50 protein-coding genes and 1 pseudogene (1 of these 51 only partly in view) are annotated in these 56167 nt (G+C 66.1%); 29 read left to right on the top strand and 22 right to left on the bottom strand.

Going from position 1 to position 56167, the window contains the following annotated elements; all coding sequences use genetic code 11:
• On the top strand, positions 1 to 82 hold the final stretch of the coding sequence (locus tag ACFOOL_RS04295; RefSeq protein ID WP_380095174.1) for a succinate dehydrogenase iron-sulfur subunit. The gene continues 701 nt to the left of window position 1, outside the view; the window shows 82 of its 783 coding nt (coding positions 702-783); its start codon lies beyond the left edge, outside the window; the stop codon is at positions 80 to 82.
• Positions 83 to 250: 168 nt separating this feature from the next.
• On the opposite strand, the gene ACFOOL_RS04290 is transcribed toward ACFOOL_RS04295, so the two are convergent.
• Positions 251 to 1363, bottom strand: a complete 1113-nt coding sequence (locus ACFOOL_RS04290) for a hypothetical protein (RefSeq protein ID WP_380095172.1) — start codon at positions 1361 to 1363, stop codon at positions 251 to 253.
• 86 nt (positions 1364 to 1449) lie between these two features.
• On the bottom strand, positions 1450 to 2409 hold the full coding sequence (locus tag ACFOOL_RS04285) for a tyrosine recombinase XerC (RefSeq protein ID WP_380095169.1): 960 nt from the start codon (positions 2407 to 2409) through the stop codon (positions 1450 to 1452).
• A 147-nt stretch (positions 2410 to 2556) separates the two neighbouring features.
• Between ACFOOL_RS04285 and ACFOOL_RS04280 the strand changes: the two genes are divergently transcribed.
• Complete coding sequence (locus tag ACFOOL_RS04280) at positions 2557 to 4725, top strand: primosomal protein N' (protein ID WP_380095166.1); 2169 nt, start codon at positions 2557 to 2559, stop codon at positions 4723 to 4725.
• Here the strand turns inward: ACFOOL_RS04280 and ACFOOL_RS04275 are convergent.
• Positions 4718 to 5224: a disulfide bond formation protein B gene (locus ACFOOL_RS04275; RefSeq protein WP_380095163.1), complete on the bottom strand. Its 507-nt coding sequence runs from the start codon at positions 5222 to 5224 to the stop codon at positions 4718 to 4720. The genes ACFOOL_RS04280 and ACFOOL_RS04275 overlap by 8 nt on opposite strands.
• Positions 5225 to 5311: 87 nt before the next feature.
• Positions 5312 to 6139: a DUF72 domain-containing protein gene (locus ACFOOL_RS04270; protein ID WP_380095160.1), complete on the bottom strand. Its 828-nt coding sequence runs from the start codon at positions 6137 to 6139 to the stop codon at positions 5312 to 5314.
• 147 nt (positions 6140 to 6286) lie between these two features.
• On the opposite strand from ACFOOL_RS04270, the gene ACFOOL_RS04265 reads away from it, so the two are divergent.
• Entirely contained in the window at positions 6287 to 7099 is an 813-nt protein-coding gene (locus tag ACFOOL_RS04265) for a thermonuclease family protein (RefSeq protein WP_380095158.1), read from the top strand.
• The gene (locus ACFOOL_RS04260; RefSeq protein ID WP_380095156.1) at positions 7096 to 8574 is read left to right on the top strand and encodes a M48 family metalloprotease; all 1479 of its coding nucleotides are present in this window, start codon (positions 7096 to 7098) and stop codon (positions 8572 to 8574) included. The genes ACFOOL_RS04265 and ACFOOL_RS04260 overlap by 4 nt, the downstream gene beginning before the upstream one ends.
• 24 nt (positions 8575 to 8598) lie before the next feature.
• On the opposite strand, the gene ACFOOL_RS04255 is transcribed toward ACFOOL_RS04260, so the two are convergent.
• The 3 genes from ACFOOL_RS04255 to ACFOOL_RS04245 all read right to left on the bottom strand — a co-directional run bounded on the left by ACFOOL_RS04255 (position 8599) and on the right by ACFOOL_RS04245 (position 11327).
• Positions 8599 to 9027, bottom strand: a complete 429-nt coding sequence (locus ACFOOL_RS04255) for a (deoxy)nucleoside triphosphate pyrophosphohydrolase (RefSeq protein ID WP_380095155.1) — start codon at positions 9025 to 9027, stop codon at positions 8599 to 8601.
• A gap of 3 nt (positions 9028 to 9030) precedes the next feature.
• Positions 9031 to 10266, bottom strand: a complete 1236-nt coding sequence (argJ, locus tag ACFOOL_RS04250) for a bifunctional glutamate N-acetyltransferase/amino-acid acetyltransferase ArgJ (protein WP_380095152.1) — start codon at positions 10264 to 10266, stop codon at positions 9031 to 9033.
• A 137-nt stretch (positions 10267 to 10403) separates the two neighbouring features.
• A complete protein-coding gene (locus tag ACFOOL_RS04245; protein WP_380095150.1) occupies positions 10404 to 11327 on the bottom strand; it encodes a peptidylprolyl isomerase in 924 nt (307 codons plus the stop codon).
• Between the two features lie 403 nt (positions 11328 to 11730).
• Here ACFOOL_RS04245 and secA point away from each other — a divergent pair, with 403 nt between their 5' ends.
• Positions 11731 to 14430: a preprotein translocase subunit SecA gene (gene secA, locus ACFOOL_RS04240; RefSeq protein WP_380095148.1), complete on the top strand. Its 2700-nt coding sequence runs from the start codon at positions 11731 to 11733 to the stop codon at positions 14428 to 14430.
• Between the two features lie 10 nt (positions 14431 to 14440).
• Here secA and ACFOOL_RS04235 read toward each other — a convergent pair whose 3' ends face one another.
• From ACFOOL_RS04235 to ACFOOL_RS04215, 5 genes are all read right to left on the bottom strand, one after another.
• On the bottom strand, positions 14441 to 15082 hold the full coding sequence (locus ACFOOL_RS04235) for a hypothetical protein (RefSeq protein WP_380095145.1): 642 nt from the start codon (positions 15080 to 15082) through the stop codon (positions 14441 to 14443).
• A gap of 63 nt (positions 15083 to 15145) precedes the next feature.
• A complete protein-coding gene (locus ACFOOL_RS04230) occupies positions 15146 to 16168 on the bottom strand; it encodes a L,D-transpeptidase family protein (RefSeq protein WP_380095144.1) in 1023 nt (340 codons plus the stop codon).
• Positions 16169 to 16333: 165 nt separating this feature from the next.
• A complete protein-coding gene (locus ACFOOL_RS04225; RefSeq protein WP_380095142.1) occupies positions 16334 to 17287 on the bottom strand; it encodes an acetyl-CoA carboxylase carboxyltransferase subunit alpha in 954 nt (317 codons plus the stop codon).
• 155 nt (positions 17288 to 17442) lie between these two features.
• Complete coding sequence (locus ACFOOL_RS04220; protein ID WP_380095140.1) at positions 17443 to 18345, bottom strand: site-specific tyrosine recombinase XerD; 903 nt, start codon at positions 18343 to 18345, stop codon at positions 17443 to 17445.
• Entirely contained in the window at positions 18342 to 18560 is a 219-nt protein-coding gene (locus ACFOOL_RS04215) for a hypothetical protein (protein WP_380095138.1), read from the bottom strand. The genes ACFOOL_RS04220 and ACFOOL_RS04215 overlap by 4 nt, the downstream gene beginning before the upstream one ends.
• 157 nt (positions 18561 to 18717) lie before the next feature.
• Between ACFOOL_RS04215 and ACFOOL_RS04210 the strand changes: the two genes are divergently transcribed.
• Together ACFOOL_RS04210 and aroB are read left to right on the top strand one after the other, a co-directional pair.
• Positions 18718 to 19296: a shikimate kinase gene (locus ACFOOL_RS04210; protein ID WP_380095136.1), complete on the top strand. Its 579-nt coding sequence runs from the start codon at positions 18718 to 18720 to the stop codon at positions 19294 to 19296.
• A gap of 12 nt (positions 19297 to 19308) precedes the next feature.
• Positions 19309 to 20421, top strand: a complete 1113-nt coding sequence (aroB, locus tag ACFOOL_RS04205; RefSeq protein ID WP_380095135.1) for a 3-dehydroquinate synthase — start codon at positions 19309 to 19311, stop codon at positions 20419 to 20421.
• Here aroB and ACFOOL_RS04200 read toward each other — a convergent pair.
• On the bottom strand, positions 20418 to 20681 hold the full coding sequence (locus ACFOOL_RS04200; RefSeq protein ID WP_380095134.1) for a BolA family protein: 264 nt from the start codon (positions 20679 to 20681) through the stop codon (positions 20418 to 20420). The two genes, aroB and ACFOOL_RS04200, sit on opposite strands and share 4 nt — an antisense overlap.
• Before the next feature lie 94 nt (positions 20682 to 20775).
• Here ACFOOL_RS04200 and ACFOOL_RS04195 point away from each other — a divergent pair, with 94 nt between their 5' ends.
• The 4 genes from ACFOOL_RS04195 (at position 20776) to ACFOOL_RS04180 (ending at position 25458) form a co-directional block, all read left to right on the top strand.
• Positions 20776 to 21399 (top strand): J domain-containing protein, encoded by a 624-nt coding sequence (locus ACFOOL_RS04195; RefSeq protein ID WP_380095132.1) that lies wholly within the window; start codon positions 20776 to 20778, stop codon positions 21397 to 21399.
• 171 nt (positions 21400 to 21570) lie between these two features.
• Complete coding sequence (cobS, locus tag ACFOOL_RS04190; RefSeq protein ID WP_380095130.1) at positions 21571 to 22554, top strand: cobaltochelatase subunit CobS; 984 nt, start codon at positions 21571 to 21573, stop codon at positions 22552 to 22554.
• Between the two features lie 28 nt (positions 22555 to 22582).
• Positions 22583 to 24472: a cobaltochelatase subunit CobT gene (gene cobT / locus ACFOOL_RS04185; protein ID WP_380095127.1), complete on the top strand. Its 1890-nt coding sequence runs from the start codon at positions 22583 to 22585 to the stop codon at positions 24470 to 24472.
• The gene (locus tag ACFOOL_RS04180; protein WP_380095125.1) at positions 24469 to 25458 is read left to right on the top strand and encodes an esterase-like activity of phytase family protein; all 990 of its coding nucleotides are present in this window, start codon (positions 24469 to 24471) and stop codon (positions 25456 to 25458) included. Before cobT ends, ACFOOL_RS04180 begins: the two co-directional genes overlap by 4 nt.
• A 16-nt stretch (positions 25459 to 25474) precedes the next feature.
• Here ACFOOL_RS04180 and ACFOOL_RS04175 read toward each other — a convergent pair whose 3' ends face one another.
• A complete protein-coding gene (locus tag ACFOOL_RS04175; protein WP_380095124.1) occupies positions 25475 to 26110 on the bottom strand; it encodes a queuosine precursor transporter in 636 nt (211 codons plus the stop codon).
• A 145-nt stretch (positions 26111 to 26255) separates the two neighbouring features.
• Positions 26256 to 26540, bottom strand: coding sequence for a 50S ribosomal protein L28 (gene rpmB, locus ACFOOL_RS04170; protein WP_380095122.1), 285 nt, complete (start codon positions 26538 to 26540; stop codon positions 26256 to 26258).
• A 244-nt stretch (positions 26541 to 26784) separates the two neighbouring features.
• Here rpmB and ACFOOL_RS04165 point away from each other — a divergent pair, with 244 nt between their 5' ends.
• The 6 genes from ACFOOL_RS04165 to ACFOOL_RS04140 all read left to right on the top strand — a co-directional run bounded on the left by ACFOOL_RS04165 (position 26785) and on the right by ACFOOL_RS04140 (position 33735).
• A complete protein-coding gene (locus tag ACFOOL_RS04165) occupies positions 26785 to 27567 on the top strand; it encodes a DUF3108 domain-containing protein (RefSeq protein WP_380095120.1) in 783 nt (260 codons plus the stop codon).
• 854 nt (positions 27568 to 28421) lie between these two features.
• Positions 28422 to 31421, top strand: a complete 3000-nt coding sequence (locus tag ACFOOL_RS04160; RefSeq protein WP_380095119.1) for a helicase-related protein — start codon at positions 28422 to 28424, stop codon at positions 31419 to 31421.
• Between the two features lie 3 nt (positions 31422 to 31424).
• On the top strand, positions 31425 to 31835 hold the full coding sequence (locus ACFOOL_RS04155) for an RNA-binding S4 domain-containing protein (protein ID WP_380095117.1): 411 nt from the start codon (positions 31425 to 31427) through the stop codon (positions 31833 to 31835).
• Between the two features lie 172 nt (positions 31836 to 32007).
• Positions 32008 to 32346: a ferredoxin FdxA gene (gene fdxA / locus ACFOOL_RS04150; RefSeq protein ID WP_380095116.1), complete on the top strand. Its 339-nt coding sequence runs from the start codon at positions 32008 to 32010 to the stop codon at positions 32344 to 32346.
• 361 nt (positions 32347 to 32707) lie between these two features.
• The gene (locus tag ACFOOL_RS04145) at positions 32708 to 33274 is read left to right on the top strand and encodes a CarD family transcriptional regulator (protein ID WP_380095113.1); all 567 of its coding nucleotides are present in this window, start codon (positions 32708 to 32710) and stop codon (positions 33272 to 33274) included.
• 128 nt (positions 33275 to 33402) lie between these two features.
• Positions 33403 to 33735, top strand: coding sequence for a DMT family transporter (locus ACFOOL_RS04140; protein WP_380095112.1), 333 nt, complete (start codon positions 33403 to 33405; stop codon positions 33733 to 33735).
• A 22-nt stretch (positions 33736 to 33757) separates the two neighbouring features.
• On the opposite strand, the gene ACFOOL_RS04135 is transcribed toward ACFOOL_RS04140, so the two are convergent.
• Positions 33758 to 34585, bottom strand: a complete 828-nt coding sequence (locus tag ACFOOL_RS04135; protein WP_380095110.1) for an SAM-dependent methyltransferase — start codon at positions 34583 to 34585, stop codon at positions 33758 to 33760.
• Between the two features lie 75 nt (positions 34586 to 34660).
• On the opposite strand from ACFOOL_RS04135, the gene ACFOOL_RS04130 reads away from it, so the two are divergent.
• The 4 genes from ACFOOL_RS04130 to ACFOOL_RS04115 all read left to right on the top strand — a co-directional run bounded on the left by ACFOOL_RS04130 (position 34661) and on the right by ACFOOL_RS04115 (position 37038).
• On the top strand, positions 34661 to 35425 hold the full coding sequence (locus ACFOOL_RS04130; protein ID WP_380095107.1) for a ComF family protein: 765 nt from the start codon (positions 34661 to 34663) through the stop codon (positions 35423 to 35425).
• A gap of 29 nt (positions 35426 to 35454) precedes the next feature.
• Positions 35455 to 35709 (top strand): glutaredoxin 3, encoded by a 255-nt coding sequence (gene grxC / locus ACFOOL_RS04125; protein ID WP_380095106.1) that lies wholly within the window; start codon positions 35455 to 35457, stop codon positions 35707 to 35709.
• 15 nt (positions 35710 to 35724) lie between these two features.
• The gene (locus ACFOOL_RS04120) at positions 35725 to 36552 is read left to right on the top strand and encodes a carbon-nitrogen hydrolase family protein (protein WP_380095103.1); all 828 of its coding nucleotides are present in this window, start codon (positions 35725 to 35727) and stop codon (positions 36550 to 36552) included.
• A gap of 63 nt (positions 36553 to 36615) precedes the next feature.
• The gene (locus ACFOOL_RS04115) at positions 36616 to 37038 is read left to right on the top strand and encodes a DUF1178 family protein (RefSeq protein WP_380095101.1); all 423 of its coding nucleotides are present in this window, start codon (positions 36616 to 36618) and stop codon (positions 37036 to 37038) included.
• An 11-nt stretch (positions 37039 to 37049) separates the two neighbouring features.
• Here the strand turns inward: ACFOOL_RS04115 and ACFOOL_RS04110 are convergent, their stop codons facing one another.
• From ACFOOL_RS04110 to ACFOOL_RS04100, 3 genes are all read right to left on the bottom strand, one after another.
• On the bottom strand, positions 37050 to 37874 hold the full coding sequence (locus ACFOOL_RS04110) for a glycosyltransferase family 25 protein (protein ID WP_380095916.1): 825 nt from the start codon (positions 37872 to 37874) through the stop codon (positions 37050 to 37052).
• Positions 37875 to 38000: 126 nt separating this feature from the next.
• Positions 38001 to 39845 carry a dihydroxy-acid dehydratase gene (gene ilvD, locus ACFOOL_RS04105; protein WP_380095098.1) on the bottom strand — a complete coding sequence of 615 codons (1845 nt, stop codon included), beginning with the start codon at positions 39843 to 39845 and terminating at the stop codon, positions 38001 to 38003.
• A 152-nt stretch (positions 39846 to 39997) separates the two neighbouring features.
• A complete protein-coding gene (locus tag ACFOOL_RS04100; protein ID WP_380095097.1) occupies positions 39998 to 40582 on the bottom strand; it encodes a hypothetical protein in 585 nt (194 codons plus the stop codon).
• Between the two features lie 173 nt (positions 40583 to 40755).
• Between ACFOOL_RS04100 and ACFOOL_RS04095 the strand changes: the two genes are divergently transcribed.
• A complete protein-coding gene (locus ACFOOL_RS04095) occupies positions 40756 to 41148 on the top strand; it encodes a hypothetical protein (RefSeq protein ID WP_380095094.1) in 393 nt (130 codons plus the stop codon).
• An 18-nt stretch (positions 41149 to 41166) separates the two neighbouring features.
• Here the strand turns inward: ACFOOL_RS04095 and ubiG are convergent, their stop codons facing one another.
• Positions 41167 to 41904: a bifunctional 2-polyprenyl-6-hydroxyphenol methylase/3-demethylubiquinol 3-O-methyltransferase UbiG gene (gene ubiG, locus ACFOOL_RS04090; protein ID WP_380095092.1), complete on the bottom strand. Its 738-nt coding sequence runs from the start codon at positions 41902 to 41904 to the stop codon at positions 41167 to 41169.
• Between the two features lie 131 nt (positions 41905 to 42035).
• Positions 42036 to 43949, bottom strand: coding sequence for a potassium transporter Kup (locus tag ACFOOL_RS04085; RefSeq protein WP_449240185.1), 1914 nt, complete (start codon positions 43947 to 43949; stop codon positions 42036 to 42038).
• Positions 43950 to 44250: 301 nt separating this feature from the next.
• Here ACFOOL_RS04085 and ACFOOL_RS04080 point away from each other — a divergent pair, with 301 nt between their 5' ends.
• The 7 genes and pseudogenes from ACFOOL_RS04080 (at position 44251) to ACFOOL_RS04050 (ending at position 54106) form a co-directional block, all read left to right on the top strand.
• Positions 44251 to 45516, top strand: coding sequence for an aspartate kinase (locus ACFOOL_RS04080; protein ID WP_380095088.1), 1266 nt, complete (start codon positions 44251 to 44253; stop codon positions 45514 to 45516).
• 73 nt (positions 45517 to 45589) lie between these two features.
• Positions 45590 to 47857: a phosphoenolpyruvate--protein phosphotransferase gene (gene ptsP, locus ACFOOL_RS04075; protein WP_380095085.1), complete on the top strand. Its 2268-nt coding sequence runs from the start codon at positions 45590 to 45592 to the stop codon at positions 47855 to 47857.
• A gap of 86 nt (positions 47858 to 47943) precedes the next feature.
• A complete protein-coding gene (prfA, locus tag ACFOOL_RS04070) occupies positions 47944 to 49020 on the top strand; it encodes a peptide chain release factor 1 (protein WP_380095084.1) in 1077 nt (358 codons plus the stop codon).
• Positions 48954 to 49892 (top strand): peptide chain release factor N(5)-glutamine methyltransferase, encoded by a 939-nt coding sequence (prmC, locus tag ACFOOL_RS04065; protein WP_380095914.1) that lies wholly within the window; start codon positions 48954 to 48956, stop codon positions 49890 to 49892. The genes prfA and prmC overlap by 67 nt, the downstream gene beginning before the upstream one ends.
• Before the next feature lie 328 nt (positions 49893 to 50220).
• Positions 50221 to 50526: pseudogene (locus ACFOOL_RS16455) on the top strand (DUF4167 domain-containing protein); the annotation flags it as partial.
• A gap of 515 nt (positions 50527 to 51041) precedes the next feature.
• Positions 51042 to 53651: an ATP-dependent chaperone ClpB gene (gene clpB, locus ACFOOL_RS04055; RefSeq protein WP_380095080.1), complete on the top strand. Its 2610-nt coding sequence runs from the start codon at positions 51042 to 51044 to the stop codon at positions 53649 to 53651.
• Between the two features lie 113 nt (positions 53652 to 53764).
• Positions 53765 to 54106, top strand: coding sequence for a VOC family protein (locus ACFOOL_RS04050; RefSeq protein ID WP_380095078.1), 342 nt, complete (start codon positions 53765 to 53767; stop codon positions 54104 to 54106).
• A 33-nt stretch (positions 54107 to 54139) separates the two neighbouring features.
• On the opposite strand, the gene ACFOOL_RS04045 is transcribed toward ACFOOL_RS04050, so the two are convergent.
• Positions 54140 to 56101: a M23 family metallopeptidase gene (locus ACFOOL_RS04045; protein WP_380095075.1), complete on the bottom strand. Its 1962-nt coding sequence runs from the start codon at positions 56099 to 56101 to the stop codon at positions 54140 to 54142.
• Between the last annotated feature and the right edge of the window lie 66 nt (positions 56102 to 56167).

The following is a 56167-nucleotide window of genomic DNA, read 5'->3' as shown; positions in this document are numbered from 1 at the left end:
CAAGGCCTGCCCCAAGGGCCTCAACCCCGCCAAGGCCATTGCCCAGATCAAGAAGATGATGGTGGAGCGCCGCGCCGCCTGAGCGGTTTTCCGGGCTTCCGGTCCGCATCCCTCCAGCGTCACCGCCCGGTTTATCCGGGCGGTCCATGCGATGGTACGACAAAGCTGGATTGCCCGGCTGAACCGCGCAATGACGGCGTGCAGGATGCGCACCGTGCCGAGTAGTCCGGCGGGGCGCCATACACCACCCTCAGCTCAGCGCCGCCCGACCCTCCTCGAAGGCGGCGCGGCAGTCGGTGGCGTCGGATTTGAGGTCGCTGTCGAGCAGGACGCCGGCGACGCCGGGGCCCTCGAAGCGCGGATCGTCGCACTGGCCGTCCTCGGCATAGGGTGAGGAATCGTCGCCGAAATCGATGGCCGAGCCGTCATAGGGCGCGCCCAGCGCGTAATCGGGCTGAAAGACCGGCTTGATCGAGACCTGGCCCGCCGCTTCCAGCGCCCGGCAATCGCTGGCGTCGGCCATGACGTCGGCGGCCAGCAGCTTCTTGGACATGCCCGCGCCGCCAAAGCGCCAGTCGTCGCATTCCCCGTCATCGGCCCATTTCGAGCTGTCGTCGCCATAGTCGAACACGCCGCCGAGGTCGTCGGCCGATTTCAGCGCCACCGTGCCGGCGAGGAAAGCGGCGCGGCAGTCGCTGGCGTCGCCCTTGCGGTCGCGCTCGGTGCCGCCCGAGACGGCGCCGATGCCGGTAAAGTCGGGGTCGTCGCAATCCCCGTCATGGGGCCAGGAGCCGCCGTCGTCGCCGAAATCGATGCGGGCGGCCAGCAGTTCCAAGGCCGGGGCGGCGGGCGAGGCGGCGGGCGGAGCGACCGGCGGGGCGGCGGGCGGCTCCTCCTCCGCCAGCGCGATGGTGCCGTCCGCGAAGGCCTGGCGGCAATCGCTGGCGTCGCGGCCGATATCGATGTCCTGCGGCTCGCTGGTCATGCCCGGGCCGGCAAAGCGGGGATCGTCGCATTCCTGGTCGCGTGCCCATTCCGAGCTGTCGTCGCCGAAATCTATCGCCGCCGCAGCAGCCGCCATGGCATCGGCAGCGCCGTCATGCTCTTCTGCCAGGGCGATGGTGCCGGCCTCGAAGGCGGCGCGGCAGTCGCTGGCGTCGCGCCGCAGATCCGCATCGATCAGTTCCACCGCCATGCCCGCGCCGACAAAGCGCGGATCGTCGCATTCCCCGTCATTGGCCCATTCCGAGCTGTCGTCGCCGAAATCGACAGCGTCCGTCTGGGCCAGCGCCGGGGCCGAAAGCCCGGCCATCAGCGCCAGCGCGAGGCCGGTCCGAGCCAGGCCGCGATTGAACATGCGCATGAAAAATCTCCCTCACCGTTCCGGACCCCACGATCCCCGGGCCATCCTATACCGCCCCGGCGGCGGCCAAAAGCGGAGAAAGCCGCCTAGCCGCGCGGATGGGCGCGGACATAGCTTTCCAGCAGATGCTCGGTGTCGAGGGCGGTGTAGATCTGGGTGGTGGAGAGGCTGGCATGGCCCAGCAGTTCCTGGATGGTGCGCAAATCGCCGCCGCGCCCGAGCAGGTGGGTGGCGAAGGAGTGGCGCAGCGCGTGGGGCGTGGCCGAGGGGGGCAGGCCGAGGGCGCCGCGCAATTGCTGCATGCGCAACTGGATCAGCCGGGGCGAGAGCGGGCCGCCGCGCACGCCCCGGAACAGGGCCTCCTCCGGGCCGGGGGAGAAGGGCATCAGCCCGATATAGGCGTCGATGGCCTCGCGTACCGCGGCGATCAGCGGCACCATGCGCACCCTGCCGCCCTTGCCGGTCACGCGCAGCGTCTCGGCGTCGAGATCGGCCCTGGTCAGCGCCAGCGCCTCGGAAATGCGCAGTCCCGCGCCATAGCAGAGCGCGATCACCGCCGTGTCGCGGGCGGCGACCCAGGGCCGCTCCTCCATCGCCTGGGCGGCGTCGATGGTGTCTTTCGCCTCGCTCACGCTCAGCGCCTTGGGCAGGGTGCGCGCCAGCCTGGGCGTGCGCACCGCGTTGAGCGCCTCGGTGGCCAGCGTGCCCTCGCGTTCGAGGAAGCCGAAAAAGCTCTTGAGCGCCGACAGGGCGCGCGCCAGCGAGCGCGAGCCCACGCCGTCGCCGCGCCGCTGCGCCATGAAGGAGCGGATATCGGCGCCGCGCAGCTCGCGCAGCGATTGCAGCGAGACCGGCCCGCCCATATGCCGGGCGAGAAAGCCCATGAACTGACCCAGATCGCTGCCATAGGCCTCGAGGGTCCTGGGTGCGAGGCGCCGGACCGAGGCCAGGTCGCGCAGCCAGTCCGCGATGCGGGCGCGGATGAACGGATCGGTGGAAAAGGCGCTGTCGGTCATGGCGCGAGCATAGACCGGCCCGGTTAGCAAATCTCTATCCGGATGTGGATGGCGCGTGGTTTCGGGCAGGGGCGAACGCTAACGATGTGCTGGCGTTCGCCGGGAGGATGGTACGGGGCGCGCCGCCGCGGAATCGCTTGCAATGATTTTGGCCAGATGCGAACAGAACGGGCACAGATGCATATCGGTCCGGACATCGTCGCAGTGATGGTGGGGGTCGCCGTCGAGGGCCCCTACAGCTATCGCGTGCCCGCGGGCATGGCGGTGGAGCGCGGCTCGATCGTGGCGGTGCCGCTGGGGCCGCGGCTGCTATTGGGCGTCGTCTGGGGACCACCCAGGGACAATATCGCCCATAACCGCTTGCGCGATATCGCCCATGCCTTTGATGTGCCACCGCTTTCCGAGGAATTGCTGAAACTGGTGGAATGGGTGGCGCGCTATACGCTGGCGGCGCCGGGACAGGTCCTGCGCGGGGTCCTGCGCTCGCCCGAGGCACTGGACGCGCCGCGCCCGGTCGTCGCCTATCGGCGCACCGGGCACGAGCCGGAAAAGCTCACCCCGGCGCGGCTGCGCGTGCTCGACACGCTGATGGACGACATGGCCTGGCCGCGGCCCGCCCTTATCGGCGCCGCCGGCGTCTCGCCTTCGGTCATCGAGGGGCTCGAGCGGGCCGGGGCGGTGGAAAGGCTTGAAATCCCGGCGCCTCCCGTGGTTCTGCCGCCCGATCCGAATGGCAATCCCGCCCGGCTCAATGCCGGACAGGAGGAGGCGCTAGCCCGGATCCGGGGGCTCACGGTCGACGCGTTCGGCGTGGCGCTGCTCGATGGCGTCACCGGGGGCGGCAAGACGGAAGTGTTCTTCGAGGCGGTGGCCGACACGCTGCGCGCCGGGCGGCAGGCCTTGATCCTGCTGCCGGAAATCGCCCTCACCAATACCTTTATCGACCGCTTCACCCGGCGTTTCGGCACGAGGCCGGCCGAATGGCATTCGGACATGACCCCGGCCCAGCGCGCCCGGGTCTGGCGCGGCGTGCTGGAGGGCACGGTGCGGGCCGTGGTGGGGGCGCGTTCGGCGCTTTTCCTACCCTTTCGGGAACTGGGCCTGCTGGTGCTCGATGAAGAGCATGACGGGGCCTACAAGCAGTCGGACGGCTTCACCTATCACGCCCGCGACATGGCCATCGTGCGGGCCAGCCTCGCCGAGGCGCGGGTGGTTCTGTCCTCGGCCACGCCATCGGTCGAGTCGCGCAACAATGCCAATCAGGGGCGCTATGCGCATGTGCGGTTGGAGAGCCGTTTCGCCGAGGCGGCCATGCCCGATATCGCCGCCATCGACATGCGCGCCGACGGGCCGGCGAAAGGCGAATGGATCGCCCCGGTGCTGGCGCGGGAAGTCTTCGCGGCGCTCGACCGGGGCGAGCAGGCGCTGCTTTTCCTCAACCGGCGGGGCTATGCGCCGCTGACCCTGTGCCGCGCCTGCGGCCATCAATACCAGTGCCCCGACTGTTCGGCATGGATGGTCGAGCATCGCTTTCGCGGCGTTCTCATGTGCCATCATTGCGGGCACGAAACGCGTACTCCCAAGGTGTGCGGCGAATGCGGCGAAGCGGAAAGCCTCGTGGCCGTCGGCCCCGGCATCGAGCGGGTGGCCGAGGAGGCGGCGGCGCGCTTTCCCGAGGCGCGGCGGGTGCTGCTCTCGACCGATATGGGCAGCCATGCGCAATTGCGCGAGCGCTTCGCCGAGATCGAGCGGGGCGAATACGATCTCATCATCGGCACCCAGCTCGTGTCCAAGGGCCACCATTTCGAAAAGCTCTCGGTGGTGGGCGTGCTCGATGCCGATCTGGGTCTTGCCCATGGCGATCCGCGGGCGGCGGAAAAGACCTTCCAGATCCTGACCCAGGTGGCGGGCCGGGCGGGCCGCGCCTCCCGGCATGGCAAGGCGTTCCTCCAGACCTATCACCCCGATCATCCGGTGATGAAGGCCATGGTGGGCGGGGACCGCGAGGCCTTCTACGCCCAGGAACTGCTGGCGCGCGAGGCCGGCGGCATGCCGCCCTTCGGCCGGCTGGCGGCGCTGATCGTCTCGGCCAACAGCCAGCAGGCGGCCATGGCTCATGCCCGCATCCTGCTCTCGGCGGCGCCCATGGCCGACGGGGTGCGGCTGTTCGGCCCGGCCGATGCGCCCATCGCCATGATCCGCGGCAGGCACCGGGTGCGGCTGCTGGCCCAGTCGGGCAGGGATTTCGATCTGTCGGGCTATGTGCGCTTCTGGCTGGCCGGGGCCGAAAAGCCCCGGGGCGACCTCAAGGTGCAGATCGACATCGATCCGATGAGCTTCATGTAGCCGGGCGCGAGCGCCGCCATTGCAAAGCCATCGCGGCGACCAGCAGGCCGACCATAGCCAGCGATATCAGCGCATTATAGCCGGCAAGGGACAGCCCGAGGAAACGGAACTGCACCACATCGCAGCCGATGACGGGTTGCAGATTATCGAGCGCGTCGAGGGAAAAGCTCTCGCCCAGGCCCGAACAGGCGGTCGGGCCGGGCCAGAAGCCCCACTCCACCCCGGCGTGGAAGGCCCCCATATAGGTGCTCCAGACGAAGATCAGCGTCACGATGGCCATGGCCAGATACCAGACCGGCCGCGGCAGGCGGTTCCAGAGGAGAAGGACGAGGCCCAGGATCGGCAGGCCCCAGTAATAGGCGAGGCGCTGCTCGAGACAGAGCTCGCAGGGTTGCAGGCCGCCGAGATATTGCGAGCCGAGCGCCGCCAGAATGGTGACGAGGCCGAGCAGGAAGGCGAGACCGGCGGCGATCTTGTCGAGCGGGCGGGTGGTGGTCATGACGCGAGGGCCTCCGGTGACGCTGGCAACGCCAATAGCTGCGGACAGGTGCAAAATCCAGATAGGAACGCCGTCGTGATCGCAGGTTCAGTCATCCGGCAGGGCGATGCCGAGGGCCCGGCGCAGGGCGATGGCATTGGCGGGGGCATGGAGTTTGTCCTCGTGGACGAAATAGGCAAAGACGTCGTGCCCGGCATCGCGCCAGCCGCCCATGGTCTCGGCCCAGCCGGCGATGTCGGCTTGGGTATAGCCCGTTGCATCGGGCCGGGCGGGACCCTGGAGGCGGCAATAGGCGAAATCGGCAGTGAGCTCGCGGGCTGGCCGCTCGAGCGTATCGGCGATGACGCGGGCGACGTTGTGGCGGGCGAAAAGCGCATTGGCGGCCGGATCGTCGAAGCTCTCATGGCGCGGCTCGATGGCGTGGCGGATAGTGGAGACCGCTCCGGCCTCGAGAAACGGCGTCCTTGTGCCATCGGCCTCGCCGGCGAGGCCCTGATAGGCGTCGAGGGTGCGGGGCAGGAGATCGAGAAAGCCCGAGAGGCTTTCCGCGTCGAAAGCCAGATTGGGCGGCAATTGCCAGATGAAGGGCCCGAGGCGCTCGCCCAGGGCCAGCGGGCCGGACGCGAAGAAATTGGCCAGTTCCTGCCGGCAGTTCCTGAGGCGCCTGACATGGGTGACCAGTTGCGGGCCCTTTACGGCGAAGCGGAAGCCTTCCGGCGTCTCCCCGGCCCAGCGGGCGAAGCTTTCCGGCTTCTGGTTGGCGCGGAAGGTGGCGTTGATCTCGATGCTGGTCAGGCGGCTCGCGGCGTAGGCGAGCTCTTTTTTCTGCACCAGGCCGGGCGGAAAGAAGCTGCCGCGCCAGGGCGCATAGACCCAACCGGCGGTGCCGGTCCTGACCGTGCCTTTTGATGCCATCGCGGTTCTCCAAACCCCGTCAGCTTGGCCTTGCCGGCCGCGCTTGGCAACGCGCTATCGGGCAAAAACCGCGGTAATCTTTTTTTGCCTTATTTGCCGCTATGGTGAACCGGTTCTTGCTTGGGTTCTGTTTTCGGGATTGTTCGCGTGCGCCGCAGCGCCATCGTTTCCTTCACCGCCGCCATGCTGTTGAGCCTGGGGGCCGAAGCGGCCGCTTCCTGCGAGGGCTTGCGGCGTGCGCCGGGCGGCGTGGTCGTGCAGGTGAGCGACGGCGATACGCTGACGCTCGATTCGGGGCTGGTGGTGCGGCTGATCGGCACCCAGGCCCCCAAGCTGCCGCTGGGACGGGAAGGATTTGTCGCCTGGCCGCTGGCCTCCGAAGCCAAGGCGGCGCTGGAGGATCTCACGCTGGGCCGGCAGGTGACGCTGGGCTATGGCGGGGAGGAAGTGGACCGCTACGAGCGGGCGCTGGCCCATATATTCGTCGAGACGGAGGAGGGTGACCCGGTCTGGGCGCAGGGGCACATGATCGAAACCGGACTGGCCCGGGTCTATTCCTTCCCGGACAACCGGCAATGCCTCGATCAACTTTTCTCAAGGGAAAGCCGGGCACGGGCCGAACGGCTTGGCATCTGGGACGATCCCTATTACAGCGTTCGGGCGGCGGACCGCCCGGGCGAGCTTCTCGGCCATGTCGGAGATTACGAACTGGTCGAGGGCAGGGTGCTGCTGGCCGACCGGCGCGGTTCCCGGCTATATCTGAATTTCGGCCGGTACTGGAAAGAAGATTTCACCGTGGTGATCGAGGCGCCGGCGCTCAGGCTGTTTGCGCAGGCGGGGCTGGACCCGCTGGCGCTGGAAGGCGCGCTGGTGCGCATACGCGGATGGGTGGACGAATGGGATGGTCCGCGCATCGAGGTGACACATCCCGAGCAGATCGAGGTTCTGGCCAGGTCATGACCGCGCTTTTGGGCAAGAGGGTTCTGCGCATAGTCGTCGTGGCGAGCGCGCTGGCGGCGCTGGCGGCCTGCTCCTCGCTGACCGGCTCGGGCGTCAGCGTGGGGCGCACCGGCGACAATCCCGCCCCGCTGGTCGTTCCCGAGGGGACCGATCCGGACGATGCGGTGCTGGGCCTGCGCGAGCATCCGCGCATCATCGCGGCCTATGGCGGGGTCTATTCCGACCGCCAGGCCGAAATCATGGTGGCGCGCATCGTGGGCCGACTGCTGGCGGCCGCCAACCAGCCCAATGCGCAATTCCAGGTGACCATCCTGGATACGTCCGAAGTCAATGCCTTCGCGCTGCCGGGCGGCTATATCTACGTGACCCGGGGCATTCTGGCGCTGGCCTCGGACACGAGCGAGCTGGCGGCGGTGCTGGCCCACGAAATCGCCCATGTGACTTTGCGCCATGCGCGGGCGCGCACCGACAAGACGCGCACCACGCAGATCGTCGACCGCGTGATCACCGGCATTTTCGGCGGCGACACTTCCAGCGACGCCACTGCCAATCGCACGCGCCAGTCGCTGGCCGCGTTCAGCCAGAACCAGGAGCTCGAGGCCGATCGCGAGGGCATCAAGTTCGCCGGCAAGGCGGGATATGATCCGGGCGCGGCAGCGCGGTTCCTCGGGGTGATGAGCCGTTTTGCCGCCTTCTCGGCAGGGGCCAGCACGGGCGATGACGGTTTCCTGTCGTCCCATCCCTCCACGCCCGCCCGCATCGAGACGGCCATGAGCACGGCGCGCGGCATGTTCGGGGGCGGCGATGTCGGGGAGGCTGATCGGGAGGGCTATCTGTCCGCCATTTCGGGCCTCAGCTTCGGCGACAGCCCAGCGCAGGGCTCCATTGTCGGCCAGCGCTTCATCCACCCGGGCTCGAAGTTCACCTTCACCGTGCCCCAGGGCTATGCGCTGCAGAATTCGCAGAGCGCCGTGGTGGGCGTGGCCGGCGACGGGGAAGCGGTGCGCTTCGACAGCGCCCAGGTGCAGCCGAACATGTCGCTGACCGACTATCTCAAATCCGGCTGGATCGCCGGGCTCAAGGCCGAGACGGTCAAGGCGATGAACCATAACGGCATCGAGATGGCCTCCGGGTTGGCCCAGACCGATCAATGGTTCTTCCGCGTCGCCGTGATGCGGCTCGAGGGCGAGGTCTATCGCTTCATCTTCGCGGCGAAGTCGGACAATTCGCGCTTCGCGCAGGGGGCGGACGCCACCATCCAGAGTTTTCGGCGCACCGAGGCGGCCGATCTCAACCAGATCCGCCGGCTCTCGATCCGGCTGGTGACGGCGAGGGCCGGGGACACCGCCGACAGCGTGGCCCGGCAAATGGCCAATATTCCGGGCGCCCGCGAGCTGTTCTTCATCCTCAACAATCTCTATCCCGGCGACCCCGTGGCGGCGGGCCAGCGCTACAAGGTGGTGACGCTGCAATAGCGGCGCCTCTGGGTCCGGAAACGGCTACAGCAGATCGCACAGCGCGGCGATAAGGGGCTCGTCCGCCGGCGGCATGGGGTAGTCGCGCAGCTTTTGCGGGCGCACCCATTTGAGCGCGGCGTGTTCGCGCGCCTGCGGCGTCCCCTGCCATTTGCGGCAGACATAGAGCGGCATCAGCAGGTGCAGGTTTTCGTAGGAATGGCTGGCAAAGCTGAGCGGCGCCAGGCACGCCTGCTTGGTCTCGACCGCCAGTTCCTCGCCCAATTCGCGGATCAGCGCCGCCTCGGGTGTTTCGCCCGGCTCCACCTTGCCGCCGGGGAACTCCCACAGGCCCGCCAGGGCCTTGCCTTCGGGGCGCTGGGCGATGAGCACGCGGCGGTCGGCATCCACCAAGGCGCAGGCGACGACGAGCAGCAGGGGCCTGGAAGGCGCCGATGATCCGGAAGCGGGCACCGGTCAGCTCCGGTAGTCGCCGTTGATGGCGATATAGCCATGGGTGAGGTCGCAGGTATAGACCGTCGCTTTGCCCGCGCCGAGGCCGAGGCTGACGGTCAGGTCCAGCTCCTCGCCCTTCATATAGGCGCTGGTGGCGGCCTCGTCGTAGCCTTCGGCACGTTCGCCGTCCTTGGCGACGGTGAGATCGCCGAAGCGGATGGCGAGGCGGTCGCGGTCGGCCGGCTCGCCCGCCTTGCCCACGGCCATGACCACGCGGCCCCAATTGGCGTCCTCGCCGGCGATGGCGGTCTTCACGAGGGGGCTGTCGGCAATGGCCTTGGCGATGCGGAAGGCGCTTTCGTCCGAAACGGCGCCCTCGACATGGATCGAGACCTGCTTGGTCGCGCCTTCGCCGTCGCGGACCACCTGGATGGCCAGCTCGAACAGTACGTCGGCAAGGGCCTGGCCGAAGATTTCCGCGCGTGGATCGTCGAGGCCGGCGATGGGGTCGAGCGCCGCCTTGCCGGTGGCGAAGGCCAGCAGGGTGTCGGAGGTGGAGGTGTCGCTATCGACGGTGATGGCGTTGAAGCTGGTCCGGGTGTGGCGGGCCAGCAGCGCCTGCAATACCGGCGCGGCGACGGGCATGTCGGTGACCACGAAGCTGAGCATGGTGGCCATGTCCGGGGCGATCATGCCCGAGCCCTTGGCGATGCCGTTGATCCGGACCTCGACCCCGTCGATCTCCAGCACGGCGCCGGTGAGCTTGGGATAGGTGTCGGTGGTCATGATGGCCCTGGCCGCCTCGATCCAGGGCGTGTCGCCAAGGCGGGTGGCGGTCTCGTCGAGGACGCCGGCGAACTTGCCGGCTTCGAGCGGCTCGCCGATGACGCCGGTGGAGGCAAGGAAGATTTCGCCGGTGGAGCAGCCCAGCGCCCTGGCGGCGATCTCGGCGGTCATGGCGACACTCTGCCGGCCCCTGACGCCGGTAAAGGCATTGGCATTGCCCGAATTGACCACCAGGCCCCGCGCGACGCCGGCGGGCAGCGTGGCCCGGCACCAGTCGACGGCGGCCGAGGAGCATTTGGAGCGGGTGAGGACGCCGGCGGCCACGGTGCCCTCCTCGAAGGCCATCAGCAGCACGTCGGTGCGGTTCTTATACTTGATGCCGGCTTCCGCGGTGGCGAAGCGTACCCCCGCGACCGGCGGCAGGTCGGGGAAGGATTTCGGGGCGAGGGGGGAGACCGGATGAGCAGCCATGAGGGGACCTTGCGCGGCGATGCGATGGCTTCGTGTGCCTCAAAGCAGGGCCGGATGCAAGGCGGCCCGGAGGGCAGCAGGCGCCTTCCCGGACGGGTCCATATGGACACGCGGAGAGGCACCTGCCGCGGCGTCTTTTATTCGGACGCGGCCTCTTCGGCAGCGGCGTCCCCCGCCTCCTGAGCCTCGAACCGGGCGGCCAGGGCCGGGTCGGCGATGTCGATCTCGACGCCCTCCATCAGCTCCTCGACCTTTTCGGTGAAGGAACGCATCAGCAATTGCTGCTGGATCTGGGGGGCCACCTGCTCGAAGCTGGGGGGAGCGGACTGGCGTTTTTCAGCCAGCCTGATGACGTGCCAGCCGAACTGGGACTGGACCGGGTCGGACAGGTCGCCTTCCCCGGCCAGGGCGAAGGCGGCCTCCTCGAAGGGCTGGACCATCATGCCGCGTCCGAAAAAGCCCAGATCCCCGCCATTGGCGGCGCCGGGATCGATGGAATGCTCGCGCGCCAGCGTGGCGAAGTCGGCGCCCTCCTCGAGCTGGGCCCTAATGTCGTTCGCCTCCTGCTCGGTCTCGACCAGGATGTGGCTGGCGCGCACCTCGTCCTGCGGCTGGAACTGGGCGGCGAAGGCGTCGTATTCGGCGCGGGCGGCCTCTTCGGTCACCGTGCCGGCGATGGCTTCGTTGAAATAGGCGCGCCGGAGTGCCCGTTCCTCGAGATATTGCTGCCGCTGGGCGAAAATTTCGGTCTGGTCCATGCCGGCGTCGCGCGCTGCCCGCGACATCACCTTCATGTCGATGAGGATGCGCACGAGGAAGGCGCGACGCTCTTCGGGCGGCATCTGCGCCAGGTCCTGTGCCATGTCCTCGGCGGCGAAACCCAGATCCGCCTCGGTAATGGCTTCGCCGCCCACCGTGGCGACCACGGCATCGGGATCGGCGGGCGCGGTCTCAGCGGGCGCCGGCGTGGCTTCCTGGGCGAAAATCGCCAGATTGGGGGCGGCCGTCAGCAGGGCGGCAAGGCTCATGGTGCGCAACAGGCGCAGGACGGAATGGGACATGGGGTCGGTCGTCTCCTTGACCGGCTGCCGTAACGGGCCGGCGTGGTCGGTGGTGGTGTTCCCCCGCTTGCACGACAAGGGGGCCAAAATGTGCCGGCCCGGGACCCGGCCGCCATGTTTTTGCGGTGGTCGGCACGCCCGGAAAGCCGGAGGGTCAATGAGGTGTGACCCATTTCGCATACGTTGACAAGACAAGACCCCACTCTTACATCTCACCCGCTTTTCCAGAGCATGGGCCTGCTGCCGCGCCCGGTAATTTGCGCAGTGGACATGCAGTATTCCACACACGGGAACCGAAGGCTCCCAGGTGGTGACGAGGCGAAACGGGGCAAGCCGATGCGCCCGCATAGGCAGGCCGCCCGCCCCCGTCCGTCTCGCCGCAATTGAACGAAGGACCAGAAAGATGGCACTTGCTGCGCTTGCCCGGAAGATTTTCGGGACACCGTCGGACAGGCAGGTCAAGCGGTACCAGGGCAGGGTGGCGGCGATCAACGCGCTGGAGCCGGAGCTGGTCAAGCTCAGCGATGACGAATTGCGCGCCCGTACCGGCGAATTCAGGACCCAGCTCGAACAGGGCGCTAGGCTCGACGACCTCGTGGTGCCGGCTTTCGCCACGGTGCGCGAAGCGGGCAAACGCGCGCTGGGCATGCGGCATTTCGATGTGCAGCTTATCGGCGGCATGGTGATGAACGACCGCTCCATCGCCGAGATGCGCACCGGCGAGGGCAAGACGCTGGTGGCGACGCTGCCCATGTATCTCAACGCGCTGGCCGGCAAGGGTGCGCACCTGGTCACGGTCAACGACTATCTGGTCAAGCGCGACGCCCAGTGGATGGGCCAGATCTACAATTTTCTCGGCCTGTCCTATGGCGTGATCGTGCACGGGCTCACCGATGCCGAGCGCAAGGCGGCCTATGAAGCCGACATCACCTACGGCACCAATAACGAGCTGGGTTTCGACTATCTGCGCGACAACATGAAATACAGCCGCGCCCAGATGGTGCAGCGCGGCCACGAATTCGCCATCGTCGACGAAGTGGACTCCATCCTCATCGACGAGGCGCGCACGCCGCTCATCATCTCGGGGCCGTCCGAGGACCGGTCCGATCTCTACGTCAAGATCGACAGCCTGATGCCGATCATCGGGGAAGGCGATTACGAGCTCGACGAGAAGCACCGCGCCGCCACCTTCACCGACCAGGGCATCGAAAAACTGGAGGCGGCGCTGGCCGAGGCCGGCCTGCTCAAGAGTTCTTCCATGTATGACGTGGAAAACGTCGCCCTGGTGCATCATGCCAATTCGGCGCTGCGGGCGCACAAGCTGTTCCGCAGGGACAAGGACTATATCGTCCGCAACGACGAAGTGGTGATCATCGACGAATTTTCCGGCCGCATGATGCCGGGCCGGCGCTATTCGGAAGGCCTGCACCAGGCGCTCGAGGCCAAGGAGCACGTCAAGATCCAGCCTGAGAACCAGACGCTGGCCTCGATCACCTTCCAGAACTATTTCCGCCTCTACAAGAAGCTGGCCGGCATGACCGGCACGGCGGCGACCGAGGCCGAGGAATTCGCCGACATCTACAGTCTGGGCGTCACCACCGTTCCGACCAATCTGCCGGTGCAGCGGATCGACGAGGACGACGCCATCTACCGCACCGCGGCGGAAAAATTCGACGCCATCGCCGAACTGATCAAGGAATGCCAGGATCGCGGCCAGCCGGTGCTGGTGGGCACGACGTCGATCGAAAAGAGCGAGATGCTCGCCGAACTGCTCAAGAAGAAGAATGTGGGGCAGATGAACGTGCTCAATGCCCGTCATCACGAGCAGGAAGCCTATATCGTGGCCGATGCCGGCCTGCCCGGCGCCATCACCATCGCCACCAATATGGCGGGGCGCGGCACCGACATCCAGCTGGGCGGCAATCTGGACATGCGCATCCAGCGCGAGGCCGAAGGCCTCGAGGGCGAGGCGCGCGAAGCCAGGATCGCCGAGATCAAGGCCAGGATCGCCGAGGACAAGGCCAAGGCGCTGGCAGCGGGCGGGTTGATGGTGATCGGCACCGAGCGCCACGAAAGCCGCCGCATCGACAACCAGCTGCGCGGCCGTTCGGGCCGCCAGGGCGACCCGGGTCATTCGAAATTCTTCCTCTCGCTTCAGGACGACCTGATGCGCATCTTTCCCATCGAGAGCATGGATTCCATGCTGGGCAAGCTGGGGCTGGAGCAGGGCGAGAGCATCACTCATCCCTGGGTGACCAAGGCCATCGAGCGGGCGCAGGGCAAGGTCGAGGCGCGCAATTTCGACATCCGCAAGAACATCCTCAAATATGACGACGTGATGAACGATCAGCGCAAGGTGATCTTCGAGCAGCGTCTGGAATTCATGGACGAGGAGGATGTCAGCGATACCATCGTGGCGATGCGCCAGGACGTGGTGGGCAATATCGTCGCCAAGGCCATTCCGCCCCGCTCCTTCCCCGAGCAGTGGAATACCGAGCAGCTCGCCGCCGCTGCCAAGACCTATCTCAATATCGAGGTTCCCATCGCCGAATGGGCGGCCGAGGAGGGGATCGACGCCGAGACGGTCGAGGAGCGCATGAACGCCGCCGCCGATGCAGTGGCCGCCGCCAAGGAAGAAAAATACTCGCCCGAGATCATGCGGCAGGTGGAAAAGTCCATCCTGCTGCAATCGGTGGACGGGCTCTGGCGCGAGCATCTGGTCATGCTCGACCATCTCTCCAAGGTGGTGGGCTGGCGCGGCATCGCCCAGCGCGATCCGCTCAACGAATACAAGCAGGAAGCCTATGAGCTATTCCAGGCCATGCTGGGCAATCTGCGCGAGCTGGTGACGACGCAACTGAGCCATGTCGAGCTGCAGTTGCGCCAGCCCGAGCCGCCTCCGGCGCCGGATATGAGCCGCATGGTGGAGACCCATATCGATCCCGTCACCGGCGAGAACGATGCGGCCGGCGATGCCGGTGCCGCACCCAACGGGCTGGCCCCGATCGACCCGAAACTGCTTCAGGGAGTGTCGCGCAACGCGCCTTGCCCCTGCGGTTCGGGCAAGAAGTTCAAGCATTGCCACGGGGCGTTCGTCGCCTGAACGGGCCCGATCAGCAGTTGACGCGGATTTCGGCGTAACCGGTCAGGCCTTCGTCGCCGCCGGACGTGACGCCGATGGTGCAGGGACCGGGCGGCAGCGGCACGGAGCCGCCCGAGGGGATGATCGTGCCGCCGGCCAGGGCGACATAGCCATTGTCGACGGTCTCCACCGCCAGCACCAGATCCTGGCCGCAAACCGGATAGCGGTCGCCGGCCGCGACCAGCAGGCGCATTCCCGCCGGCAGGCAGTCCTCCGCTTCGGCGCTGTCGCCATTGGCGGGCCCGGGCGCCGTTGCGGGCGCGGGCACGGCGCCGCCGCGCCAGTTCTGCTCGAGAATGGCCAGGCGATTGCTCAGATCGGTGAACTGGCTGGCATCGCCACTGCCGCTCCTTGCATAAAGATCGAGGCTGACGCGAAGCTGGGCGAGATCGGTGGACAGGCGCAGCACCTCACGCCTCGTCTCGACATGAAGCCAAGCTGCGGAAGCCAGCGCGGCAAGGCCGAGCAGGACGCCGAGGCCCCCCAGGACGACGGGCAGGGATGCGCCGAGGCGCGAACGGCGCGGTGACTTCCCGTCCGCCTCGACCGGCCGCATGGCGGGTGTCAGCCTGATCCCGGCGCCCGGCCGATGCTCGCTCTGGGGCTGGTCCACGACACCTCTCCGATTGGGACGGTCCGCCATCCCATCAAACTGGGGCCGAACTTGGGCTGGCCGTCAGGGGCGCTGGGTGGCCGGGGTGGGCAGGGTTGCCGGTTTGCCGGTGATGACCGGGCTGATATTGGGGTTCTGCCCCGGATTGCCGAACATCGAGCCGATGCCGGAAAAGAAATTGTTCACCGCCGCGCCGCGTTGCCGGATCGCCTCCTCCTCGGCGGCCTTGCGTTCGGCGGCCTTGCGGATGGCGCTGGCCTGGCTGGCAAGGCTGGCTTCGTCCGCCTGCTGCTTGGCGACGAGGGCGCTGTTCGGCGTTGAGGGCGGGCAGGCTCCCAGGGCGTTGAGCGGGCCGGAGGTGACGGGGTTGAAGATATACTGGCCCTCGCACACATCCCAGGTCGGCGGTGTCCTGGTCAATTCGAACAAATCATAGCCTTCCTTGATGTCCTTCCAGAAATCCATATGCGGGCTGGAGGCGTGGCGGGCGAGGTTGGCCGCCGTCATCCGGAAGGGGAAGATCTGAAGCTGGAAACTGGTATTGCCGCCCTTGAAGGCCTCGCGAGCCAGGGCATAGATTTCGGCGATGCCGGCATCGGTCATGGCGTAGCAGCCGCGCGAGGAGCAATCGCCATGCACCATCAGGTCCGATCCGGTGCGCCCATGGGCGCGGTCGAACTTGTTGGGAAAGCCGGTATTGAAGGCCAGGTAGTAATTGGATTTGGGGTGCATCAGGCCCGGGGTGACGGTATAGAAGCCCTCCGGACTCTGGCGGTCGCCCTCCTTGATCTTGGGGCCGAGATCGCCGGAATAGGCGCAGATTTCATAGGTCTTGAAGAGCCGATAGGTGCCCGAAGCGGTGCGCTTCCACACCTCCAGGACCGATTCCTCCTTGAAGATGCGCACCACCATGCCCTCGCCGGGCGAGGAGCCCATATTGCGCAGGCCCTGGACCACGCCGCCCGAGAGAGGCTGGTTATGCCGGTTGTCGCCGCCCTTGATGAAGCCGGAACAGGCGGCGAGGCCCACGGACAGCCACACCAGGATCACGAAGGCGCCGAAGCGGTGAAAAAAGGTCGCGGTCAAGGGTTTGAGCCCAACTGGAAAAAGACGTGCCCGTATCGGCTTTGGTGCGCCCAGTATGGGCCGGTGCGGTGAACGAAGCCTTTACCACGACCGAAAACCACCCGGAAGCGTCAATGCTCACGCAGATGTGTGAGGAGAATGCCGAAGCGGCCCGAGGCCGCCTGCTTAAAGGCTGGTGCCGATGGCGAGGAATTTCTCGCGGCGATGCTCGCGGGTCTCGAGACGCGACTTGCCGGCGAAATCCTTGAGGAAGACGTCGATGGCGGTGCGGGTCGCCTCCATCACCGCCACATGGTGGCGATGGGCGCCGCCGGTGGGCTCGGCGATGATGCCGTCGATGACCCCGAAGCCCAGCAGGTCCTGGGCGGTGATCTTCTGGGCGGTGGCCATGTCCTGCGCCCGGGCGGCGTCCCGGAAGAGGATCGAGGCGCCGGCCTCTGGAGAGATCACCGAATAGATGGCGTTTTCCAGCATCAGCACGCGATTGGCGGTGGCGATGGCGATGGCGCCGCCCGAGCCGCCCTCACCGATGATGAGGGCGAGATTGGGCACGCCCAGCTCCAGCCCCTTCTCGGTGGAGCGGGCGATGGCCTCGGCCTGGCCGCGCTCCTCGGCGCCGATCCCCGGATAGGCGCCGGCGGTGTCGACGAAGGACAGCACCGGCAGGGAGAAGCGGTCGGCCATGTCCATGATGCGGACGGCCTTGCGGTAGCCCTCGGGATTGGCCATGCCGAAATTGTGCTTGAGGCGCGTTTCGGTGGAATTGCCCTTTTCCTGGCCCAGAATGGCGACGGGGGTGCCGTTGAAGCGGCCGAAACCAGCCTGCAGCGCCGGATCCTCGCCGAATTTGCGGTCGCCGGCCAGCGGAGTCCACTCGGTGATCAGCGAGCGCATATAGTCGGAAAAATGCGGGCGCTGCGGATGGCGGGCCACCTGGGTCTTCTGCCAGGGCGTGAGCTTGCGGTAGATTTCCGCCAGCGCCTCGTCGGCACGGGCGGAGAGCCGGTTCACTTCCTCGTCGATGGACACCGCCGAATCAGTAGCCGCCAGCGACTTCAGTTCGGCGATCTTGGCTTCCAGATCGGCGACCGGCTTTTCAAAATCGAGATAAGATTGCATCCCACCGCCCGTAGGGGTCATTGTCGTCGCGCCCATGCGCGATGGGCGTTGCTCTTGCGCTCTAAAGTGGCCGGAAAGTGGCGGGGGCGCAATCGCAAGTCAAGCGCCGCTCCGAGAAATGGTCGGATTATCTGCGCATCGTCCGGATGCCGGGCTCAGCCGGTGCCGAGCGGATGGTGGCCTTCCACCAGCTTGCGCAGCTTCTCGTCCAGCACATGGGTATAGATCTGGGTGGTGGCGATGTCGGCATGGCCGAGCAGCATCTGCACGACGCGCAGATCGGCCCCCCCCGCCAGCAGATGGCTGGCAAAGGCGTGGCGCAGCACGTGCGGGGCCACGCGCGCCGCGGAGATGCCGGCCCGGCCCGCCAATTCCTTGAGGTCGCGGGCAAAGACCTGGCGGGAGAGGTGCCCGTCCGCGCCCTTGGCTGGAAAGAGGAAGGGTCCCGGCGGCAGGGTTTGGATCCAGGCGCGCACCGCATCGCGGGCGCGGTCGTTCACCGGCACTACCCGCTCCTTGCCGCCCTTGCCGGTAATGGTGAGGAAGGTGGCGTCGCGCATGACGGCGGCCCGCCTGAGGCTGACCAGTTCCGAGACGCGAAGGCCGGTAGCGTATAGCAATTCCAGCAGGCAATAGAGCCGGCGCGCCGCCGGCTGCTTGGCGGCATCGGCTTCCGCTTCCTCCTCGGCCAGGGTCAGGAGCCGGTCGACCTCGGCGATGGAGAGCACTTTGGGCAGGGGGCGGCGCGGCTTGGGGCTGGCAACGATGCGGGTGGGGTCGTCGCCGCGCAGCCCGTCGGCGCAGAGAAACTTGTGGAACTGCCGCACCGCCGAGAGCCGGCGGGCGCTGGAGGCGGCGGTGAGCCCGTCCATCCGCAGGCGGTCGAGCCAGGCGGTGACGGTCTCGCGCGGGCAGTCCAGCAGCGTCTGCCCCCTGCCGGCGACGAAGCCGGAATAGTCGGCCAGGTCGCGGCGATAGGCGTCGATGGTATTGGCCGCCGCGCCGCGCTCGGCGCTCATCATTTCGAGGAAGGCGGCGACCAGATGCGCGCCGCTCATGGCCCCTCCGTCCCGCCTTCGGGGGCGGAGGTGACGTTGGGGGCGGGCAGGCCGGGGCGGAGGGGCGCGGTTTCCCCCAAAAGCTCGCGGGCCGGAATGCGCTGGGTGATGGGCTTGGGCTGGGGCTCGACGAAGGAGACCAGCGCGAATATGCCGGCATAGACCAGCCCGCCGAGAAAGATCAGGGTGATGAGCAAGCGAAAAAGGGTCGGCATGGTTGTCCTGGATGTGGCGTCGTCCCAGCATGGAGGAAAAGGGTTGCGATCTTATTGTGTTCCAGTGTTGCCGAAGGCGGGGGGCGGATCAACCGGCGGCGGCGCTTGACAGGGCGGCCCGGGACCGCTTGATAGCGCCGATGAGCGGAGGGCGGCAGTGAACAAATCGCAAGGCGGGTCGCGACAGGGCCGCGCGCGCGCCCTGGCCGCGCGGCTCAACGGCCGCCCCGTGGTGCTGGTGGGCATGATGGGTGCGGGCAAGACCACGGTGGGGCGCCGCCTGGCCAGCCGGCTGGGGCGGCAATTCATCGACAGCGACGAGGAAATCGAGCGCGCCGCGCAGATGACCATTCCCGAGATTTTCGAGCAGCGCGGCGAGGCGGAGTTCCGCGCCGGCGAAATGCGGGTGATCGCGCGGCTGCTCAAGGAGAACGATCTCGTGCTGGCCACGGGCGGCGGCGCCTTCGTCAATCCCGAGACAAGGGCGCTGGTCAGGGCGGGGGCGGTCTCGGTCTGGCTCAAGGCCGATATCGACATTTTGTTCGAGCGGGTCTCGCGCCGCTCCAACCGGCCGTTGCTCAAGACCGCCGACCCGCGCGCCACGCTGGAAAAACTGATCGCGGAGCGCTACCCGATCTATGCGCAAGCCGATGTCACCGTGATCAGCCGCGACGTGCCGCAGGACAATGTGGCCGGCGACGTGGTCGCGGCCCTTCTCGACCATCTCAAGACCTAGGGGGCCGCAATCATGGCCGATATCGATCACCGCGTTCACGTCGCCCTGGGCGAGCGGGCTTATGACATATTGATCGGGCCCCGGCTCATCGAAGAGGCGGGGGCCATCCTCGCCGAGCGCTTTCCGGGCCGGCGCTACGGCATCGTCACCGACGAGATGGTGGCGAGGGCGCAATTGCCGCGCCTGCTGGCCGGGCTCGACGCGGCGGGCCTCGGCTACGAGATCGTGACGGTGCCGGCCGGCGAGGGCTCCAAGAGCTATGCCGTGCTCGAAAAGGTGGTCGAGGGATTGCTGGCGGCGCGGCTGGAGCGCGGTGACATGGTGATCGCCCTGGGGGGCGGGGTGATCGGGGACCTGGCGGGCTTTGCCGCCGCGATCGCCCGCCGGGGCATGGATTTCGTCCAGATCCCCACCAGCCTTCTGGCGCAGGTCGATTCCTCGGTGGGGGGCAAGACGGGAATCAATTCGCCCTATGGCAAGAACCTGGTCGGCGCCTTCCACCAGCCAAAGCTGGTGCTGGCCGATCTTTCGGCGCTCGACACGCTCGATCCCAGGCAATTCGCCGCCGGCTATGCCGAAGTGGTCAAATACGGGCTGATCGACGATCCGGGTTTCTTCGAATGGCTGGAGGCCAATCGCGTCGAGATTTTCGCCGGCGGGCCGGCGCGGGGCGAGGCGGTAGCCCGGTGCTGCGCGCACAAGGCGCGGGTGGTGATCGCCGACGAGCGGGAAACCGGGGTCAGGGCGCTGCTCAATCTGGGCCATACATTCGGCCATGCGCTGGAAAAGGATACCGGCTATTCGAGCCGGTTGCTGCATGGCGAGGGCGTCGCCATCGGCATGGTGCTGGCGCAAGGCTTTTCCAGCCGGCTGGGGCTGGCGCCGGGTCAGGATACCGGGCGGGTCGAGGCGCACTTGCGCCAGGCGGGCCTGCCCACCACATTGGCCGATATCCCCGGAGAGCTGGGATCGACCGAGGCGCTGATGGCGGCCATCGCCCAGGACAAGAAGGTGAGCCGCGGCGCATTGACCTTCATCCTCACGCATGGCATCGGTCGCGCCTTCATCGAAAGAAACGTCGCGCCCGAGAAACTGCGCCGCTTTCTCGACGATATGCGAGGCTAGCCGGTCGGCAGGATTTCGATATTGAGGGCGTGAACGCGCTCCTTGAGTTCCGCCTCGAGGGCGTTCATGACGGCGCGGTGTTGCGCCACGCGGCTGAGCCCGTCAAGATCGCGGGTCGCGATTCTGACACGAAAGTGGGTTTCACCACCCTCCCGCCAGCCGGCGTGGCCATGGTGATGGTGGGACTCGTCGATCACCTCCAGACGGAGGGGTGAGAATTGTGCGGTGAGCCGGGCTTCTATGCGTTCCGACATGGACATGGGGTCTGCTCCAGAGCTGTTTGAAGATAACTAGAGCATCGTCCCGGCGCCTGGGAACCTGTTTTCACCCGAGACGATGCGGCAACAGAGTGCAATGAAACTGCAATCCAAGCTTTTCGACACGATCCGCATCCGTCCCCGGCGCGCGGAAAAGCCCGAGCCGGCGGCGGTCCCATGCGACTGGGAAGGCTGTGAGGCCGCCGGGGAATACCGGGCGCCCAAGGGAGTGCGGTCCGAAGGCCAGTACCACAATTTCTGCCTCGAGCATGTGCGGCACTACAACAAGGCCTTCAATTTCTTCGCCGGCATGACCCCCGAGGAGCTGGACGAGGCGCTGCACGCCCCGCCCAAGGCGGAAGGCCGCTCGAGCTTTGCCACCGGCAGCGCCGGAGCGGCGCGCGCCGCGGGCCGGCAGAACATGCGCCCGGGAGACCGGTTCGGCGATCCGTTCGGGGTTTTCGCCCGTTACCGCTACCAGCAGTCCAAGCGTCCCGCCACCGAGCGGGCCAAGCCGCTCAACGAGCCGGACCGGCGGGCGCTGGAAACGCTGGGCATCACCGGCCGGGCCAGGTCGGACGAGATCAAGCAAGCCTACAAGACGCTGGTGAAGCGCCACCATCCGGACGTCAATGGCGGGGATGCCTCCTCCGAGGAGCGGTTGCGGGCGGTGATCGCGGCCTATACGCATCTGAAGAAAATGGGCTTCGTGGTGCGGTGAGGGCCGGAGCGTTCCAAGGCTACCCGCCTTCCTGCAATGCTGCTATAGAGCGCCGGTCCCCATCCTTGACTGCCGCCCATCCGGACCGGAAAAGCGACAGCCGCCAACCCCGGATGCGCCTTGCCGCGTCCTGCCATTCGAAACGCCCTTACGTCCCGAGAGTCCCCTGCCATGACTGAATTCGCCAATCTGCCAGACACCGAATACAAGGCGCGGGAGCTTTTCGGCATCGACACCGACATGGTGGTCAAGGGCTATAAGGACCCCAATGGCCATGTGCCGCCGGTCGATCCGGATTATCTGTTCGACCGCAATACCACGCTCGCCATCCTGGCCGGCTTCGCCTATAACCGGCGCGTCATGGTGCAGGGCTATCACGGCACCGGCAAGTCCACCCATATCGAGCAGGTCGCGGCGCGCCTCAACTGGCCGCTGGTGCGCGTCAATCTCGACAGCCATGTCAGCCGCATCGACCTCGTGGGCAAGGACGCCATCGTCCTCAAGGACGGCAAGCAGGTCACCGAGTTCCGCGACGGCATCCTGCCCTGGGCGGTGCAGAACAACGTGGCGCTGGTCTTCGACGAATACGATGCCGGGCGCCCAGACGTGATGTTCGTGATCCAGCGCGTGCTGGAGCAGTCGGGCCGGCTGACCCTTCTGGACCAGAACCGCGTCATCGTGCCCCATCCCGCCTTCCGCCTGTTCTCGACCACCAACACGATCGGCTTGGGGGATACGTCCGGCCTCTATCACGGCACCCAGCAGATCAACCAGGGCCAGATGGACCGCTGGTCGATCGTCACCACGCTCAACTATCTGCCGCACGACAAGGAAGTCGGCATCGTCCTGGCCAAGAACAAGAGCTATGGCGAGACCGAAAAGGGCCGCAAGACCATCGCCAATATGGTGCGGCTGGCGGACCTGACCCGTTCGGCCTTCATCAATGGCGACATCTCCACCGTGATGAGCCCGCGCGGCGTCATCACCTGGGCCGAGAACGCGGTGATCTTCGGAGGCGATATCGGCTTTGCCTTCCGCCTGACCTTCCTCAACAAGTGCGACGAACTCGAGCGCCCGGTGGTGGCCGAGTTCTATCAGCGCGTCTTCGGCGAGGATCTGCCGGAAAGCTCCGCCAATCTGGCGGTGACGGCGTAGGCCCCCGCGGGCGCGAAAGCGAGCGACCATGGCACACCCCCCGCGCAGCAAGGCCAACAAGCCCGATCAGACCCAGGCGTTCAAGAGCGCCATGGGCGCGACGGTGCGTGCCATCGGCGGCAAGCCGGAACTGGAGGTGAGCTTCACCGCGGACCGGCCGTTGCTGACCTCCGACCGGGCGCGGCTGGCCAATCTGCCGCGCCTGCCGACACGGCGCGACATCGCCATTGCCCGCGGCCAGGGCGACGCCATGGCCATGCGGCTGGCCAGCCACGATCCGGAGACCCATCGCAGGCGCGCGCCCATGGACCCGCAGGCGCGGGCCGCCTTCGACGCGCTCGAACAGGCGCGGGTGGAATCGCTGGGCTGCATCCGCATGCCGGGAATGGCCGGCAATATCCATGAAATGCTCGAGGACCGGCTGTTCCGCGCCAACTTCGCCGAGGTGGAGGACAGGGGCGATGCGCCGCTGGCCGAGGCCCTGGGGCTGATGCTGCGCGAAAAGCTGGCCGGCGTGCCGGTGCCGCCTTCGGGCCACGCGCTGGTCGATCTGTGGCGGCAGGAGATCGAGGAAAAGGCGGGCGGCTCGCTCGACCGGCTGCTCGACAGCTATGAGGACCAGGAGGATTTCTCCCGGGCGGTCCGAGCGGTGCTGCGCGATCTCGACCTCATCGCCGAGAGCGACATGGAGGATTCCGCCGACGCGGAAGAGGACAACGCCGAGGACAGCCAGCCCGAACAGGCCCAGGGCTCGGACCAGTCGCCCGAACAGGGCGAGGGCGAGAACGAGGAGAACGACAGCCAGCAGGACCAGCAGTCCGGCGACAGCGAGGAAGCCGGGGACGTCGAGGGCATGGAGGCCGACATGGCCGACAGCGAGGAAGACGTCGAGGGCGAGGCGGGCGAGGATGCGCCCATGCCCCCGCCGGCGCAGGATGGCGGCGAACGGCTCTCCAACCAGTTCAACTACAAGGTCTTCACCTCCAAGTTCGACGAGATCGTCAAGGCGGCCGAATTGTGCCCGCCCGATGAATTGGAGCAATTGCGCGGCCTGCTGGACAAGCAGCTCGAAAACCTGGCCGGGGCGGTGGCGCGGCTGGCCAACAAGCTGCAGCGCCGGCTGATGGCCAAGCAGAACCGGAGCTGGCAGTTCGACCTCGAGGAAGGCCTGCTTGATACGGCCCGGCTCACCCGCGTCGTCACCGATCCCTTGCAGGCGCTGAGCTTCAAGGTGGAGAACGACACCGATTTCCGCGACACGGTGGTGACGCTGCTGATCGACAATTCCGGCTCGATGCGCGGTCGGCCGATCACCATTGCGGCCATTTGCGGGGACATCCTCGCCCGCACGCTGGAGCGTTGCGGGGTCAAGGTGGAAATCCTGGGGTTCACCACCCGCGCCTGGAAGGGCGGCAAGAGCCGGGAGGCGTGGCTGGAAGCGGGACGTCCCGCAAATCCGGGCCGGGTCAACGATATCCGCCACATCATCTACAAGGCGGCCGACGAGCCCTGGCGCCATGCGCGGCGCAATCTGGGGCTGATGATGCGCGAGGGCCTGCTCAAGGAGAACATCGACGGGGAGGCGCTGGAATGGGCGCGTAAGCGCCTGATGGCGCGCCCCGAGCAGCGCCGCATCCTGATGGTGATCTCGGATGGCGCGCCGGTCGACGATTCCACCCAGTCGGTCAATGCCGGCAATTATCTCGAAACCCATTTGCGGCAGGTGATCGAGGACATCGAGACCCGCTCGCCCATCCAATTGGTGGCCGTGGGGATCGGGCATGACGTGACGCGTTACTATCGCCGTGCGGTGACGCTGCTCGACGCCGAGGAACTGGCCGGGGCGCTGACCGACGAGCTGGCGGCGCTGTTCGACGAGGAGATGCCGGCCCAGACTCGAAGGCGGGCGCGGGGATGACGGTGCGGGCCGTTCTCGCCGCGGCTGCCCTGCTGCTGGTCCAGCCGGCCGGCGCGGTGGACGTCACGGTGACGGCGGCGCCGGTGACGCGGTTCAAGGGCGTAGAACCCGACCAGAAGGTGGACGGACTGATCTTTCGGGGCGGGCTGACGCTCCAGAGTGCCGACGACACCTTTGGAGGGCTCTCGAGCGTCACCCAGACCGGCAGCGAGCAGCGCATCGCCTTTGTGAGCGACCGGGGAAATTTCGTTTCGGGGCGCCTCGCCTATGACGAGGCCGATCGCTTGTTCGGCTTTATCGGCGTCACCATCGAGCCCATGCGGAATTCCTCCGGCCAGGTCCTGCCGCGCCAATATGCGCGCGATGCCGAGGGCATGGACACGATCTGGCGGGATGGGGCGGCGGCAGCGGTACGGGTGAGCTTCGAGCATCTGACGCGGGTGGCCGATTTCGCCATCGTCGATGGACGGCCGGGCGGCGCGGCGCGGGAAGTGGCCATTCCGCAATGGCTCACCGATCTCCGGACCAATGAATCGCTGGAATCGATCTGCATCGCGCCGCCGGCCTCGTCCATTGCCGGCTCCACCCTGCTGCTGACCGAGGAGGCGCTGGACGAGGACGGCAATCATCGCGGCTGGCTGCTGGGCGTCAACGACAAGGGGCCGATCGGCTACCGGAACAGCCCCATCGTCAACCCCACCGATTGTGCCTTCCTGCCCAATGGCGACCTGCTGGTGCTCGAACGGGGCGTGTCGCTGTTCGCCTTCGTCATGAATCTGCGCCTTGTGCCGGCGGCGGAGGTCCGGCCGGGCCGGCTCATGGAGGGGCAATTGCTGCTCTCGGCCCAAGGCGGCGAGATCGACAATATGGAAAGCCTGATGGTGCACCGCACCCCCGGCGGCGAAATGCGCATCCTCATCGGCTCGGACAATAATTTCAACGACTGGCAACGCAATTTGCTGCTGGAATTCGCCCTGCCGGAGTGAGGCCGGGGCGCCGCCCTTACGCCGCCATCGGCATGCGGCTCAGCACCAGATCGCGGATGGTCTTGTAGGGCGCGAGCATCAGCACGGCCATGACCAGCTTCACCAGGAAGTCCCCCAGCGCCAGCGACTGCCAGAGTTCGACCTCGGTGCCGACGCCGAGCAGGGGCGCGGGGAAGGCCAGCGACGAATCCGGCATGCCGAACAGCGCGTCGATGCCGGCAAAGACCGGGGCCATGGCCAGCGAGAAGAAGATCATCGTGTCGAGCGCCGAGGACACCAGGGAAGAGATCATCGGCGCGTGCCACCAGGCGCTGTCGCGCAGGCGGTGGAAAATGGAGATGTCGAGCAGTTGCGCGACGAGGAAGGCCGATCCCGAGGCGATGGCGATGCGGGGCGTGGCCAGCCAGACCGAGAGCAGCACGGCGACGCAAAAGCCCGCCACGACGACCAGGCGCGCCCGGTGCGGGCCGAAGGCGCGGTTGGACAGATCGGTGACGAGGAAGGCCACTGGATAGGTGAAGGCGCCCCAGGTGAGGATGTCCCCGAGGTGGACGCCGCCCAGCGTCACGTCGACCGGAAACTGCACCAGGACATTGGAGGCGGCGACGGTAGCCACCATGGCCGCTACGGCCACCAGGAAGCGAGACAGCATTTGACCATCCTTCATGTGTCCGCGTCCCGGCAACAGACCGGTGCGGAAGACTTGCCGGAAACGCTGCCCGGCACGGGACCGCGTCTCCAAACAAAAACCGCGCGGAGCCAGGCTCCACGCGGCCAAGACTTTAGCAGGACAATCCTCAGACGGCGATGGCCGCGCGGATTTCCTTCTTGAGGCCCTGGGCCAGCGGGGAAAGCGTGGCGTCGTCCTGCTTGAGCAGGAAGGCATCGAGGCCGCCGCGATGTTCGACGGTGCGCAGTGCAGCGGTCGAAACGCGCAGCTTCACCGAGCGGTTCAGCGCGTCCGAGAGCAGCGTCACGTTGACGAGGTTGGGGAGAAAGCGGCGGCGGGTCCGGTTGAGAGCGTGGCTCACATTATTGCCCGTCATAACACCCTTGCCGGTAAGTTCGCAGCGCCGTGCCATGGTTTGTCCTAACTCGCGTAAAGGGGCCTGTCGCGGGGATCGAGCCCCGCAGCGGGCCTGAAGTGTCCTGAAATCTGGAGCGCTCTTTAGAGAAAATGGCCGCATCCGTCAAGCAGGACGCCCGCTCAAACGGGTGCGAGCGCCTTGCGCGGTAGGGGCGGCGGCGGCACGGTGGGGGATGAAGTGATTCGCCCCGCCCGGCCAGCGTCAACCGGCGGGCCATGCAGCCGAGAAGACCCAAGCCGTGATCCGTTCCGCCCTGGCCCTGCTTGCCGCCCTGGCTCCCCTTGCCGCCCAACCCGTTTCCGCCGCAGCGCTCGAGGCGCGCGCCAGCTATGTGCTGACCGTGGGCGGCATCAATGTGGCGCTGGTCGACGTCGATTTCGGCGATGACGGGCGGCGTTACGAGCTCGATCTTTCCGCTAATGTCACCGGGCTGGGCTCGGTGGTCGCCAGCGGCACCGCCACGGCCAGCGCCAGCGGTTCATCGGCGGGGCGGGAATTGCAGCCGGACAGTTTTCGCCTCGAGACCCGGGCCAATGGCGAAAAGTTCAACGTCAATGTCGGCTATGCCGACCGCAATGTCAGCGTGTTCCAGGTCGAGCCGCCGGTCCTCGATTCCTATGACCGGGTGCCGCTGGAGCGCGCCCACCTGCACGGGGTGGGCGACTTCCTCTCGGCCTTCGTGCTCAAGGGCGGGGCGCTCGACCGGAGCCTCTGCCAGCGCACGCTCAATATTTTCACCGGCGTCGAGCGCTTCGATATCCGCATGGGTTTCCTCGATACTGATGAGGCCACTTCCCCGCGCACCGGCTATCAGGGGCCGGTGGTGGCCTGCTCGATCAGATACGAACCGGTATCGGGCCATTTCCAGAGCTCGGACATCACCCGCTATCTGGCAGAATCCAGCCGGATCATCATCTGGTACGCACCGCTGGGCCAGTCCGGCTATTTCATCCCCTATCGGGTGATGCTGGGCACCACGATGGGCGACCTGTCGATGGTGCTGACCGGCGCGCGCTCCTGAGCCGCAGTCCTCTTTTGGGACGGTCAAAAGGTTTTTTGCCAATTTCGCCCGGATAAAGGGCCAGAAATCCGCGCCCGGCCGGTTAACACCGCCCTGGCACAGGATTTTATCGGCGTAAGGGAGCGCTAGGAAAGGCGCTTTGGCCTCTGGAATTAACGGCCTATTACCCCGGTGAACGGCTTTTGCCCGTTCCGGCCCGGAATGCGGTGCCGCTTGTGGCTATTCTGGTTGCAGCCCACCAGGTCTGGTGGAGAACAAAGCCGGATTGGCGCCATCGCCCCGATTCTGCCCCTGTTCGTTCCGCATTTGTGCCGGAGTTTAACGCATGGCGCTTCCTGGAGCGGAATGTGTCCCGGATTGGTCCTCTCTCCTGCAACGCCGCAAAAGCGCTCGCGTCATATGGTTTTCGGAGGGCGACGGGAAAGGGTTGTGTGCCATGCCGGCACGTCAACAGACTTTTTCGTCAATAGGCCTCCCGGACACGCCTGCAAAGCCGGCAGTGCCCTGGTAAAAATGTAAAAAAATCTTTGCTTCGGATAGATTTACCTTCGATTTACACATGCGCTCCGGCGGCAAGAAATTAACCGAAACGCAATCAAGCTGAACGGGACCGGGGGATAAAGGCGGGCAATTGGGCCCTTGTCGGCGAGCGTGGGCGGAACGTGCCGGCGCGCCACCATATCTAGCCGTGAACAAAACCGGATTGGCCGATTCGCATCGATTCGGTTCCGTTTCGTTCTCTCTCCGTTCCGGACATTAACGTCCAGGGCGCAATGCGATCGATCCCGTCCTTTCACGGGACAAGTCCAAACGCCCCCTCGCAAGCCCGGGGCCAAGCGCCTACATTGCCCAGGATGACTTTTTCACCTTCCCATTCGGTCAAGGCCATTCTGGGGCCGACCAATACCGGCAAGACCTATTTCGCCATCGAAAGAATGCTGGCCCATCCTACCGGGATGATCGGCCTGCCGCTGCGCCTGCTGGCGCGCGAAGTCTATCAGCGCGTGGTCGAGCGGGTGGGGGAGCAGGCGGTGGCGCTGGTGACGGGCGAGGAACGCATCGTGCCGGCCAAGCCCCGCTACTGGGTAGCGACGGTGGAAGCCATGCCCATGGACATTCATGTCGACTGCGTGGCCGTGGACGAGATCCAGACCGCCATCGATTTCGACCGCGGCCACGTGTTCACCGACCGCATATTGGCGGCGCGGGGCCTGCAGGAGACGCTGCTGCTGGGTTCGGCGACCATGGCGGGCGTGGTGCGCCGGCTGGTCCCGCATGCCGAGATCATCGATCGGCCGCGCTTTTCGCAACTGACCTATGCCGGCTCCAGGAAGATTTCGCGGCAGCCGCCGCGCTCGGCCATCGTCGCCTTCTCGGCGCGCCAGGTCTACGCCATCGCCGAGCTGATCCGGCGCGAGCGGGGCGGGGCGGCGGTGGTGATGGGCGCGCTGAGCCCCCGCACCCGCAACGCCCAGGTCGACCTCTACCAAAATGGCGACGTCGACTTCCTAGTGGCTACCGACGCCATCGGCATGGGGCTCAATCTCGACATCCATCACGTGGCCTTTGCCGACGACACCAAGTTCGACGGGCGCCAGAGCCGGCCGCTGACCCCGGCCGAGCTGGGCCAGATCGCCGGCCGCGCCGGGCGGCACCGGCGCAACGGCACGTTCGGGGTGACGGGCGGCACGGAGGGGTTCGACGAGGAATTGGTGGTGGCGCTCGAAACCCATGATTTCGAGCCGGTCAAGGTCGTGCAGTGGCGCAATTCCGTGCTGGATTTCTCCTCGCTGATAGCGCTGCGGGATTCTCTCGAGGCGTCGCCGCAGGACCGGACCCTGACCCGGGTGCCGATCGCCACCGACCAGCAGGCGCTGGAATTTCTGGCCCGCAACGAGGCCGGAGCGCTGGCGCGCGGCCATGAAGCGGTCAAACTGCTTTGGGAATGTTGCCAGATTCCCGACTATCAGGGAATTTCGCCGGCGGCCCATGGCGAGATCGTCACCCGGATCTATTCGGATTTGAGACGAATTGGAGCGGTCAATGCCGATTGGATTGCCGAGCAGGTGCGGTTTTGCGACAATGCGGAGGGCGACATTGACACGCTCAGCAACCGCATAAGGCAGATTCGGACCTGGACCTTTGTCGCGAACCGCAAAAACTGGCTTGAAGACCCGGTCCATTGGCGCGAAAAGACGCGGGACATCGAAGACCGGCTCAGTGACGCCCTGCATGAAAAACTCACACAACGCTTCGTCGACCGGCGCACCAGCGTGCTGCTCCGCCACCTGAAAGACAAACGCATGGTATCTCCCGAAATCAACAGCCAAGGCGAGGTGCGGCTGGAAGGCCATCTGATCGGCACGCTCGAGGGCTTCCGCTTTTCCCTGGCGCGGAACGATGGCGAAGTGGACGCCAAGGGGTTGCGGGGCGCGGCCGACTCGGTCGTGGCGCCCGAGATCCGCAATCGCGCCGAGCGGCTGGCGGGTGCGCCCAATGAGGAATTTGTCCTGGCCACCGATGGCCGGCTGCGCTGGCGCGGCGAGGTGGTGGCGGAACTGGCCGAGGGCGACGCCCTCTACCGGCCCCGCATCATCATGCTGGCCGACGAGACGTTGACGGGGCCGGACCTGGAAAAGGTGCAGGACCGGCTTTCGCTCTGGCTGCGCCATCACATCAATACCGTGCTCGAACAGGTGATGGCGCTGGAGGCGCCGTCCGATGTCGAGGGCACGGCGCGGGGCCTCGCCTATCGGCTCTTCGAGCATCTGGGCCTGTTGCCGCGCGCGGTAGTGGCCGGGGAGGTCAAGGAGCTGGACCAGGAGGTGCGCGGACGATTGCGCAAGCTTGGGGTCAAGTTCGGCGCCTATCACATCTATGTGCCGCTTTCGCTCAAGCCGGCGCCGCGCGAATTGGCGCTGATCCTGTTCGCGCTGAAAAATGGCGGCGTGCGCCAGCCCGGCGTGACCGATATCCCTCATATCGTGCTGTCGGGCCGCACCTCCTTCCTGGTGGACCCGGAGGTCGATCCGCGTCTTTACGAAATCGCCGGCTTCAAGGTGGCGGGCAAGCGCGCGGTGCGCATCGATATCCTCGAGCGGCTGGCCGATATCATCCGGCCGCTGATCGCGCTCGATGCGAGCCGGCCCTATCAGGGCGAGCTGCCCATTGGCGCCGCCGACGGCAACGGCTTCCGCGTCACCGTGGAAATGACCAGCCTGCTGGGGTGTTCGGGCGAAGATTTCGCCTCCATCCTGACCTCCTTGGGCTATCGCGTGCGCCGGACGCCCAAGCCGCCGGCCGCCGTGGCTCCGGCCGAGGCTTCCGCCGCGACGTCGGCCATGGAAGAGGTGCTGGAGGAGAGCGCGGCCAGCATCGAGCCTGCCGACGAACTGGCCGAAACCGTTCAGGCGCCGCCGGCCGACATGCCGGTCGAGGCCGCCCCCGAAAGCGTTCCGGTCGAGGCCGCCCCCGAAAGCGTTCCGGCCGAGGTGGCGGATACCGGTGAAGCGCCCGCCGAAGCGGCCGAGGCCGAGCCGGAATTCGACGAGGTCTGGTTTCCCGGCGGGCGCCGGCACGACAGCCGGCCGCGCCGCGAGGGCGATGTCGAGGGCCGGCAGGGACGCCGCAGCGAGAGGCCGCGCCATCGCGGTCCGCGCCGTCCCGAGGGCGAGGAGCGTCCGCAGGCCGGCCAGGCGGCCAATGGCAAGGGGCGCGAGGAGGAGCGGCGCAACAAGCGGCCCGAAAAGAATGCGCGCCAAGATCGCCGTCCGCCGCGCGAGGACCGCAAGCCCGCTTTCGATCCGGACAGCCCCTTTGCCGCCCTTGCCGCATTGCGCGGCAAGACCGAGTAGGGTTTGACCGGGCCGGCCGCCAGCCCGCTCCGCAAGGAGCGGCTCGACCGGTTCCTGTTCTTTTCGCGCGCCGTCAAGTCGCGCACCCTGGCTCAGAAGATCATCGAGACCGGCGCCGTCCGCGTCAATTCGGAGAAGACGGACCGGTCCGACTACAAGATCGGGGCGGGCGACGTGCTGACCATGTCGATCCACGGGCGGATCCTGGTCTGGCGCATCCTCGATCCGGGGACGCGGCGCGGTCCGGCCAGCGAGGCGCAGGGGCTCTACGAGGATTTGTCGCCGCCCGCGCCGCCGCGGGCGGAGCGATCCGCTTATGAGATGGCCATTGCCGAGCGGCCGGCCGGGGCAGGACGCCCGACCAAGAAGCAGCGGCGCGAGACCGACCGCTTGCGGGACGGGGACCCGGATTGAAACCGCCTCGCCCACCGCCGGCAGGAGTCCGGCTTGCGCCATCGCTGCGCCAAACCGTCCTGCTCCATGCCCTTGCGGCGGGGTGGAAAACGGTTTAGCACCGGACCCGTTGAGACCGGCTCCAGCCTGCCCCCCGAGGGCTGGGGCATTCATCGCGGGAACGCCTGCCAAGATGACCTATATCGTCACCGACAATTGTATCGTCTGCAAATATACCGACTGCGTGGAAGTGTGTCCGGTGGACTGTTTCTACGAAGGCGAGAACATGCTGGTGATCCATCCGGACGAGTGCATCGATTGTGGCGTGTGCGAGCCCGAATGCCCGGCCGAGGCGATCAAGCCCGATACCGAAAGCGGGCTGGACGACTGGCTGGATTTGAACCGGAAGTTCGCGTCGATCTGGCCCAATCTCACCGAACGCCGCGATCCCATGCCCGGGGCGCAGGAGCGCGACGGGGAAACTGGGAAGCTGGAGAAATATTTCTCCGAAGCGCCGGGCGAGGGCGACTGAGCCGGGTCCGTCGCTAGCACTTTCCGGGCGCCCGGAAGCAGTTCGCCCTGTCCGCGTCACATTGTGGCGGCGGGCCGGAAGTGTTCGCGCGGGCCTTTGATTCGGAAACTTTGATTCTGCTGAAATTTTGTGCTATGGTCCTTCCATATGCAGTTGAGCCCGTCACCCCAGCCGTGCCGCAAGGCACGATTTTTTTGACATCACATCGAAAGCTGTTTGCCGTTCCGGACAAAGCGGACCCGGGACGGGCATGGGGCTTTACTGCGCATGAGCGCCCGGGTCGGGCGCGCAACGAGTAGGAATGGCAGGTCCTTGCCGCAAGGAACCGGCCATTTGGGGCGTCAACAAGGAGTTCCAGCATATGGTAGCCAAGAAGCAGCAGCAGCGGCTCGGGTTCAAGACGGGCGAATATGTCGTCTATCCCGCCCATGGCGTCGGCGTGATCGTCGCTATCGAGGAGCAGGAAGTCGCTGGTCTTACTCTTGAGCTGTTCGTCATCAGCTTCGAGCAGGACAAGCTGACCCTCCGCGTTCCCGTGGCCAAGGTCAAGTCCGTCGGCATGCGCAAGCTGGCCGAGGACGACGAGGTCAAGAAGGCCCTGGAGACGGTGACCGGCCGCGCCCGCGTCAAGCGCACCATGTGGTCGCGCCGCGCCCAGGAATATGAGGCCAAGATCAATTCGGGCGATCTGATCGCCATTTCCGAGGTGGTCCGCGATCTCTACCGTTCCGAGGAGCAGCCCGAGCAGTCCTATTCGGAGCGCCAGCTCTTCGAGCAGGCCATGGACCGCATGAGCCGCGAGATCGCGTCGGTCAAGAAGCTGACGCTGACCGAGGCCGTGCAGCTCATCGAAAAGCAGCTCGCCAAGAGCCCGCGCCGCTCCAAGGCCGATGCGGCCGAAGCCGAAAGCGACGAGGAAGCGGCGTAAGCGGCTTTCGCGTCGAAATGATGAACGGGCCGGTGGCGACGCCGGCCCGTTTTTTATGGTCACGCCAATGTGAGCGTGACAGCCTGCTGTCGATCTGCTGAGCAGGATGGGCGGAGCCGGGGCCTGTCATGTCGAACCATCTTTTTCTTCTCGTCGCCATCATTGCCGAAGTGATCGCCACCAGCGCCCTCAAGGCGTCGGAGGGATTTTCGCGGCTCGGCCCTTCGGTCCTGGTGATCGTGGGCTATGGTGTGGCGTTTTATTGCCTGTCGCTAACCTTGCGCACCATTCCCGTCGGCGTCGCCTACGCCATCTGGTCGGGCGCCGGCATCGTGCTGGTGTCGCTGATCGGCTTTGCGCTTTACGGGCAGAAGCTGGATGTCTGGGCGCTGACGGGGATCGGCCTCATCGTTGCCGGGGTGCTGGTGATCAACCTGCTGTCGAAATCGGCGGGTCATTGACGACCGCCATCGCCGGACGCGCTCAGCCCTTTTTGAGAATATCCTTCATGCTGACCGTGGCGCTGCCGGGCCGCAGGGGCTTTTGCTGGCTCTCATGGGGTGCCCAGCCGGCGATCCAGACGATTTCGAGCGTGGCGCGGACCCGGCCGTCCGGATCGGCGTCGCGCGCCGCATAAGCCTCGGCCGCGGCCGTGAGCAGGGTGCGGGTGGTGAAGCGCCTCGGGCGGTCGGCGAGCGGATTGGCGGCACCCAGCGCCTTGAGATCCGCCATCAGCGCGAAGGGGCTCGCATAGCGCACGATATGGGTTTCGACATCGGCGACCGGCAGGGCGAAGCCGGCCCGCTGCAGCAGGGCGCCGGCATCGCGCACCTGCGTCATCGGTGCCACGCGGGCCGAGGCCCCCCCCGATATCTGCATGTCGGCGGCAAGGAAGGCCTCGCGCAATTCGGTCAGGCTTTCCCCCCCGACAAAGGCCGCCATCAGCAGGCCGTCCGGCTTCAGCATGCGCCGCAGCCGCGCCAGATGGCCGGGCACGTCATTGACCGCCTGCAGATGCAGCAGCGAGACGATGAGATCCCGATCGCCTTCGGGCAGGGCCGGGAAATCGCTGCCGGAAAACGCTTCCACCCGTTCCGCCTCTACCGATCCGGCTCCGGTGACCAGGGTTCGGGGCAGCGTCGCCGCGTCCGGCCCGATCAGCAGGGCGTCGGAAAAGGCGCGCATATGGGCGCCGAGCCGGTCGCCGAGATCGTCGATGACCAGATCGCGCACGAAATTGCCGCCGTCGCGGCGACGGGCCAGGTTGCGGGCGATCCGGGTCGGATCGAAGATCTGGGGCAGGGCGGACATTGAAGGCTTTCGCCGGGGCCGGGACGGAGGCAATATGCCCTTATGAACAGCGGGGTGGAGGAAGTCAAAGCCGGCATGACACTGGCGCGCCTGGGGCGGGCGCTCGGGCGGCTGGGAATTTTCGCGCTCGACCAGCTCTATCCGCCCGGCTGCGCCGCCTGCAACGCGCCGTTGTCCGCCGAGGACGGTTTGTGCGCCTCCTGCTTCGCAGCGCTGCGGCCCATCAGTGCGCCGCTTTGTCCGGTGCTGGGCATCCCCTTCGACGTCGATCCGGGGCCGGGCGCGGTTTCGGCCGAGGCCTCGGCGGCGCCACCGCCCTTCGCCCGTTTGCGGGCGGCGGTGGCCTATGGTCCGGTGGCCGGGGCGCTGGTGGGGCGGCTCAAATATGGCGACCGGCCGGAGTTGGCGCGGTTCTGCGTGCGCATGATGGCGGCGGCGGGACGGGAGTTCTGGGACGCAGCTCCGGTCCTGGTGCCGGTGCCGCTGCATGCCAGCCGGCAGCGGCTGCGCCGCTACAACCAGGCCATGCTCCTCGCGCGCGAGCTGGGCCGGCTGACCGGGCTGCGCGTCGATCCGCATCTGGTCCGGCGGCACCGCCGCACGCGCCAGCAGGTGGGGCTGTCGGGAGAAGGGCGCCTGCGCAATGTGCGGGGGGCGTTTTCGCTGCATCCGCGTGCGCTCGAGCGCCTGGGCGGGCGGCCGGTCCTTTTGGTGGATGATGTCTATACGACCGGAGCCACGGTGAAGGCAGTGGCGCGTGTCCTGGGGCGCGGCGGCATCGCGGCCCCGGACGTGCTGACCTTCGCCCGCGTTGTCATCGGCGAGGATCTGCCCATATAAGGGCCAACCGCTTCTGTGGAGCCCTGCCGATGGCCAATGTTGAAATCTATACCACCCCCACCTGCCCCTATTGCCATGCCGCCAAGGCGCTGCTGGCCGACAAGGGCGCGGCTTATACCGAGATCAGCGTCGTCGATCCGGTCCTGCGCGAAGCGATGACGGCGCGCGCCCATGGCCGCCGCACGGTGCCGCAGATCTTTGTGGGCGACGTGCATGTGGGCGGCTATGACGACATGGCCGCCCTCGACCGGCAGGGCGGGCTCGATCCGCTGCTGGCCGGCTGATTGCGGGATCGCTGCATGAAGGTCGCCGCCATCCAGATGTGTTCGGGGCTCGATCCCGAGGCCAATCTCGCCGCGCTGGAGCCGCTGCTTTCCGCGGCGGCGGAACAGGGCGCGCGCTATGCGCTTACCCCGGAAGTGACGACCATCTTCCCCGAAAGCCGTGAGCAATTGCGCGCCGTCGCGGCGCCGTTCGAGCGTCATCCGCAACTGGCCCGGATCGCAGAACTGGCGCGGCTGCATAACATGTTCGTGCATGTCGGCTCGCTGCCGGTGCCGCTCGCGGACGGGCGCTTCGCCAATCGCTCCGTGCTGTTCGGGCCGGACGGGGCGCAAGCGGCCTTCTACGACAAGATACATCTGTTCGATGCCGATATCGCCGGCCTCGACGCCTATCGCGAGAGCGCCACCTACCGGGCCGGCGAGCGGGCGGTCACGGCGAAGCTGGACGATTTCACCCTCGGCTTTTCCATCTGCTACGATATGCGCTTTCCGCGCCTTTACAACAGCCTCGCCAATGCGGGCGCGGACCTCCTCGCGGTGCCGGCGGCTTTCACCGTGCCGACCGGAAAGGCGCATTGGCATGTGCTGTTGCGCGCCCGCGCCATCGAGACCGGCTCCTATGTGATCGCGGCGGCGCAGGGCGGGCGCCATCCCAATGGCCGGGCGACCTACGGACACTCGCTGGTGATCGATCCCTGGGGCCGGGTGATCGCCGAACTCGAGCACGACCGGCCCGGCGTGTTGGTGGCCGAGCTCGATCCGGAAGCGGTTCGCGAGGCGCGCCGCCGGGTTCCCGCCCTGGCCAATGCGGCGGAGTTCGCGCCGCCGGCTTTGCAGGGCTGACATTGGTGCCTATATGAGCGAAGACGGAGCGATGGGCCCGTCACGCATGAGACGACGAGAACAGTGATCCAGTATTCGCTTCAATGCTCGAAGGGACACCGCTTCGACGCCTGGTTCAAAAATGCCGCCGCCTATGACGAGCAGCAGGCGCGGGGTATCGTGACTTGCGCCCAATGCGGCGATGCCGAGGTGGCGAAGGCGCCAATGGCCCCCAATGTCGCGCGCACCGACACTCGGCGCGTGCCGCTCTCCGCGGCCCATCCCGACGCCGCCAGGATGCGCGAAATGCTGCGTCTCTACCGCCGCAAGGTAATGGAGGAAGCCGACTATGTGGGCGACCGCTTTGCCGAGGAGGCGCGCAAGATCCATTTCGAGGAAGTGGAAGCGCGCGGCATCTATGGCGAAGCGACGCGCGACGAGGTCGCGGGCCTGCTCGATGACGGCATCGACTTCCTGCCCCTGCCCGATATCGGCGAGGACAACTGATCCCGGCTCAGTTAGATCGCCCTGGTGACGGCAGGCTTTGCCGGCTCGTAGTGGCCCGAAAACGGCACTATGCCACGTGTAGATTTTTTTAGGCCGCGAGAGATCAGGCCGGGCAATGCGATAGTAACTTCATCCCGCCAGAAACGCTGCAACATGGCAAGGACAGGTTCGTTCTTTTCGATATTTTTATAGACCGGTTTACGATGTGGCTCGATGTCGGAGTCACTATTTCCTTGTGAGAACGGGAAACGATCTTGCTGCGCGACAGGTGCCGGGATGAGCTGGAGTGTTTTGATTCCGGTGGCATCAGGGAAGCGTCGCCAAAGGGCGCGGTCGGCAATAATGCCCAGCATTTTTGGAGTGTCGAGGTAAATCTGGGCGGCCTTACGGTTGATTACATATCCGGCTGTTCCCCAAGTGTATCCATGCATGGTATGCGCGGCATATCGGCCGAAATGGGCGCGGGCAGTAACACCAAAATGACAGCGGTCCAGGAAGGTTTCGATACGGAGCAAGTCGCACTTCATCCCAGAGGCGTCTATTGTATTGATCAGCTCTGGCAAGTCATCCGCGACGATAGCGTCATCTTCGAAAATGACAGCGAAATCGGCCTTTGTGGTTAGAAAAGTCTGCAAGGCACGTTTGTGGCTGAGGTTGCAGCACAACTCAAGGTCTATGATGGGATCGGGAGTTTGAAAAGACCGCTTGCAGAATTGTCTCTGCTCTTGCGTCAATTCAGCGGGTTCAACTGCGGGTATGCGAGTAGCGCATAGTGCCAGCTTCTCCAATTGCCTTTCCATCTGTATTCGACGATCGGTCCGCTTATTTAAATTGATATAGTATAAATGTATTATGGCTAAACGGATGGAGACAGGAGAGGACGATCCCAGTAGCAGGGCGGCGGGAGCACCGGGGCCCGTTAAGAAGGCGGCATGACGCCGCCTTTTCGCTTGGACGGATGATCAGTCGTCCAGCCGGCTCAGGTCGCGCACGGCCCCGGTGGCGGCGGAGGTGACGAAGGCGGCGTAGGCCTTGAGGGCGGTGCTCACCTTGCGCTTGCGCGGTTCGGCCGGCTTCCAGCCCAGCTCGTCCTGCGCGGCGCGGCGCTGCTGCAGTTCCGCCTCGCTCACCAGTACGTTGATGGTGCGGTTGGGAATGTCGATCTCGATGATGTCGCCTTCGCGCACGAGGCCGATGGCGCCGCCTTCGGCGGCTTCGGGCGAGACGTGACCGATGGAGAGGCCCGAGGTTCCGCCCGAGAACCGGCCATCGGTCAGCAGGGCGCAGTCGGCCCCCAGCCCCTTCGACTTCAGATAGCTGGTGGGATAGAGCATTTCCTGCATGCCGGGGCCGCCGCGCGGCCCTTCATAGCGGATGACGACCACGTCGCCCTTCTTGACTTGGTTGGACAGGATGGCCTTGACGGTGGCGTCCTGGCTTTCGAAGACGCGGGCCGGGCCGGTGAATTTGAGGATCGATTCGTCGACGCCCGCCGTCTTCACGATGCAGCCATCGAGCGCGATATTGCCCTTGAGCACGGCCAGCCCGCCATCCTTGGAGAAGGGGGTCTCGGGCGAGCGGATGGCACCGCCGGCGCGGTCGGTGTCCAGTTCCTTCCAGCGGTTGGACTGGGAAAAGGCCTGGGTGGTGCGCACGCCGCCGGGGGCGGCCATGTAGAATTGCCGCACGCTTTCGGCATTGGTGCGGGTAATGTCCCATTTGTCGATGGCGTCGCCCATGGTGGCCGAATGCACGGTGGGCTCGACGCGGTTGATCAGCCGTGCCCGGTCGAGCTGACCCAGAATCGACATGATGCCGCCGGCGCGGTGCACGTCCTCGACATGGACATCGGCCTTGGCCGGCGCGACCTTGCACAGCACCGGCACCCGGCGGCTGAGCGCATCGATATCGTCCATGGTGAAATCGACCTCGCCTTCATGGGCGGCGGCCAGGATATGCAACACGGTATTGGTCGAGCCGCCCATGGCGATGTCGAGCGCCATGGCGTTCTCGAAGGCGGCCTTGGTGGCGATGGACCGCGGCAGCACGGAGGCGTCGTCCTGCTCGTAATAGCGGCGGGCCAGGTCGACGATCAGGTGGCCGGCTTCCTGGAACAGGCGCTTGCGGTCCGAATGGGTGGCGAGCGTGGTGCCGTTGCCGGGCAGGCTGAGCCCCAGCGCCTCGGTGAGGCAGTTCATCGAATTGGCGGTGAACATGCCCGAGCAGGAGCCGCAGGTGGGGCAGGCGTTCTGCTCGACCAGCTCCACTTCCTCGTCCGTATAGCCATCGTCGGCAGCCATCACCATGGCGTCGACCAGGTCGAGCGCCTGCATCTGGCCCTTGACCATGGCCTTGCCCGCTTCCATCGGGCCGCCGGAGACGAAGACCACCGGGATGTTGATGCGCATGGCGGCGTTCAGCATGCCGGGCGTGATCTTGTCGCAATTGGAGATGCACACCATGGCGTCGGCGCAATGGGCGTTCACCATGTATTCGACCGAGTCGGCGATGATGTCGCGGCTGGGCAGCGAATAGAGCATGCCGTCATGGCCCATGGCGATGCCGTCATCCACGGCGATGGTGTTGAATTCCTTGGCGACGCCGCCGGCCGTCTCGATCTCGCGGGCCACCAGTTGGCCGAGATCCTTGAGATGCACATGGCCGGGCACGAACTGGGTGAAGGAATTGACCACGGCGATGATGGGCTTGCCGAAATCGCTGTCCTTCATGCCGGTGGCGCGCCACAGGCCACGCGCGCCGGCCATGTTGCGGCCATGGGTGGTGGTACGGGAACGGTAGGCAGGCATCAGATTCTATCCTCGAAACGCCGGTGGGGCCGGTCTTTTGTGTGCGCCCTTCATTAGACGCATTCCAGCGGGGCGGCAACATAAATCAGTACCGTACCGTACGGTACGGCGTGTGAGCGACTGCACTGAACTGCGGCTGTCCTGCGGCGGCGTCAGAACTTGTAGCGGATGCCCAGCGTCACGGCATTGGAGCCATCGATATGGGCGAGGGTGCCGAAGCCGCCGGAGCGATGCTGAATCCGCCCGAAGGCTTCCCATTCGGGCATGGCGTTGTGCGAGACGGCGATTTCGGGAGCGAGATAGAACAAGAGGGCGGCGCTTTCCCCGGCGTCTTCGGTGCGCGTCGTTTCTACCCCGATGGTGTCGGTGACCACGGAAAGCCCGGCGGTGACGGCAGGGGTGATGTTGAAATCGCCCATTTCGAACCGGGTGAGCCGCGCGACGGCGCCACCCCATGCCTCTGCCGATAGCGGGCTGCCCAGGCGCAGACCCAGCCCCGCCTCGAGCCCGAGCTGGAAGCTGCCATAGGAATAGAGGAATTTCTGATAGCCGGCGCCGGCGAAGAAATTGGTCTCGTAATGGTCCTGCCAGACGAAGAAGACATCGCTGAAATAACCATTGGTAAAGGGGCCGCCGAAGACGAAGACGTTCTCGTCGTGGCCGGTGTCCGGCGATTGTGCGGCCGCTGGTGCGATGGTGATCAGGCAGAGGGCGAGAACAGGCAGGATCCGGGTCATTTTTCCGCTCGTTTCCGGACAGAATGCCCGGCCCCCTGATTTGGTTCGCCGCTCATTCCCCTATTGTTATGGTTACCGGTCCGTTAACGAAGCCGCCCGGCGGGGCAATCGTGATCGGGGACGCGGCCGCGGAATCTCGAGGGAACGGGCGCTGCGCCTATGGCGTTTGGTCCATGAAATCCAAGGAGGACGAGATGGACGCCATTCCCGCCACGATCCACGAAGGCATGACTGTCTATGACAGCGCCATGCAGGTCATCGGCACGGTGGAAACCTTCCGCGGCACCGACGAGGCCCCTGGCCGGCCGGAAGTCGACGCCGCCGGTGTCAGCCCGGTGCTCGAGGAAAGGCGGAACGACCTGGTCGGCATTCTGGCCGAGGTTTTCCGCCCCGACGACGAATTGCCGCGCGAAATGCAGGAAAAGGCGTTGCGTGAGGGCTTTGTCCGTCTCGACGCCGACGGGTTGTTCGCCGCGGACCGCTATATCTTCCCCCAGCATATCGATCGGGTGGAAGGCGGCCGCCTGGTGCTGTCAGTACGCCGCGAGGACCTGCTCAAGGCATAGGGACAAGCGCCCGCTCCCTCACGCGGGACGAGCGGCCAGCACCATATAGTTGACCCCCATATCGGGCGAGGCGCGCCATTCGTCGGCGAGCGGATTGAAGCTCACTCCGGTCTGGTCGAGGACGGTGAGGCCGTTGCGCTGCAAGAGCGCGCGGATTTCCTCGGGGGTGAGGAATTTCTTCCAGTCATGGGTGCCGCGCGGCAGCCAGCGCAACACATATTCGGCCCCGATCACGGCCAGCGCCCAGGCCCGCGCGGTGCGGTTGAGCGTGGCGGTGAACATCAGCCCGCCCGGCGCCACGAGGTCGGCGCAGCTCTTCATGTAGAGCGGTACGTTGTCGACATGCTCGACCACTTCCATGTTGAGCACGACGTCGAAGCGTTCCCCCGCCACCACCAGCGCCTCGCTGGTGGTGGCGCGATAGTCGATATCGAGCCCGGATTGCCCGGCATGGGTGCGGGCGATGCCGATATTGCGCTCCGCCGCATCGATCCCGGTGACGCTCGCGCCCAGCCGCGTCAGCGGCTCGCAGAGCAATCCGCCGCCGCATCCCACATCGAGAACGCGCAGGCCTTCGAAGGGCCGGATCGCATTGGCATCGCGGGTGAAATGGCGCGCCATGTGGTCGCGGATATAGCGCAGGCGCACCGGGTTGAACTTGTGCAGCGGCTTGAACTTGCCGGCCGGGTCCCACCATTCCTCGGCCATGGCGGCGAACTTGGCGATCTCGGCGTCGTTGACGGTGGTCTGGGTCATGGCGGGCTCCGTTCCGTTTTATATGACCCGGCGGAAGGGGGGCGGGCAAGTCATTGGCGGTTGCTGGCACAAGGGGACACGGTGGCTTTCACACATTGAGGATGCTCGAGACGCTTGCATTGCCGGCAAGCTCAAATGGCAACCTGGGTTCCGATCTCCACCACTCGTCCGGTTGGGATTCGGAAATACGCGGTAGCATCGGCAGCGCTCCGGGCCAGCATGATGAACAGCCGATCCTGCCAGGTCGGCATGGCGGAACTGGCGGAAGGCTTCAGCGAGCGCCGAGAGAGGAAGAAGGACGTGGTCATGATGTCGAACTTCCATCCCTGCCTGCGGCAAATGGCCAGTGCTATGGGGATGTTCGGATGCTCCTTGAAGCCGAATCTCAGCCGCACCCGCATGAAGTGGTCGTTGAGCCTCTCAATGCTGACCCGTTCGCTGTCGGGCACGGTCGGCTCCTGCGCAGTGATGACGGAGAGCACCACGTTCTGCCGGTGCAAGACCTTGTAGTGCTTCAAGCTATGCATCAGCGCCGTTGGCGTGCTTGAGGGGTCGCCGGTCAGGAATACTGCGGTTCCGTCAACCAGATGCGGCGGCTTCCGGGCCAAATTGTCCACCAGAAAGTCGAGAGGAATTTCGTTTTTGCGGGTCTTGTCAAAGAGCAGTTGCGAGCCGCGCACCCAGGTCCACATTACGATGACGACGGCCAGGGAGACGGCCAGCGATGCCCAGCCGCCATCGAATATCTTTACGATGTTGGACAGGAAGAAGCCGATATCGATAAAGCCGAACAGGGCCGAAAGTGCAATCGCACCCGCCAGCGGCCATTTCCAGATGCGCCTCATGACGATGTAGAGCAGCATGCTCGTCATCAGCATGTTTCCCGTGACGGCAATCCCGTAGGCTGCTGCGAGCTTGCCGGATTCGCCGAAGCCGATGACGAGCAGACCCACAACGATGGCGAGCAGCAGGTTCACGCGCGACAGGTAGATCTGGCCGGGCTGCGTCTCGGAGGTGTGCATGACCGTCTGGCGCGGCAGCATGTTGAGCTGCATGGCCTGGCGGGTCAGCGAGAACGCTCCGGAAATTACCGCCTGGCTGGCGATTACCGTCGCTGCGGTTGCCAGCACGACCATGGGTATCAGTGCCCAGCCGGGGTTCATCTGGAAGAACGGATGATCGACCTTGCCCTCATGGGTGAGGACAAAGGCGCCTTGCCCCGCATAGTTGAGCAGCAGGCAGGGAAAGACGATCGACAGCCAGGCGAGCACGATCGGCCGGCGGCCAAAATGGCCGAGATCTGCATAGAGAGCTTCCGCTCCGGTGACTGCAAGGAAGATCGCACCCACGGTAACGAATGCGACCTCCGGCCGGCTGGTTAGGAGATGAACGGCGTAATAGGGGTTTACCGCGAGCAATATCTCTGGACCGTCGAAGATGTGCACAAGGCCGGACAGGCCGATCGCAAGGAACCAGACCAGCGTTACGGGACCGAACACGATACCGACGCCGCCCGTGCCGAAACGCTGGATGGCGAAGAGTGTGGCGAGAACAGCGAGCGTGATCGGCACGACATATGGGTCTAAGGCAGGCGTCACCACCTTCATGCCCTCGACTGCAGATAGCACTGAAATCGCCGGGGTGATAACCGCATCGCCATAGAACAGCGCCGCACCAAGCATGCCCACCACCAGAACCGGACCTGGCCGGTCCCGCATCGCGCCGCGCGCCAAGGCCATCAGGGACAGTGTGCCGCCCTCGCCGCGGTTATCTGCTCGGAGTACGAAGCAGATATATTTGATCGTGACGATAATGGTGAGCGCCCAGATGATCAGCGAGAGGACACCCAGGACTTCCCCGCGGGAAGCGGCCTCGCCGCCTGAGGACGCGATCAGCGCTTCTCGAAAAGCGTAGATTGGGCTGGTACCGATATCGCCGTAGACCACGCCCAAAGCCGCCAGCATCAGGACTTTGGTATTCTGGACGGGCGCTCCGCCCTCGGCGCCAGACGGCGGAGTGCCCTCGGCCCGCAGGCCGGAATTCATGGGAGCCATGAAAGCCACTCTAGAAAATGGGGCGCCCTCATACGCCTGCAGCAATGCATTGGCAATAGCTGCCTTGTTTCCGAGGAGAGGTTTATGAGGACACCAGAATGGCTTTCGAAGCCATCGTATTTCCATAGATGGCCGAACTTGTCGTTTGGCTTCCTCGTCTGGCTCTCCGCATGGCCATTTGGCCTCGTTTGTGCCGTGAGCAAGTCACCCCCATTGATTGCGCCCCGCCTTTGTGGCATTTCCCGCGCAATGTCAGCGTACCGCCGGGTTCGGCGGAGCAGCGGGGAAGCAAGTGGCCCGTATCGTCGTCAAGTTCGGTGGCACCTCCGTCGCCAATGTCGAGCGCATCCGCCAGGCCGCGCGCCATATCAAGCGCGAGGTGGAGGCGGGCAATGAGGTCGCCGTCGTGGTTTCGGCCATGTCGGGCAAGACCAACGAACTGATCGGCTGGGTCAACGAGGCCAGCGCCCTGCACGATGCGCGCGAATATGACGCCGTAGTCGCCTCGGGCGAGCAGGTGACGGCGGGGCTGATGGCCATCGCGCTCAGCCAGATGGGCGTGCAGGCGCGCTCCTATGCCGGCTGGCAGGTGCCGATCCGCACCGACGATTCACACGGGGCGGCACGGATCGCCGAGATCGATCCCACCGAGCTCGACAGCCGGATGAAGACCGGTTGGGTGCCGGTGATCACCGGGTTTCAGGGCATTTCCCCGCATAATCGGATCACCACGCTGGGGCGCGGCGGTTCGGACACTTCGGCCGTGGCCGTGGCGGCCGCGGTGGGGGCGGATCGCTGCGACATCTATACCGATGTCGACGGGGTCTACACCACCGATCCGCGCATCGTGCCCAGGGCGCAGCGCATGACCAAGATTTCCTTCGAGGAAATGCTGGAAATGGCCTCGCTGGGCGCCAAGGTGCTGATGATCCGCGCGGTGGAGATGGCCATGGCTCACAAGGTGCGCCTGACCGTGCGCTCCAGCTTCGATGACCCGGACGCGCCCCAGATCGCGCCCGATGGCACGCCCGGCGTCCCGGGCACGCTCGTTTGCGATGAGGATGAGATCATGGAAAAGCAGATCGTTTCGGGCGTGACGCTCGCCAAGGCAGAAGCCAAGATCACCCTGCGCGGCGTCAAGGACAAGCCGGGCGTCGCCGCCGCCATTTTCGGCCGGCTGGCCGATGAGGGCATCGTGGTCGACATGATCGTGCAGAACGTCGCCGATGACGGCGCCACCACCGACATCACCTTCACCGTGCCCGACAGCGAATACGACCGCGCGGTCAAGGCGCTGGAGGACAATGGCGGGCGCTTCGAATATGCGCGGCTCAGCGGCTCGAAGGGCGGCGCCAAGGTTTCGGTGGTGGGCGTGGGCATGCGCAGCCATGCGGGCGTCGCCTCCTCCATGTTCAAGGCGCTGGCCGACAAGGGCATCAATATCCAGCTCATCACCACCTCGGAAATCAAGACCTCGGTTCTGATCGAAGAGGAATATGCCGAGCTTGCGGTTCGTTCGCTGCACACCTATTACGGTCTGGACAGACGGGACGCGTGATCCGCCTCCGGGGAGGCCGGGCAGCGTCCTTCCGGACAAGGGGGGCGGCTTTGCGGGCCGCCTTGGCGAGGCGATGGTCACCACCATAGGCGGCCCAAGGGTGCTGCTGCGGCAATTGCGCGAGACGATGGCGGAGCCGCTGGCTTCGCAGGATCGGCTCGACAAGATCGTCAATCTCATCGCCGACAACATGCGGGCCGAGGTGTGCTCGTTCTACGTGCTGCGCGACGATGGCGCGCTGGAGCTGTTCGCCACCCACGGCCTCAAGGCCGAATCGGTGCACATGACCACGCTGCGGCTCGGCGAGGGGCTGGTGGGTCTCATCGCCGCCGAGGCCGAGCCGTTGAGCCTCGATGACGCCACCTCCCATCCGGCCTTCGCCTATCGCCCCGAAACGGGCGAGGAGAAATACAATTCCTTCCTGGGCGTGCCGGTGCTGCGGGCCGGGCAGACGCTGGGGGTGCTGGTGGTGCAGAACGCCGACCGGCGCCATTACGGCGAGGACGAGACCGAGGCCATGCTGACCACGGCCACGATCCTGGCCGAGATGATCGCGACGTCCGATTTCATCAATCTGATCAAGCCGGGCTCGGATATCGACCTGCGGCGGCCGCGCATGTTCAGCGGCGTCAGCTTCACCGACGGCATCGCGCTGGGCACGGTGGTGTTGCACGATCCGCGCGTGGTGGTGAGCAATTTCATCGCCGAGGACACGGAAGCCGAAAAGCAGCGGCTCGACGCGGCGCTTGCCTCCATGCGCGTTTCCATCGACGCCATGCTCGATCACGGCGACATGCAGCCCACCTCCGACCATCGCGAGATCCTCGAGACCTATCGCATGTTCGCCAATGACCGGGGCTGGGTGAAGCGGCTGACCGAGGCGATCGACAACGGGCTGACCGCCGAGGCGGCGGTAGAGCGGGTGCAGAACGACACCCGCGCCCGCATGATGCGCCAGACCGACCCTTATATCCGCGACCGGCTGCACGATCTGGACGATCTGGCCAACCGGCTGTTGCGGGTTCTGACCAATGCCAGCCAGCCCGCGCATCGCGAACTGCCCGACAACGCCATATTGGTGGCGCGCAATATGGGGCCGGCCGAACTGCTCGAATATGACCGCAAGAAGCTGCGCGGCGTGGTGCTCGAGGAGGGCGGCACCACGGCCCATGTCGCCATCGTGGCGCGTTCGCTGGGCATCGTGGCGGTGGGGCAGGCGCAATCCATCGTCTCGATGAGCGAGACGGGCGACGACATCATCATCGACGGGGTCGCCGGACAGGTGCATTTGCGGCCCACCAAGGACGTCGAGCAGACCTATGTGGACAAGGTGCGCGTCAGCGCCCGGCGCCGGGCGCATTATGCCGCGCTCAAGAGCCGGCCCAGCGTGACCCGGGACGGGATCGCGATCACCCTGCTGCACAATTCGGGACTGGTGGCCGACCTGCCCATGCTCGATGATACCGGGGCCGAGGGGGTGGGGCTCTTCCGGACCGAGCTGCAATTCATGATCGCCAGCCGCCTGCCGCGCCTGTCCGAACAGGTAGAGCTCTACGCCGAGGCGATGGAAATCGCCGGCGACAGGCCGGTGGTGTTCCGCCTGCTCGATATCGGCGGCGACAAGGTGGTGCCCTATCTGCGTTCCACCGTCGAGGAAAACCCGGCCATGGGTTACCGCTCCATCCGGCTGGGGCTCGACCGGCCGGGCCTGCTGCGCACCCAGGTGCGGGCGCTGCTGCTGGCGGCGCGGGGGCGGCCGCTCAAGATCCTCGTGCCCATGGTCACCGAAACCTTCGAGTTCCGGCAGACCAAAATGGTCGTCGCCAAGGAAGTGGAGCGGCTCAAGCGCGCCGGCCAGCCCGTGCCCGTCAGCATCGAGATCGGCGCCATGGTGGAAGTTCCTTCGCTGCTGTTCGAGCTCGACCAGTTGCTGCCCGAGGCCGATTTCGTCTCCATCGGCTCGAACGACCTGGTACAGTTCCTCACCGCCGCCGACCGCGCCAATCCGCGCGTCGCCGGCAGTTACGACCCCATCGGCCTGCCGCGGCTGCGCGCCATCCGGCTGGTGGTGGATGCGGCGGCGCGCCATGGTAAGCCGGTCACCATGTGCGGGGAGCTCGCCGGGCGGCCCATCGAGGCGCTGGCGCTGATGGCGATCGGCATGACGCGGCTTTCCATGGGTCCGGCCTCGATCGGCCCGATCAAGGAAATGATCCTCAATCTGGATCTGCGGCCCGTGCGCGAGGCGGTGGCGGCGGCGCTGCGCGACGGCATCGAGGGCATGACCATCCGCGAGCTTCTGGCCCATTGGGTGGAAAAACAACGCCTGCCGCTGGGCTAGCGCGGAACGGGGGAGCGCCTCGGCGCTTGATGTTGGGCGCCGCTGACTTTACACGCACGATCTGACCGCCCGACGAAAGACCGCTTATGCCCGCATTGCCCCAGGACAAGCTCGACGCCCTCGAAACGCGCTTTCAATATATCGAGGCGGCGCTGTCCTCCGGCGTCGCTCCGGACGAGCTGGCGCGGCTCTCCAAGGAGCATTCCGATCTTTCCCAGATCGTCGGCGAGATCGGCGCCTACAAGAAAGCACTGAAGGACCGGGAGGAGGCCGAGGCGTTGCTCAGGGGCGGCGACCGGGAGATCGCCGAAATGGCCCAGGCCGAGATCGAGACGCTGGACGAGCGGATCGAGGAACTGGTCCAATCCATCCGGCTGCTGCTGCTGCCCCGGGACGAGGCGGACGAGAAATCCATCATCCTCGAAATCCGCGGCGGCACCGGCGGGGACGAGGCGGCGCTGTTCGCCGGCGATTTGTTCCGCATGTATGAGCGCTACGCGGCCGGGCATGGCTGGAAGGTCAGCGTGATGGAGGAAAGCCCCGGCGAGGTCGGCGGCTACAAGGAAATCATCGCCAATATCACGGGACGGGGCGTTTATGCCCGGATGAAATATGAATCGGGGGTGCATCGCGTGCAACGCGTGCCCACGACCGAGGGCTCGGGGCGCATCCATACCTCGGCGGCGACCGTGGCGGTGCTGCCCGAGGTCGAGGATATCGATATCGAGATCCGGCCCGAGGATATCCGCGTCGATACGATGCGCGCTTCGGGTGCCGGCGGCCAGCACGTCAACACCACCGATTCGGCGGTGCGCGTCACCCATCTGCCCACCGGCATCGTCGTCACCTCGGCGCTCAAGAGCCAGCATCAGAACCGGGCCCAGGCGCTGGTGGTGCTGCGGGCGCGGCTTTACGAGATGCAGCGCGAGGAGCGCGACAGCGCCCGTTCGGCGGAGCGCAAGGGGCAGGTGGGGTCCGGCGACCGTTCCGAGCGTATCCGCACCTATAATTTCCCCCAGGGGCGCGTCACCGACCACCGCATCAACCTGACCCTCTACAAGCTCGACAAGGTGATGGAGGGGGAGGCGCTGGACGAATTGATCGAGGCGCTGATCACCGAGCACCAGGCGGCGCAACTGGCGGATATGGAGGCCGGCAACTGACCGGCCCGGTCAGTGTCGGCGCGCTCTGGCGCGGCTGGCGCGACGTGCTCGAGCGCCGGGGGGTCGCTACCGCAGCGCTCGATGCCCGCCTCCTGACCGGCCATGTGCTGGGATTCGATGCACTGGCGCTGGCCACGCGCGAGCGGGAGCCGGCGCCGCCCGGGGCGGCGGAGGCGCTCGCCTTCGCGATGCAGCGCCGCCTTGCCGGGGAATCGGTAGCCCGCATCCTGGGGACACGGGAATTTTACGGCCTCGATTTCGCGCTCGGCGCGGCGACGCTCGAGCCGCGTCCCGATACCGAATTGCTGGTCGATCTGGCGCTGCGCATGCTGCCGCCGGGCGGCAGGCTGCTCGATCTGGGCACCGGCACGGGCTGCATCGCCATCGCCGTGCTGGCCCATCGCGGCGACGCCTCGGGTCTTGCCACCGATCTCGAAGAGGCGGCGCTGGCCGTGGCGCGCGGAAATGCCCGGCGCCACGGGGTCGATGACCGGCTGGATTTTGCGCAAGGGAGCTGGTTCGAGGCACTGTCGGGGCCGGAACGGTTCGACCTCATCCTTTCCAATCCGCCCTATATCGCCAGTGCCGTGATCGCGACGCTGGCCGCCGAGGTCAGGGATTTCGACCCCCCTCTGGCGCTCGATGGCGGGGCGGACGGGCTTGAGCCCTACCGGGTCATCGCCGCCGATTCGGCGCGCCACCTGCGCCAGGGCGGCAAGGTGCTGGTGGAGATCGGGCACGATCAGGGCGAGACCGTCCCAGCCCTGTTCGCCGCCCGCGGATTTGCCGATATTGTCGTTCACAAGGACTTGGCGGGGCTTGACCGTGTGGTTCTGGCGCACCAGATAGGAGCCATGAATGCCGACCCGTGACCCTTAAATGCACTTTGTGCTGGTCAAGCGCGGGCGAAGCGGATATTTTGGTCCCGCTGTCAATGGTGCGTCATGAGCGCCGCGGCGACCACACCCGATCATTAGTCGAAGCTGCACTGGCAGCGCGGTTCCGGAGGTCCGGAACGACGCGAAGGGCGGGACGGATTTTTCCAGGGGGGCGCTGCCCGACCGCATTCGGTCTTCATGAAGCCAGTTAGAACCCCGTACGGAGGCGCTGTTTCAGCCGGCGGGGAAGGGGCGGGATCGGACCGATCGTCCGAGTCGCCAAGATGTGACGCTTAACTTTCAGAGTTAGACAAAGCGACCTATGAGACCTAGCAACCAGAACAAGAACCGGCAGCGTGGCCGGAACGGCGGACGCAAGCATGTCAATCCGCTGTCGCGCAATTACGAGAGCAACGGACCGGACGTGAAGGTGCGCGGCAACGCCGCCCATATCGCCGAGAAATATCTCCAGCTCGCCCGGGACGCGCAATCTTCCGGCGATTCGGTGATGGCGGAAAACTATCTGCAGCACGCCGAACATTATTTCCGCATCGTTTCGTCGGCGCAGCAGGCCATGAACGGGCCGCGCGACGGCCAGGGCGGCGAGGACACCGATTTCGACGACGACGTGTCGGACATCAATTCGCGCTTCTCTTCGCCCCCGCCGCCGCAGCCGGCCGCCGTGGAGACCCCGCCCGAAAGCGAAGGCGCGGCTACTGCCGAGGCGCCGGCGCAGCCCACTGCCGAAGAGGCTGCCGCCGAGGGCGAAGGCGAGGGTGAGACGCCCCGCAAGCAGCGCGAGCGCCGTCCGCGCCGCCGCCGCACCGCCGGTGGCGAGGGTGTGGCCGATCCGGCCAATGCCCCGCAGCCGGACGTGCCGGACCTGCCGGCGTTCCTCACCGGCAGCGCTGCCGAGTAACACCGACCATTCCGTCGGGCGCCGGGTTCTCCGGCGGATATCTCAGTCCCGACGCGCCAATTTAAAAGGGCCGGCGACATTTGTGTCGCCGGCCCTTTTGTTTACGTGTCCAGCACCTACATCATGCAGCGAAGGGATGTGCCTGAGGGGCATCCGAAATCGACGCTTCCGCCGTCATGCCGGTGCCTGCGGGGCCGGGTGGCGGGCGAGACAAGGAGAGTTGCATGAATATCGAGAAATATACCGAGCGGGCGCGCGGCTTCATCCAGAGCGCGCAGACCTTCGCACTGGGGCAGGGACATCAGCAATTTTCGCCCATCCACCTGCTCAAGGTGCTGCTCGACGATGATCAGGGCATGGCCAATGGCCTGATCGAGCGCGCCGGGGGCGATCCCAGGGCGGCGCGGGCGGGCGTCGAGGCGGCGCTCAACAAGGTTCCCAAAGTCTCGGGCGATGCCGGTCAGCTCTATCTCGGTCGCGAACTGGCCCGGGTCTTCGATACGGCCGAACAGGCCGCGCAGAAGGCCGGCGACAGCTTCGTCACCGTCGAGCGGCTGCTGCTGGCGCTGGTTATCGAGAAGGACACCGATGCCGGGCGCATTCTGGCGTCCGCCGGCGTGACCGCGCAGGGGCTCAACGCGGCCATCGAGGCGATCCGCAAGGGCCGCACCGCCGATTCGGCCTCCGCCGAAAACGCCTATGATGCGCTCAAGAAATACGCCCGCGATCTCACCGAGGACGTCCGCGAGGGCAAGCTCGACCCGGTGATCGGCCGCGACGAGGAAATCCGTCGTACCATTCAGGTGCTGTCGCGCCGCACCAAGAACAATCCGGTGCTGATCGGCGAGCCCGGCGTGGGCAAGACCGCGATCGCCGAGGGCTTGGCCATCCGCATCGTCAATGGCGACGTGCCCGAATCGCTCAAGAACAAGAGCCTGCTCGCGCTCGACATGGGGGCGCTGATCGCCGGCGCGAAATATCGCGGCGAGTTCGAGGAGCGCCTGAAGGCGGTCCTCAACGAAGTCACCGCCGCCGAGGGGCAGATCATCCTGTTCATCGACGAGATGCATACGCTGGTGGGCGCCGGCAAGAGCGAGGGCGCCATGGACGCCTCCAATCTCTTGAAGCCGGCCCTGGCGCGGGGCGAGCTGCACTGCGTGGGCGCCACGACGCTCGACGAATACAGGAAGCATGTGGAAAAGGACCCGGCGCTGGCCCGCCGCTTCCAGCCCGTCTTCGTCTCCGAGCCGACGGTGGAGGATACCATCTCCATCCTGCGTGGGCTCAAGGAGAAATACGAGCTGCACCACGGTATCCGCATTTCCGATTCGGCGCTGGTGAGCGCGGCGACGCTGTCCAACCGCTACATCACCGACCGCTTCCTGCCCGACAAGGCCATCGACCTCATGGACGAGGCGGCGGCGCGGCTGCGCATGGCCGTCGATAGCAAGCCCGAGGCCCTGGACGAGCTCGACCGGCGTATCATGCAGCTCAAGATCGAGCGCGAGGCGCTGCGGAAGGAAACCGACGAGGGTTCCAGGACCAGGCTCGAACGGCTCGAGCAGGAATTGTCGGACCTCGAGGAGCAGGCTCAGGCCCTCTCGGCCAAGTGGCTGGCGGAAAAGGAACGCCTGCAAGGCTCCACCAGGATCAAGGAAGAGCTCGATGCGGCGCGCAGCCAGCTCGAGATCGCGCAGCGTCAGGGCGACCTCGCCCGGGCGGGCGAGTTGGCCTATGGCGTCATTCCTGAACTGGAAAAGCGTCTCAGTGCCGCCGACGATCCGGATGGCGATGGCAAGCCCGATCCGGTGATGACCCGGGAAACCGTGGAAACCAGCGATATCGCCCAGGTGGTTTCGCGCTGGACCGGCATTCCGGTGGACCGGATGCTGGAAGGCGAGCGCGAGAAGCTGCTGCATATGGAGGCGTCGCTGGGCGCCCGTGTCATCGGCCAGGCCGAGGCGGTGGCCGCCGTGGCCAAGGCGGTGCGGCGTTCGCGCGCCGGATTGCAGGACCCGAACCGGCCCATCGGCTCGTTCATGTTCCTCGGCCCCACCGGCGTGGGCAAGACCGAGCTGACCAAGGCGTTGGCGCAATTCCTCTTCGACGACGAAACCGCCATGGTGCGGCTCGACATGTCCGAATTCATGGAAAAGCACTCGGTCGCCCGGCTGATCGGGGCGCCTCCTGGCTATGTCGGCTATGACGAGGGCGGGGTACTGACCGAGGCGGTGCGGCGCCGGCCCTATCAGGTCGTCTTGTTCGACGAGATCGAAAAAGCGCACCCGGACGTCTTCAACGTGCTGTTGCAGGTGCTGGACGATGGCCGGCTGACCGACGGGCAGGGGCGTACCGTCGACTTCCGCAACACGGTCATCATCCTCACTTCCAATCTGGGTGCCGAATATCTGGTCGAGCTCAAGGATGGCGAACCGGTGGAACTGGTGCGCGGCAAGGTGCTGGATGCGGTCAAGGCGGCGTTCCGGCCCGAATTCCTAAACCGGATCGATGAGATCCTGCTGTTCCACCGGCTGGGCCGGGAGCATATGGGTTCGATCGTCGATATCCAGTTCGGCCGCCTCGAGGCTCTGCTGGAGGAGCGCGACATTGCGCTCGAGCTCACCCCGCGCGCCCGCGAATGGCTGGCGATGGAAGGGTACGATCCGGCCTATGGCGCCCGCCCGCTCAAGCGCGTCATCCAGCGCGAGGTGCAGGACGAACTGGCCGACGAGATCCTCTCGGGCAAGGTCAGCGACGGCAGCCGGGTGGTGGTCGACGCCGATGAGAGCGGCATCGTGCTGCATCCGAAAGAAGCCAGATCAGCCGCTGCGTGATCCCTGAAATAACGTGAACCCGAAAGGGCCGGTCGCAGCACCGGCCCTTTTTTATCTTGCGGCGGCGGGCATGGCGCTTTAGAACATAAAGGGAACAAAATAGGGAGGCCCGCATGGCGGACCGTATCGACTATATCGAATTTCCCTCCAGCGACCGGGCGGCGACCGTCGGCTTTTTCGAGGCGGCCTTTGGCTGGGGGCGGGTGGGCTATGGTCCCGATTACGACGGGATCACCGGCGCCGGCATCGATGGCGGGGTGGACCAGGCCGGTGGCCGGGTGGCGGCAACCATGGCGGTGGTGCGCACCGATGATCTGGACGCGGCCGAGCGCCGGGTGCTTGCTGCCGGCGGCACCATCACTCGGGCGCAGTTCGATTTTCCCGGCGGCCGGCGCTTTCATTGCCGCGAGCCGGGCGGGAACGAGCTGGCCGTGTGGGTGGTGCGGGAAGGATAAAGCGGGAAAACCGCGCCGTCCGGCCGAACGCCCTCAGTTGCTCTGGGCGACGGTGACCGGGGCCGGCTCGCGCGCCATCAAGTCGTTGATCTGGGCGATGGTCTGGTCGAATTCGTCCCGGTAGCGGGGCGGCAGCACATTGTCCTTGGGCAGCTTGACGCTGAGCGGGTCGACCAGATTGCCGTTGATCTTGATCTCGAAATGCAGATGCGGCCCGGTCGATTGGCCGGTGGACCCCACATAGCCGATGAGCTGGCCCTGGCGCACCTGGCTGCCCACGCCCAGCCCGTCGGCATAGCGCGACATGTGGCCATAGGCGGTTTCGTAGCCGTTGACGTGCTGGATCTCGACCTTGTTGCCGTAGCCCGACTGCCATTTGTAATAGCTGATGACGCCGTCGCCGGCTGCATAGATCGGGGTGCCGGTCCTGGCGGCTAGGTCGACACCGGTGTGCAGGCGCCGCGTCTTGAAGATGGGATGGATGCGGTAACCGAAGCGCGAGCGCAGCGTGCCGCCGCCTTCCAGCGGCCGGCGGTTGAGGAAGCGCTTGCCGGTTTCTCCGTCCGGATCATAGAAATCCACCACGCCGTCATCGGTGGAGAAGCGATAGAGCTGCCGCTTGGCGCCGGCCAGGTTGAGGCCGACATAGAGAAGGTCGGCCTCGGTATCGGCGGTGGCGCCGGTCTGCAGGATTTCGATGGTGTCGCCGGCATTGACGCGCTTGGTCATGTCGATGTCGTAGGCGAACATGGCGATAATGCCCTCGATGGTCTGGTCGTCCAGATCGTGCTTGCGGCCGGTTTCCCAGATCGAGCGGTAGATGGTGGGCAGGTTGCCCACATTGATCTGCTCGACGTCCTCGGCGGGGAACTCTACCCAATCCGGCTGCAGGCCCACCACATATTGTCCGTTGTCCGACAGCGCGACGGTGGCGATGTGCCGGTCGCCCGGGGCGCCGTCCGGCCGGTAGATGGACATGCGATAGGGCACGAGGCTGTCGGGGGCGGTGGTCAGCGGCCCATAGAGAATGCGCAGGCGGATGCCGGCGGGCAGGCCGGTGGCGGGAATGAGATTGGCCAGGGTGCTTTCCACCATGGCGACCTGAGCGCGGGTGAAGCCGTTGCGGACCAGCGTGTCGCCGAGCGGGCCGATCTCGCGAACGGTCAGGAAGCGCTCGGTACGACCCGATCCGGCACCCGAGGCCAGAAGCGTCTTGGGCATCACGGTGACGTTCTCGGCGATGCCGGAGAGGGCGCCATCGGGGGCCGTGCCCAGATCGCGCAGGCTGGGCGCGAGCGCGGCATAGGCCAGGGCCGGCGTCGGCGCATCGCTGAAAAAGGTGGCTTCGGCCATGCCGCGCACGAAATCGGCGGCGTTGCGGTCGGAAACGCTGCGCGGCGGCACGAAACCGGCCGGCATGGCGGCCTGGCGCACCGCGACCTCCCCTTCCACGTCGGTGCCATAGACATCGGTGGCGATATCGAGGACCGCGGCGGTCAGCGGGCGGGTCTTGTTGAGGATCGCCACCGGATCGTAGGCGGGCACGTCGGCCGAAAGGGAGGTGGCTGTGGTCGCCAGCGTCGCCCTGATGCGCATGAAGGGCTGGTTGCGGATGATCTCGCGCCCGTCCACGGTCTGGCGGATGGCGGCCTCGATGACCTCGAGGTCGGAGCGGGTGGCAGCGACGGGGCGCAGGCGCGAGGATTTCGAGGTCAGGTCGGTCGCCACCGGCCGGTCGATGCGCGGGGCGGCCAGGTTCAGCGCCTCATAGGCGGTGGAGAAGGTGTCCTGGCCCTGGAAGGATACGTAAAGCGCCGCGCCCATGAGCAGCACGCTGGTGAGCCCGGTCATCACCGTGCCGCTGAGCCAGGCAAAGCTCAGTTCGCGCCCCTGCGGGATCTCGCCATCGGTCGACTGCACGGTCAGGGCGGGGCCGTCCTCGAATCCGGTCGAGCGCAGCAGGGCCACGTGGCGTCGTCTTTGCGTCGCGTTCAACGCTCCATCCTTCGATGTTTCATCGGCACGTTCACGGGTCGGCCGGTGCCGCCGGCAACAACCATA

Source organism: Devosia honganensis (assembly GCF_042648785.1).
Taxonomy (GTDB): domain Bacteria; phylum Pseudomonadota; class Alphaproteobacteria; order Rhizobiales; family Devosiaceae; genus Devosia; species Devosia honganensis.
Note: the sequence above shows the minus strand (reverse complement) of the source record. Positions and strands in the feature narration are given on the sequence as shown.

Bases quoted from the DNA above. Each gene is read 5' to 3' on its own strand.
- ACFOOL_RS04290 (WP_380095172.1), bottom strand. From the start codon at position 1,363: ATGCGCATGTTCAATCGCGGCCTGGCTCGGACCGGCCTCGCGCTGGCG.
- ACFOOL_RS04280 (WP_380095166.1), top strand. From the start codon at position 2,557: ATGCATATCGGTCCGGACATCGTCGCAGTGATGGTGGGGGTCGCCGTC.
- ACFOOL_RS04275 (WP_380095163.1), bottom strand. From the start codon at position 5,224: ATGACCACCACCCGCCCGCTCGACAAGATCGCCGCCGGTCTCGCCTTC.
- ACFOOL_RS04270 (WP_380095160.1), bottom strand. From the start codon at position 6,139: ATGGCATCAAAAGGCACGGTCAGGACCGGCACCGCCGGTTGGGTCTAT.
- ACFOOL_RS04260 (WP_380095156.1), top strand. From the start codon at position 7,096: ATGACCGCGCTTTTGGGCAAGAGGGTTCTGCGCATAGTCGTCGTGGCG.
- argJ (WP_380095152.1), bottom strand. From the start codon at position 10,266: ATGGCTGCTCATCCGGTCTCCCCCCTCGCCCCGAAATCCTTCCCCGAC.
- ACFOOL_RS04245 (WP_380095150.1), bottom strand. From the start codon at position 11,327: ATGTCCCATTCCGTCCTGCGCCTGTTGCGCACCATGAGCCTTGCCGCC.
- secA (WP_380095148.1), top strand. From the start codon at position 11,731: ATGGCACTTGCTGCGCTTGCCCGGAAGATTTTCGGGACACCGTCGGAC.
- ACFOOL_RS04225 (WP_380095142.1), bottom strand. From the start codon at position 17,287: ATGCAATCTTATCTCGATTTTGAAAAGCCGGTCGCCGATCTGGAAGCC.
- ACFOOL_RS04220 (WP_380095140.1), bottom strand. From the start codon at position 18,345: ATGAGCGGCGCGCATCTGGTCGCCGCCTTCCTCGAAATGATGAGCGCC.
- ACFOOL_RS04215 (WP_380095138.1), bottom strand. From the start codon at position 18,560: ATGCCGACCCTTTTTCGCTTGCTCATCACCCTGATCTTTCTCGGCGGG.
- aroB (WP_380095135.1), top strand. From the start codon at position 19,309: ATGGCCGATATCGATCACCGCGTTCACGTCGCCCTGGGCGAGCGGGCT.
- ACFOOL_RS04200 (WP_380095134.1), bottom strand. From the start codon at position 20,681: ATGTCCATGTCGGAACGCATAGAAGCCCGGCTCACCGCACAATTCTCA.
- ACFOOL_RS04195 (WP_380095132.1), top strand. From the start codon at position 20,776: ATGAAACTGCAATCCAAGCTTTTCGACACGATCCGCATCCGTCCCCGG.
- cobS (WP_380095130.1), top strand. From the start codon at position 21,571: ATGACTGAATTCGCCAATCTGCCAGACACCGAATACAAGGCGCGGGAG.
- cobT (WP_380095127.1), top strand. From the start codon at position 22,583: ATGGCACACCCCCCGCGCAGCAAGGCCAACAAGCCCGATCAGACCCAG.
- ACFOOL_RS04180 (WP_380095125.1), top strand. From the start codon at position 24,469: ATGACGGTGCGGGCCGTTCTCGCCGCGGCTGCCCTGCTGCTGGTCCAG.
- ACFOOL_RS04175 (WP_380095124.1), bottom strand. From the start codon at position 26,110: ATGCTGTCTCGCTTCCTGGTGGCCGTAGCGGCCATGGTGGCTACCGTC.
- rpmB (WP_380095122.1), bottom strand. From the start codon at position 26,540: ATGGCACGGCGCTGCGAACTTACCGGCAAGGGTGTTATGACGGGCAAT.
- ACFOOL_RS04160 (WP_380095119.1), top strand. From the start codon at position 28,422: ATGACTTTTTCACCTTCCCATTCGGTCAAGGCCATTCTGGGGCCGACC.
- fdxA (WP_380095116.1), top strand. From the start codon at position 32,008: ATGACCTATATCGTCACCGACAATTGTATCGTCTGCAAATATACCGAC.
- ACFOOL_RS04145 (WP_380095113.1), top strand. From the start codon at position 32,708: ATGGTAGCCAAGAAGCAGCAGCAGCGGCTCGGGTTCAAGACGGGCGAA.
- ACFOOL_RS04140 (WP_380095112.1), top strand. From the start codon at position 33,403: ATGTCGAACCATCTTTTTCTTCTCGTCGCCATCATTGCCGAAGTGATC.
- ACFOOL_RS04135 (WP_380095110.1), bottom strand. From the start codon at position 34,585: ATGTCCGCCCTGCCCCAGATCTTCGATCCGACCCGGATCGCCCGCAAC.
- ACFOOL_RS04130 (WP_380095107.1), top strand. From the start codon at position 34,661: ATGACACTGGCGCGCCTGGGGCGGGCGCTCGGGCGGCTGGGAATTTTC.
- grxC (WP_380095106.1), top strand. From the start codon at position 35,455: ATGGCCAATGTTGAAATCTATACCACCCCCACCTGCCCCTATTGCCAT.
- ACFOOL_RS04120 (WP_380095103.1), top strand. From the start codon at position 35,725: ATGAAGGTCGCCGCCATCCAGATGTGTTCGGGGCTCGATCCCGAGGCC.
- ilvD (WP_380095098.1), bottom strand. From the start codon at position 39,845: ATGCCTGCCTACCGTTCCCGTACCACCACCCATGGCCGCAACATGGCC.
- ACFOOL_RS04100 (WP_380095097.1), bottom strand. From the start codon at position 40,582: ATGACCCGGATCCTGCCTGTTCTCGCCCTCTGCCTGATCACCATCGCA.
- ACFOOL_RS04095 (WP_380095094.1), top strand. From the start codon at position 40,756: ATGAAATCCAAGGAGGACGAGATGGACGCCATTCCCGCCACGATCCAC.
- ubiG (WP_380095092.1), bottom strand. From the start codon at position 41,904: ATGACCCAGACCACCGTCAACGACGCCGAGATCGCCAAGTTCGCCGCC.
- ACFOOL_RS04085 (WP_449240185.1), bottom strand. From the start codon at position 43,949: ATGAATTCCGGCCTGCGGGCCGAGGGCACTCCGCCGTCTGGCGCCGAG.
- ptsP (WP_380095085.1), top strand. From the start codon at position 45,590: ATGGTCACCACCATAGGCGGCCCAAGGGTGCTGCTGCGGCAATTGCGC.
- prfA (WP_380095084.1), top strand. From the start codon at position 47,944: ATGCCCGCATTGCCCCAGGACAAGCTCGACGCCCTCGAAACGCGCTTT.
- clpB (WP_380095080.1), top strand. From the start codon at position 51,042: ATGAATATCGAGAAATATACCGAGCGGGCGCGCGGCTTCATCCAGAGC.
- ACFOOL_RS04050 (WP_380095078.1), top strand. From the start codon at position 53,765: ATGGCGGACCGTATCGACTATATCGAATTTCCCTCCAGCGACCGGGCG.